Raw genomic sequence first — 57,671 nt, 5'->3', positions numbered from 1 at the left:
GCTGCATATTCTTCAGAGCTATAATTTTTCTTTATTTGTGCAGAGCCGCCATTACCAATACGAGAATACCGTATAACTCTAGCGTGTTGAATTAGGGATTCAAAAACCGGTTCCCAATCACTTAAACCAGCAGAGCCGCCCGCTTCAAGTAAAATAGTATGTTTACCTTTCCCAGCTAGCTCGTATTCAACGTCAAAGCCATTTACTTGAACTTTATCCAGCTCAGCTAAAGCGCTAGTAGATATAAGGAATGAGCAAAGGAATGTTATTTTTATTACTAATTTCATTGTTTTTATATAAATCATAATTTATCCAGATGAAAGCTATATTGTATACTTATTCAAAATCACCACGTTTTAATTGGTATATTCATTTAGATTCTCTATTATCGTTTAACTTTTATTAAAAAATCAAAAATACTAAAGTAATTAACAAAGCACTCAGCTTGCACAATATTTTAATATTTAGAGAATCTATTTGTATAAACCTACACAGTGCATTGTCTGCTCAAGCTCCTTTGAATATACCAATTTTTAGTTTATCCCCTTGGATAGACACCAGATAGTGCCTCTTGTAACGCTTGAAATTTAATTGGCTTTGTTAATACTTTATTCATACCTACTTTAAAACAAGACGCTTTATTATCTTTCTCTGCATTTGCTGTTAAGGCATAAATTGGTATGTCGCTAATCAATTCATCTCGAATATATTCTGCAGCAGATAAACCATCCATGATAGGCATCATTATATCCATTAACACAAGGTCAAACTTTTTACGTTTGAATAACTCAATTGCTTCGCGTCCCTCATTAGCCAGCGTTACTTTATGGTTTAGTTTTTCTAAATAGGCTTTAATTAGTACTTGATTAGTTTTATTGTCTTCGGCAACTAAAATCGATAACGACGCTTGTTTTTGTATTACGCTATGTGTGTTTTCGCTGTCTTTAGCCTCTTTAAACGGGATGCTAATAGTAAATTTACTTCCCAGCCCAAGTTGAGTCTCAAGGGTTATTTCACCGCCCATCAGTTCAAGTAAGTTTTTTGAAATACTTAAGCCTAAACCCACACCTTCGCTCTTTCGGTTAATACTGTCGTTTACTTGACTAAAGGGTTGAAATATTAGTTCTAGATTTTTTTTTGCAATACCAATACCTGAATCTTTAACTTCAAAAATTAGTTGCTCATTAAAAAGGTTAACATTCAAAGTAATCTGACCATGCTTAGTAAACTTAAATGCATTGCCAATCACGTTAAAAAGTATTTGCCCTAACCTGTATTCATCACCCACAACATATTTAGGGATATTCTCATCAATATTAGTTGTAAAAAGAATATCATCCGACTTCTCTATAATATTAAGCTGACCTACTATATTTTCACTTAAGAGCTTAATATTAAATGGTTTACTAATAAATGACACGGTGCCAGATTCTATTTTAGAAAAATCGAGCACATCAGTAATTAAACCATAGAGTATTTCGGTACTTGAGTTTGCATAGTTAACTAGCTGTTGTTGCTCTGGAGTGAGCTTAGTGTCAAGTAGTAGCTCTATCATGCCCATTACAGCGTGAATAGGTGTTCTTATCTCATGGGACATCACACTCAAAAATTTTGATTTAGTTTTACTCGCGTCTTCAGCTTTTAATTTTTCAGCTTGAAGGGCCGCTTCTCTCTCCTTCGACACTGTTATGTTTTTAGCAAGCCCCAAATAACCTGCAAAATATCCTTGTTCATCAAATTGAGGTTTCCCACTAAAAGATACCCAAAAGTCCTGGACTGAGGTCACCTCAAATTCAAAATTATAAAAATCCTCTTGGTTTTCGATTATTTGATTGAAATCACGCCATTTATCAACATTAAGTTGTTCACTTTTAGTAATCAAACTCTCGATGCTGTTACCAACAAACTTTTCAGTATAAATATTACCAACTGTTTCAATATTATTAACGCTTTTAAACAACATTGAAGAGTCTGAACGCCAAAACCACTCGGTCCCTAGCTCTTTAAAAAGGGTCGATAACGTAGTGAACTTATTGATCATTGACAGTGATTTAAGTGTTTGTTTTTGTAATTTAACTTGATTAATAAACGTAAAATAGACTTGCTGTAGTAGTATTTTCATTGTGGCGGTATTTAAAATATTATGACAATTTGAAATTCCCACATTAGTGAATATAAATAAGCCCTGCCCTCCTACAGAATCAATACTTATTACCAGCGAATTTTTAAGGCTCACCTTATCAATACAGTTTAAAAGCGCGAATTCTAGTTCTTGAAGAGGACATTTAGAAAGAACACACCCTTTTTCGAGTGCTTCTGAAAATAACTGGCATTCAGGCCATGACTCAGTATGAAATACAGTATTTGTCGCTGCAATTGTCTCGTAGTAACGATCTTTATATCTATTTAAAACAATACAGTCTTCAAATTCCAGCTTGTCTTGTAATAAAGAGGCCAATAGTTGGAATACATCACTCTCGTCTTCACAATGTGCTAAATCCATTAAGTACGTTTGTAACTCAGACATAGAGAGCTGCTCGGTATGTCCCATAACTGTTTTCCTCATCAAAATGCATCGCGTTTTGCAAAAAGCGAGCTTAATATTTCTGTACTTGATTTAATATAGGATAAAAATCGCTATAAATCATTACGTTAATCAACTTATCTTTTTGGAATGTTTCATGCTTACTAAAAGGCAGACTAAATAAAACACAAAGGCATAATAATGAAAATAGTGTGCATAGGTGGTGGCCATGGATTAGCGCAAGTTTTAAGCGCTATTAAACCAATGTGTAGTAGTTTAACTGCAATCGTTGCAACAACAGATAATGGTGGAAGTACAGGAAAGATAAGGGCGTCTCAAGACTGTATCGCACTTGGTGATATTAGACGATGTTGCTTACAACTTGCAGGAGAAGATTCTGCGCTTAACTCAATTTACGAGCATCGTTTCACTCAAGGCCCATTAGATGGACATTGCTTAGGCAATTTAACCCTACTTGGCTTAACAGAGATCACAAAGTCACCCACACAGGCTATTGCTTACTTTAATGCGATGTTAGGTAATTCTGAAACCATTTTGCCAATGACCGAAGTCCCCACCGATCTCGTTGCTAAGCTTAATAATAGCGAAGAAGTGTTTGGAGAATGTGCAATAGATGCACTCAATACTTTACCTAAAGAAGTTTATTTATCTAAAAATGTGCCTGCAGCGCCTGGATGCGTTGATGCTATTTTAGCAGCAGATTTAATAATAATTGGCCCTGGCAGTATTATCACAAGCGTTATGCCCGCCTTTTTAGTAAACGAGATATTAGTCGCTATTGAACAAACATCCGCTTGTCGTATTTTTATCGAAAATACACAAACAGAAAATAGCGTCATGAAACATACACGCACAGCAGGAATAGACTGGTTACAAGCACAGCTAGGGGTAAAAATTTACGATTTAAGCATCCCCCCTAGCGCAATTGAGGAAATTTTACATGACGGTAAACAGATAATGCAATCCAAAGAACATTTGCATGATATTAATGAGCTGGAAAATGTTTTTTCGGCATTACTTAAAATGCCAATTCAGCTTAATACTCAAATTTGAATGTTTTCAATAATAGTTGCTAGTTTTTTGAAGGTAACTTTACTTTGCTCATCGGCTGTTTTTAATAAGGTGTTTAGATCTTTTTGAGAATGTTCTACCTTAACTAGCGCTTCAATTTGTTTACACGTATCACCTAAATCTGATGCACCGAAACTGTAACAGCTGCTTTTAAGACTATGAGCACTCATTTCTATTTCACTACGCTCATTTTTGCTAATTAGGATAGCCACTGTTTTTTTTGATTCGTTGACAAACGTTTTTAATAGCTCAACGGCCAATTCGTTGCCAACATCCTTTTTTAGCTGTTCGATTATTGCTTTATCAATCATATCTTTCTTTTGGAGTTAATTATGAATTATAACGTTATTTTACTTGTTGACTCTTCTATGATTGGCGGTATTGAAACCCATCTAGTTGAATTGTCAAAATTACTAAGCAGAAACCACATCGAGTGTTCTATTTTGTTTTATAAACATCACTGTAATCAAGGCTTTTACGATATGCTAGACAAAGAAAACATATCGTATGATTTTTTGCAAGGAAATATTAACAGCCTGCTCAAAAAATTCTCCAGCTTTAACAACCAAACCGTTATTCATACCCACGGCTATAAAGCGGGAATATTGGGCCGTATAGCCTGCAAAGTTACAAATAAACGCTGCATTAGCACATTTCATGCTGGTGAGGCCGGCACTGGTAAAGTAAAACTTTATAATAAATTAGACCGATGGCTTTGTGCTCTTTCTACAAACTTTGCGGTCTCAAATAAAATAAAAGATACACTTCGAAACGCACACCTAATGGAAAATTTTATTTCTTTACAGCACACTAAATACATTCCCCCTAATAACTTAAATAAACCAATGAGGATTGGCTTTGTTGGTCGGCTATCATTTGAAAAAGGCCCTGATATATTCTTTCAATTAGCGAAAAACATGCAGCAAAATAAAGGCGCTGAATTTCATGTGTTTGGACAAGGTCCTCTGCAAAGTGAAATACCCGTTTTAAACAATCTTCATTATCATGGACTCACTGATCGTGGCGCTATCTGGGAGAAAATAGATGTGTTGCTTATTTGCTCTAGAGAAGAAGGTTTACCCATGACATTACTTGAGGCTATGTCCCAGAGAAAATTTATTATAAGTAGCTCTGTCGGTGCTATACCAAGTATCATCGAGGACAGTAAAACGGGCTTTTTAATGCCAGTAGGAGATGCTAATAACTGCCAAAAACGCATCGAACAATTGCTACTTTTACCTAACGTTCAAAAATTAAAGATGCTAGATAATGCTTATAGCATGCTCGATGAACGATTTTCTGGAAAGAAACAATTTTTATTACTTCAACAAGCCTATACAGGTCAAGATGTTACTGAATTTCTTCCCAACTTTTAATTTTTCGATAAAGTGTGGAGGGGCTAACATCGAGTAATGATGCCGCTTTTGGTATATTTGATGAACATATTTTTATAACATGCTCGATGTATTCTTTTTCAGCAAGCCACAATGCTTTTATATTATTTTGTGTATTAGGCAAATCAAAGGTCGTATCCGTCATTAGCTGCGCAGTTGAATTAATCGTTTCTCGCTCTGGCGTTTTTTTTGTGTTTTCTGGTAATGCAGGGATCATATCAATATCTATGTATTGCTCAGGATTGAGCACTAATACATTACGTATCACATTTTCCAATTGCCTTACATTACCAGGCCAACTGTATTGTATTAATAGCTGTTTTACATCCTCTGATATTTCTTTGTATGGATGGCTTTCATCTTTTGCTATTTTAACAAATAAAGCCTCGGCTATTTCTATTATATCTTGGCCACGTTCTCTTAGTGGCGGTAATTCAATAGGTATAACATGTAATCTGTAGTATAGATCTTCTCTAAATCGACCGTTTTCTACTTCAACAAGCGGATCTCTATTGGTTGCACAAACAAACCGGACATCCACTTTGACTACTTTTTCGCTGCCAACTTGCTGATAACTCCCTGTCTGTATAAAGCGAAGCAGTTTACTTTGTAAATTTATATCCATTTCACAAAGTTCGTCTAAAAATAATGTGCCGCCATTAGCCTGCCCCGCAGCCCCTACCCGATTAGCAATTGCTCCCGTGAAAGCACCTTTTAAGTGTCCAAAAATTTCACTCTCAATTAAATCTTTAGGAATAGCGGCACAGTTTAGAGCTACAAAAGGTTGATTAGCGCGGTTAGATGCTTGGTGAACAGCACGAGCACATAACTCTTTGCCTGTGCCGCTTTCACCTGTAATAAATACTGTCGCTTTACTCACAGAAGCAGAACTTATGATCTGATAAACAGATTGCATTTGCTTTGAACTACCAATCAAATCAAAATATTTACCGTTTTCGTATTTGTTTTTATATTGAGTAACCGTTTGCTTAAGGTTTTTAATCTTAAGTGCATTATTAACGGTAATTCTAAAACGATCGGCTTCAATTGGTTTTTCTAAAAAGTCGCTTGCCCCTAATTTTATTGCTTGGATCGCCATTTCTTTAGTAGCATGACCAGTTAAAACAACAACTTGAGGACAGTTTTCGGGTTCTAACGTAGCTAAAATATCAAGCCCATTCATGTCAGGTAACATAACATCGAGCACAATTAAATCGGGGTGTACTTTATTAATAATATCTATAGCCGTAGCACCATCGCTTGCCACAAGTGTATTTACACCCGTTGGTAATAGGTAAGATTGATAAAGCATTGCAAGAGATTGAGTATCTTCAACAATTAATACAGTTGGTGGCATTGTTCATTCCCTGTTAGCAAGTCGACGATGTTTAGAACACAAATTTATATTACTAATGATTTAACTATAGAATGTTAATTAAAGCAAATTCAATTAATTACAATCAGTGACGCATCGTCAATTTCTTTTGAAAGCGTCACTTGTGAGTTTTGCCATAATGTATGAGCAAACTCATCTTTGGACTGATACTCATTCGGTATTATTTTATTCAACTCACTTATTTCATCTTTATCGGTAAAGCGGTTTTCAGTCCAACCATCGGTATAAAGTAAAATATGCTCTACATCATCCAGTGCCGTTTCGTAAAGGGTATAGTTATGATCTTTAGCAAGACCTAATAATGGCCCTGTTCCTGTGAGTTGGCAGAGCTCTCCTGTTTTACGGACAACAACGGGGGGCGGATGTCCCGCATTTAACCAATACATTTTATTATTATTTATAAAACAAATTGCGAGTGTCACTAAACTAGATTTGCAAAGCTGTTGTTTATAGAGCGCGTTATTGAGTGCTGCTAGCATATTTTGATAAGGGAGCCCTGTGGCTAAAAAGCCACTTATAAATCCTTTAATAGCAAAACTTTCTTTGAGTGCCTGCAGCCCATGCCCCATCATATCACCGAGTACAAATGCACTGCATTCATCATTAATAGGCATAAAGAAGTCACCTCCATTGCCTAAACTAATAGAGCCAAAAATATGAGCGGTTTTATCGTTTTGTAGATGGATTTTAGATGGCGTTGACTCAAACGTTGTTTGATAAGACAAATAGGCAAAACGATGCGTTACACGTTCAATACTCTGCAGTAGTTTATTTTTTTTAACCGGTTTAATTAGGTAGTCATCAACACCTAATCGGTTGATTTTATGAATAACTTCTTCGCTATCATCACCAGTTAGCATCACCACAGAGAGCTGCGACTTTAAATTAGATTTATTGAGTTTTTCTAAAAGAGGCTCACACGTGCCATTTTTTAATTTATGATCGAGTAATAAAATTCTCGCATCGGCAGTTAAAATAGCTTGCCATCCGGCTTCAATACTTTCACAAGCAATCACTTGAAATTGCTCTTTCAAGTACGCACTCATTAAGGCAAGCTGTGTTACATCATCATCAACATAAATAACCGTAGGGCGTCTGTCTATGTGTTTTAATGGGAAGGAAAAAAAGTTTTTACCTTCTTTAGTTACATAGTCTGCATCTTTAAAATAATGACGAATGAGTTCAACGCCCATGCCCCCTTCTACTAACGCACCTGAGTCTATTGTCCAAGATGAATTATTATTTTTAAAGAGATTATAAGGGGTTAGTTCATCTATAAAGGTGAGCCTATAACTCTCTTTACTAGACTGACTAATGCGCAGTAAAATATGATGCTCAGAGCCTTGGTTGTGTCTAATTAAATTAGTTAAATACTCTGTTGCCACTAAACCTGCTGCATCGACCTCATCTTTTTTTACATTAAGGGCTCTTAAAACATGTTTGAGCACTAGGCGTATTTCGCTCAATGTTGGCCATAGTAATTCAAAACGTCTTTCAAATAATATATCCATAACGTCCTCAATGATGCCCAAATAGCCATCGTTGTTTAATAATTTTTGCCTTAATACGTGAAGATAACTTAGGCCATTTAACGGCATGCTTTTCTAAAAGTTTGACTATACGCTCACCCAGTGGCGCAAAATTGTGCTGGCTTATTAAAATTTTAATATTGCCATGCCCTGCTTGTTTTAATTCACGAATCCCTTTACACAGGGACTCTTCATCATTAATACCCAGTGCAACTGTAACAAACGTTAATTCGCTACAAATACTTAATGAGTGCAGCGGCACATTATTTCTATTAAGTTTTAATGCGGGTGACATATCAATTAAAATATAGTCATATTCTTGCTTTAACCGGGCTACGGCATCGTTTAATACATGCTTATTTTTTGCGGGCTCGATGGCTGCAAGGTTTTGTATTGCCAATAAACTGATCCCTTCGTAATTAGTTACCCCTAGCTGACACGAAATATCATCAAATCGCCATGGATTGCACGCTGTAGGTAGTTTATCGTCTAAACAAAATGTATTGATAGGATTTAAATCGATAATTAACACAGACTTGTGTTGGCTTTGTAATCGTTTGGCTACGCTTACACAAACACTAGACGACCCCTCCGAGCCAGATAGCGATATAAAAGTAATGCAACGCGCATTGTGATCAATCATGGTATTACATATTACTTCAAGTTCATGATATTGCTTTGGTATTAATTTCATAAGCCCACCACTAATGCTAGTATAGTAATAACATCTAAGAAATTATCTTTAAATTGGCTTAGTAGATCCTGGCCTTTTTCTGGTATATATAGCGTGTCGCCAGCTCTTAATACTGGAATATTTGCTGAGTTTGGAGATTTAATAAACGCTTCTAAATCAAATACTCGAGACTGTTCTTTACAACATGAATGGTTAACCACAACTATCTTATCAATTAATGCTGAATTAGAAGGCCCGCCAGCTTCTGCTAATACATCTAAAATAGACATTGTATCGTCAAAATTATATCTACCAGGTTTTTGCACAGCGCCCATAATACGTACTACTCGCTCTTTAGGTGTGCGCAGCCAGTCTTTATTTTTTTCAGGTACAAAAATGGTATCGCCAGGTAAAACATTAGGGAACAAGGTTTCGTCGCCTGTTTCGAAATACATGGCCAAGTCTAATTTACTCACTTTAGCGCGGTTACCATTTCGATGAGTTATTCGAATGTTACGAATATCAGCCGCGCCTGTTGGCCCATCTGCTGCGGCTAAAATATCAATAAAATGCATATTTTCGTTAAACGAATAACGCCCTGGCGCACCGACCTGCCCCATGATATAAATAGATTTACTCGATTCTTGACGTATCCACTGAGATTTATTATCCGACGGATCGACGGGTAGTTCTTCGACGATTACCGTATCACCAGCAACTAAATTTGGTAACGGTGTGTCTCCATCAGTAATCGTATATTTTTCAAGGTCAAAGCGTTGTGTAACGTCGCCATTGCGCAATATTTTTATATCGTTAATATTGGCACCTTTTGTTGGCCCACCAGCATGAGCAAGTAAATCAGTAAAGTCCATTTCGTCACTCCACTCATAACGACCCGGAGACTGGATTGCACCTATAATTTTTATAGCGCGTTTAGTGGGGATTTTAAGCCAACTTTTTTCATTGACGTCTGTCTTCTCTGGCACAAAAATAACATCGCCGGGGTTTAAATCTGGAACTTTGGTTGTAACGGTGCCTTCACTGTAACCTTGCAAATCAAATACAATACTTTCGCCTTCTGGAGTTAATATTTTTATATGGCGTGTTTCTGCAAAACGTGTAGGGCCACCCGCATTAGCTAAAATATCTAAAAAATTAGTACTGTCGGCTGCTTCATACGCGCCTGGTTTTTGAACTTCACCCATAATATATACGGTGCGAGAAGTTGTATTTACATCATCTACCATAATAGGCACATACACGGTAGAGCCTGGTTGCAGTAGCTGCATATTGCTATTTGCTGGTTTATCTAAGTAAGCTTTTAGATCAAAAATAACCGGGGACTTATCTATAATGACTCTAATTTTAGTCACATCAGCATAGCGAGTAACGCCTTCTGCGCGCATAAGTGCATCTAAGATGGTCATTTCTGCTTTGAATGAAAAACTGCCAGGATTATGCACTTCACCTAAAATGGTCACCGCATTACTGTCGTTGGCATCACCCGTTGCACTGAGCGTTTGTGCATCAAAATCAATTTGAACATTGCCCAGCAAAGGCGATACAGGCACAAACACCGTATCTTTACTTCTCAGTAAAGGTAATAACCCAATATTACCGGAATCTAAGTACGCTTTATAATCAAATTCAATAACTTCATCACCGCGTCTTATTTGCATTCTGTCTAATTGCGCACCCGGTTTTAAACCGTCCGCCTTAGCAATCACCATTTGAATATTGCCATCATCTGGAATACTAACTTGCGAAGGAGTATTTACGTAACCCAGCACATTAATAAGAATATCTCTGCTGCGTATTTCTATATAAAAATCATCCATCGCAACAAATAGCGCTGCAAGTACTGGCGTCAATTCTAATTCAATTTGCGAAGTGGTTTTGTCAGCCACATTAAATTGGCCTATTTCGGGAAGATTAATTTGGCCTTTTTTATCGACTTCAAAGGCGGTATTAAATTCAGCTTCACCTGGAATATACAAAAACAATTTGTTTCCCACCTGCACTACTGAGTCAGTATCATCATTGGTAGCGTAGGCACTCAATGAAAAAAGTAATAAAGCAACCGTCAATAAATATTTCATAACTTACTCCTGTTTGCTTTTAATAATTTTGGTCCAACTAACAAGCGCTTTCGCTTTGTTGTCTTGCAAATTCTTATTGTTAGCGTCGAGTACGATTGCCTCTACACGTCTATCTGAGTGGCGTGCACTGTTGGTTTGAGTCTGCTCACTGTAAGGCTTTAAGCTGCCTTGTGTCAGTGTTGTAATGCTTTGCATAGGGACACCATATACCACCAGCCAATGCTTAACGGTTTCCGCTCTTTTTAAAGCAAGTTCGTAGTTACTATTCATCTCGCCAAGAGAATCAGTATGACCCACAAGCAAAATCGAAATACTATTTAATTGCTTTGTTAAATCAGCAGCTTGTGCAAGCCTTACTGCGTATTTAGGAGTAATTTCGAACTCTTTAAAAGCAAATTGATTGTCACTGTTTAGCAAATCAGACACCTGTTTTTTAACGCTAAACAAGGTGGGTTTTGACGTTGCTGAAACTGCACAATTAGTGAGTTTTTGCACTGTATCAAAGTGATTTGTTAATTGATTAAGACCATGATAATGAATAAGTAAATCATGCTCTGCATCTTCCCACATGTTCGCCGTAATAAGTCTACGAATACGGTTTTCGTAAATTTGCGCCTTTAAAAGTTGAGCAGGCATGCATGCCTTAATATCTTGTGATTTTAGAAGCTCTAATTTTAAAACTAGATGTTCAAATTCACTTCGTACTACATCTTGCGGTTGTGCAAAGTTGTTATCACTTTGCTCATCGCTTAATGGATAATTTTGGTATTTTTCAGCCCAACCTCCTTGTCCTTCATCAGGCCAAGAAGCACACCCACTTAAAAATAAAGTTATGATGATAAAAATGTGTGCTTTCATATTCCTCTCCTTCAAACCGTTAAATTGAATCAATAAATGGAATCGTTTTGTCTACTCGAAGTAAGTTCATTAGTTTAAACGGCTGACCTGTAACGTTAAGCAAAGATAACTTGTGGCTCTTTTTCTCTATTCTCTTATATAGAAAAACAATAGCACCTATACCTGAAGAGTCTATAAATTCAGTTTTTGAAAAATCTAAGACAATAAAATCAGTACCCATATCAACGAGATCTTCAAATTCATCTTTAAACCCATCTACGGTAAAACCTGAAAAGTCATTTGGGATTGATACAATTTTATGTTCTTTTGCATTAGCTAAATTTGTCATGGCAGTTACCTATTAAATTGTTAAATTCAATATAACTGTTACAAGAAACGAACCAACTTTAAGTAATTGATAATTAGAATATTTAAACTAAAGAAAGAGAAAAAAGAGGAAAGCAAAGCATAATGCAATTGAGTATTGGGTGTACGATTGCATTATGCAAAAATAATTATTGTCCTTTACCAGTAAATATAACAACCAGTGTTTTAAACAAGATGGTTAACTCCATATAACACCAACTTCGTGGTGATGAGGTACTGAGCATATAGGCATAATCCCACCCTATTTTATTCCTAGCATCATCAATACTCTCATCGTAGCCATTCATCACTTGAGCCAGCCCAGATATACCGGGCTTAATACCGTAAGTACGCTGAGAGAAATAAGGGATGTCTTTTTCAAGCTTAGAATAAAACACTGGACGTTCTGGTCGAGGCCCAATCAGCGACATATCGCCGACCAATACGTTCCATAATTGTGGTAACTCATCTAAACGTGTTTTACGGATGAATCGGCCTATGGGGGTTATTCTTGGGTCATTTTTGCTTGCCCAAACAGCACCGCTTTGCGCCTCTGCATCAACCACCATTGAACGAAATTTAAGAACATCAAAAAGAGCAACAAAATCATCATTACTTTCCCCCACTCTTAGTTGATTGAATAAAACAGGGCCTCGTGAGGTGAGTTTTATCATAGCGGCAACGCTTAGCATAACCGGAGACAACAAAAGTAAACCAGTCACTGAGCCAACGATGTCAATTGCCCGTTTAATCACTTTAATGGTTACATCTTGCTGCGTATTACTACGATGTACTCTGCGCCAATGCTGTTTATAATCACCGCGTTCAAATTTAATAATGCCCCATAATGCTAAGAAGTAGGCATTGAGAATGTAATTTATTTTATCAACAATTGGGAGTTTCATTTTGATTTTAAATACCTTTTTAGTAAGTTCAATACCATGTATAAACGTAATAAAGCCGCATAATAATTTAGGCAGTAGTAACGTTGAAAAAATCGCTATTGAGAACAGTAAAATATAAATTAAAGCAAGCACGATTGGCATAACACCACGCAACACTTTATGTGAAAAAAAGTTAAAACTTACCCAACCCAATTGAGGGTTTAATAGTTTATAGAGTATTTTAATTTGCTGCCAATTACCGGCACCTAGTCTCACTCGTCTTGCATAATCATGACTTTGCTCATCACATTCTCTTTCTAAAATATTAATTTCGCTATTAACAACGGCTTTTCCGCCATTTTTTAACGCATTCATGGAAAGAATAAAATCATCATTGATTATGCTTTGCTCTAATACATCAGTATATTTAGAGCGAATGGCAAACATAGCACCTGGCACACCAATCACAGCACCGAGTGCTGACTCCATACTCCTGATACTATTTTGATACTGCCAATAATGTTTTTGCTCTGTCGTTGCGTGTTCATCTAAAATATAAACACCCGTAATGACATTAAGCCGCGTATCTTTAAAATCAGCATCAAGGTTCATTAATACATCAATACTCAGTAATGCGCTTACGTCAGTAAACACCAGCACATCGTAATTAGGTTTTGTTAGTTTAATTAACTCGTTAATAGCGTGCGCTTTACCTTGGTTTTGCTTATTGAAATGTAAATGACAAACTACATCTTGCTTAGCTAACTGTGCTTGAGCCAACATAGCCTCTTCATACGTATTATCAGTACAACCATCTAAATAAACGTGAATTGCGAACATTTTCGTGTTGTAAAGCATCGCGCCTAAGTTATACAATTTTTCTTTAATATAGGCTTGTTCGTTGTACGCACAAATTAAAATACCAAAGCTTGCGGTTGCTTTCGTATTTTTAGCAAACACAAGGCGTTTGTTATTATCTCGACTGAATAATTTTAAAAGTGCCACATAACCAATATGGTGGTATAAAACAAGCGCAATTAACACCGCGAGTGTGATCAGTAAATAAGTCATTATTTTCTCCTTACGATGATAAGCCATTATAAAAATGGTCGTACTCTGCACTCATTTTATTCGCATTAGCAATTGAAAAAACATGCTCTCTTATACAATCACCTTGTTTCATATTAATTGCTTTTACAATTGCAGTTTTAAGTCCCATTTCATTTCCAGGTTTGATCAAGATACCTTGCTTATCTGTTAAGACTTCGCGAATACCACCCACGTCAGTTGCGACAATCGCTTTACCACATGCCATTGACTCTAAAATAGATAACGGAAGGCCTTCTCTTTGTGAGTAAAGACACATAACGTTAATAGCAGAGTAAAATAATTGCATGCTTTGTACATTACCTAAAAAGTGAACCCGATCTAAAATTCCTAATGTGCTCGCATAATCAACCAGTTTACTGTGCAAGCTACCAGTGCCCGCAAATACCAGTTCGGTATATATTGGCAATGATGATAAAATCCTTAACAACGCAAAGTGCCCTTTCCCTAGCTCTAGTCGTGCTGAACATCCAACTAAATTAACACCTTGAGGTAAATTCAGCTGCTGACGAGCATCAGATTCGTTAATACCTATAAACTGATTAAAATCGATACCATTTAGTATCGTTTTATCCGTTTTAATGGCCGTTTCATTAAAAAAGTCTTTAGCCACAACTTGTGCATCGGCCACCCAGTGTATTTTTGTCAATCTATTTAATGCTTTAGTTATTAAGCGTTGCTTAAAGCTCTTTAAATACCACGCATCATGAATAGTTGAAACATGCCTAACTTGGCGGTTTTTAATACAAGCCATGCTCGCATAAAGCATCGGCCCTATGTGGTGACTATGTATAACGTCTATATTGTATTGTTTAATGATCTCAGAGAGCTTTTTAACTATATTTAAATCAAACTTTTCAGCTTTATTTAAACACATCAATCTGTGTCCAAACGATGTCAGTTGTGGCCAATCTTTAATCGCTTCGCTTAAAGTCCCTTCTAGCGATACAACCACGCTAGAATCAGCAAATTGGCTTTTTTGCATGAGTGTTACGGCCATTTTTTCAAGCCCACCTATTTTAAAATGTTGAACCAAATGCAATACGTTCATGTTATTTCCCCTGTTCAATAGAGTTCATTGATGAATTAAAAACCAAGTCCACCGGTGCATCCTTCACAATGGGTAAAATAGTAACGACCTCAAGAGCAGACAATTTTTCTATGGTTTGAATATCTTTTAGATGGCTATCGAATAAAGTCGCAACAAACACAATCGTGCTACTTGTAAGTAGACCTAAAATGATGCCGACAATAATTGATATAGCGAGTGATGTGTTGATTGGCTGCGTTGGGCTGTAGGCACGCTCTATGGTTTTGACTTTATCTGGCCCTTCGTACTTAACCAACTTTCCAGTTACCTTGGCCATTTCATAACGACTCAGCATATCTTTATATAAAGACTGTTTAACGTCATAATCGCGCTCTAATTTTCTGAGTTGTTTTTCAATGTCACTGGTTACTAAAAGTCGGTCACTTACGGTACTAACCTGCTGTTCAAGCATGTCAAACTCTTGCTGATGCTGTGTAACAGCGTTTTTTGCATCTTCAAGATTAAGAATTTGCGACACCAATACGCTGCTCTCACCATCACCGCCACTGGGCAAAGTATTAGCCATTTGCCATAGTTGCTCAATATTTGTTGGGTCAAGCTCTTTGCCATTTTCAATTAATAACTGTTGACGGTTTCTAATGCTTTGTAGCTCGCGTTTTTTAGAGATGACTTTACTGTGCTTTTCGGTATAGCGTGTTTTTAAAAAGCTCAGTTCTGATTCGGCAGTAATTATTTTTTCTTCAATCCGACCTAAAATTGGATTCGCTTGACCCATCTTTGTTGTAAGCGCTTTGAGCTTGGCTTGCGCACCGGATAAGATAATAGACTTTTGCTGTTGATCACTTAGCAATTTATCAAATGTTTGGCGATTACTATGTAAAACAGCTGGTAAGGTATTGCTATTTTTAGCTTTAAATATTGCTAACGACTCTTCCGATAACTCTAACTCATCACGAAGGCTTACCAATTGCTGATAGAAAAACTGCTCTGATGTATCCAATGAGGTCCTTGTTGGTGCTAATAAACGCTCAATGAACTTTTCGACAACTTTTTCGAGCACTAGCTTCATTTTTGCTTGGTCGTGCCATGTAAAGTTAATGCGAACAAGCTCGTCCCCTACTAATGAAAGAGAGAGTGCTTTAGAAAGTTTTTGATGGATCTTTTCTATATCTGCAGGGGATGCATTGCCCGGTACTAATTGCGTTTCTTTAGCGACGGCTATAAGCACTTTTCGACTTATAACCAAGGTACGAAGCGCCGCTATGCGATTTGATAAATCAAAAGAAAAAGATAAATCATCCAAATATGGATTAAGCAGTGCTGACTCTTCAATTAAAATAGTGGCGTGATTTGTATATTGCTTTTGCGACGTAGCTGCTAATAAAATAACCACAAAAGGAACAATCAAAAGCGGTAAAACAAATAGCTTTGCTCTTGTATACACCGCATACAAGGTTAAATAAAGTAATCGTTTAATTTGCTCTCTTACTAACATAATCCCTACCTATACATTTGCATATTGCTATGCGAAATTTAGCGACTATTTGCAAAATAAGAATTTTAGCTACAAATAGCGACGTCTAATAAGGTAGTTGCACAGGCTGCGCCAATATTATGCTAAAGAACCTGAACTCTGAATAATAAATCTATCTTAAGCAGCTATTCTCAGCACTAACGACGTTGAATTTACTTACAATAGGCCCGCTATTGTTGCTCTAAATGAGAAACTTTAACGTAGCTAACGTCAGGTTTGGCACCTTCAAATGATTAATACCAATTGCATTAAATTAGTGTTCTATTAAAGCGATAAGAAAATAGCGCAATAACAAGGCTAAAATTATGATACATAGTTGTTCTATATAAATAATTTTTAACGTAGTTAATGAGTTATTTAATACGCTAGAATGATCATGTTTTTAATAAAATTGGTATAAGTATTATTGCGAATTGGTATACGTTAAATTTGTAGCTGGCGGTTTGGTTTTTAGGCAAGGCAGAATCTAGGGCGTGATAATTTCCAACAGATAGGGAGCTCTCAGAATAAATACCAAACACGCGCTACAGTTCACACCAATTCGCTTAATTAAATAATCTAGTTAGCGCCAGATTTAATCCCTAAAATCGATTGCAAATTGGTATCACTCCCTTGATGATCACAAGTTTAATCCTTAAGACTCAACAACTATTAATTATAACCCGTGGTTTAAAGTAGAGATATCGTGCTCAACAGCAAGCGCTTTTGATTGCCAACTATGGTCTTGCGCTATATGGCGTTGCGCTAATTTAAGTGTATTTAATTGCGTTTTATCAAGTGAGAGTACTTCATCTACTTTACTAATAAATTCAGCTTGGGTTTTTGCGATATAAATTTCTGACTCGTAACGCATCACAGCGGGAAATTGCGTTGCGACTATAGGTGTTCCTACCGCTAAATATTCTTTTAATTTAAGTGGATCACATGCTCTAATTTGCGCATTATTTACAAACGGTAAAATAGATACATCCCAATGCGCTGAAAAAGTGACTAAACGCTGATGCTCCACCGCAGGAACATGCGTTACGTTTTTAAACTGTAGCAGTTGAGAGGTACAGGCAACAATATCACCCACCAATACCAGTTGGTAGTGAGGCCTTTGTGCAGCGAGGGCTGTTAACAATGTCATATCTAACCATGCGTTAATACTGCCGTAAAAACCAACAATAGGACCGTTCAACGCGTTTATTTCTGGGGCGATATCTGTATGAGATGTAAAGAGGTCATAACTAACTCCATGACTAAGCATTTTAGTTTTGTAGTGTGGCATCTTATTCATCAAAAATTGACTAATGACATAAATTAAATCGGCTTTATTAATTAAAATTTTTTCAAATGGCGCAACCAAATGCGCATCAACGCCGGCAAGCGCGTTAAAATCATCGCCGCAGTAATAAATGAGTTTATCGTGCGCTTTTTTTGTAAATAAGTACTGTGCTGTAGGGACACTCAACCAATATATAATGGGTTCATTATTTTGAATACCTTTAAAGTATCGGGAAAAAATCCAGCTATTATAGCGCTTTACTAATGTATTATCGTGCCACGGTAACACTGGTAGTTTGTATACCTGCATAGTGCTAGGTGTTTTGATTGCGGTGTGATTTGATTGACTAAAAAGCTGCTTAAACTTACTCCATACGCGCTCTAAATCGTTGCGTTTGAAACGGGGTTTGCGCATACCAATTGAATTTATCCAGTGTATTTCATGATTTTTAGCCAACTCTGAAAATAAATGCTGAGTACTGCTTGGATGACTTGCCCAATCTTCACCAAAAACAATAAATTTCATATTAGGACTCCTTTATATGCTTCACTACTTTGGCTGGGTTTCCTGCAGCAATAGTAAAAGCAGGAATATTTTTTGTAACCACACTGCCTGCTCCTATAATTGCTCCCTCACCAATCGTGACGCCTGCAAGTACCGTTACGCCAGTGCCTAACCATGCACCGCGTTTAATGATAATATCGCCAATTTGAGACTCGTCGTCACTGTCGCCTTGTGCTCTTCGTTCACAGTCAATGGGATGACCTGGAAACCCAGCTAAAAAAACGCGCCCAGCTAACCTTACATCGTCTTCTAATGTGATTTTTTGGCCAACCGAAAAGGCATTTTGCCAGCCAATATCCACGTTGTTACCAATAATGAGTGTTGGCGTAGTTAAGTTACCCACTCGCCCGCAAAATGTGCTAATACCAGACATTCTAACGTTATCGCTGCACTCAATATTAAGCTGTCCAAGTACTTGTGGCATACCTGAGTACAAAAAGAGCTGCTTTTTACTGCCTTTTATTTGGCTTTTAAACAGTGGCGTGTAATAAATGATTCTTAACAGTTCGTGACACAACTCTTTTACAAATTGATGCAGGTGATAAAGCGACGAATGAAGAAGAGGAATAACTATCATTTGTGGATTGCGAAGGTTTTTTGCAAAATGAAAAAGTGATTTTGCAAAAGGATGTGGACTGTTTTTTAACCAACGTTTGACATGTACCATCATACTGTTATTCCTTATTGCTTTGAATAGTGAGCTTCTCGAGCGCAATAGTGAGGGCCAAAATAATATACAGCGGCCAAGTAAATGCTTGCGTTAAAAATGTGCCTGCAACCATAAACCCTATAATACCGGCCTTTAACGCATTCGCATTAACTGCCACTTGATCATTGTAGTTAAGTGCATTGATGCAATAAACTCTCGAAAGGCTTCGGTAAATGCTGGCAATTAAAAGTAAAAATATGCATATTCCTACAAAGCCTGTTTCACCTAACACCTGAAACCATGTGCTATGTACTGCATGATTCTTGCCATCCCAGTGTGGGCTGTAAAAGTAATAATTTACAAAGAAATTATCAACGCCAACACCCGTAAGAGGATTTGAAATAGCCATATTTATTGCCGCTTGCCATGCGTATAGTCGGCCCATTGCTGATTCATCAACTCCACTTTCAACAGCCCCACCACTTTGTCTATCGCTAATACCAGCAAAAACCATCATTGCTAACATGCCAACACCTGCAAACATAGCAACAACAACAGGGTTTTTTACTTTTTGATATAAAAAGAAACTTAAAATAGCTGCAATTCCTAATAAGCCACCTCGGCTCTGCGTAGCGATAACGCCAGAAATAGTTAACATCAAGCCGATCGCAGCAAAGAGCCGGCGATATTTATTGGCTGTAGAGTCAAATAGTTCAGCGGCCAAAAAAGAAACAGGAAACATGAGCACTAAAGACAAATCGTTTGGATCACCTAATTGCGATCGATACTCTCGAGAAATAGTCACCCGCGTCCCTTCTACAAGACCTACGCCATTGATTTTATTATTTAAGGCAACTAATGCTACCGCCACACCAGAGATCATAATCCCCAAGCGAACAAAGCTAAAGTGGGAGAACCGTGTTAACCACCAGCTAATAGCAAACACCATGATAAATACCTTAACTAGTACACCTATCCAGTATTCTATTGCTAAGCCTTTGTTTGTTGCGCTAAACACACACACCGTTAGCCACGCAAACCAAATAACAAAAATTAAATGTGTTGAGCTCCAATGAGGCTTCAGTGTTTTTGATATAAATAAATGCCATGCAATCCCTAGCAATGACGCCAATGCCAGCATTTTCGGGATTTTGAGAGGCATTAAAAAGACAAAGGCCTCGTGTAATCTAAAATAGCTAAATAAAATAAAAAAAATGATGAACACGGTGCTAATTTTTACCGCTAAAAAGCCTGCAAACGGCAGTAGTAATAATGCAAACGCAGCAATAGGGCCAAATAGCGTATACAATACAAGTGTTAATGCCGTAATAAATAAGCCATTTATGATTAAACAATGCTGCTTGTACCAACTAATCATGCGCTCTGATCCTTAAAAATGGCTTAATCGCATTACTTATTAGCGGTTTATATTTGTAAAAAAGGACAATTAAAAAGCCAACAAACGTCACTAATTGCCATAAAACGTACTGTGCTAAATCAATAATACTCAGGATATAAATAAGTAAAAAACACACCCAACTTGGCACAAAGCTTTTTACCTTAAATGCTAAATATTCAAGCTTTTGGCTTATCGCCACAAACAGACCCGTTTTAACTAACTGGGCACACGCCAAAGCGCTTACAGCTCCCGACACACCAAACTTTGGTACCAAAAAACCTAATAATAACAGTGCGATTAAAGCACTTATTGCGTTAATCACAGTGACAAAAAGCCCGTTGAACTGCGTGTAACATCCAATATTTAATAGGTCACTGTGGTGCCTTAGTACAACAACAACAATAAGGCTCGGTAACAGCCAAGTATTTAATTGATAGTTATGAGGTAATACAATACTAAAAATATGAGGTGTGACGATAATCATTAGCGCACACAATAAAATACCAATGTCTAAACTGAGTTTGCATAAAAAAATATACTTGGTACGATTTTGTGTTAATTCATTAAAGCGGCGTGAAAACCACCACATTCTAATTGGCTCAAAAGTAAACGATGTCATTAACGCAAACTGTAATACAACATAATATTGAGCTAACTTTTCTTTACCCACGCTTGCTGCTATAAACCAATTTTCTGCGCCATTGTTTGCATATACAAACAATGAGGAGACAATAATGCTTAGCAGAAATAAACAATTCTTAGGCGTTATGTTCCATGCAATGTATTTAAAACTAATACCCAATTGATTAATCACCAGAGATAACGCAATAAGTAACACTAGAGTGCTCGATATCACACCCGACACCATAACTCCCGTCACCCCGTAGCCTAAATAGAGTAAAATAAGCGTACATAATGTTTGGCCAGCGCCTTGAAGTATGGCTAGAACACAAAATTGCTTAGCCATTTCATAGTATCTAAAGTAACAAAATAAAACACTAAGTACAGATGACAGCGCCAAGTTAACCGCTAACAGCTTTATATCAATTGTATTTAAAGGCACTGGCAGCAATGCACTAAAGGGCTCGATAAAATAAAATAATATAAAAACAAATAAACAACTTAAAAACCCGCATAAAATAAGGGCGTCTCTAAATAGTGCTCTTTTTCTTTGAGGGTCACTGATGTGTTGCTTAAATAATAACTCAGGTAATCCTAAACACAGAAGCAGCGACATAACAGCGGATATTGATACTAAAAAATTGAGTTCGCCAAATTCAGCTTGGCTTAGTATGCGTGTAGAAATAGGTAATAAAGCAAACCCTAACACTTTAAGAAATAAAGTAGATAAACCAAAATATGCGATTTGCTTCATTCCATTCATAATAACTCCTACAGGTTTTGTACCCAGTTAGATAGTTTTTTAGCTTGCGTATTAGCATTAAAATCTTTAGCAACCACTTCTTTTGCATTTAACCCTTTTTCATGTCTTTGATACGGGGTAAGTTCACAAAATTTGGCTAATATCTTTTCTAGCCCTTCAATACTTGAAGGCTCGCATTTAAACCCAACGGCATCGTTAACAATTTCTTTTGCTCCCATTAATTCGGTGGTCAATACAGGGATACCGCTGGCCATAGCTTCTTTTAATACAACGGGTCCCGTATCGCGGTCACCATTTTCAGAGATACAAAATGGCGCAACTAAAGCAGAATAATGGCTGGTATTTTTTGATAGCCATACAGGGCTTTTTGATCCTAAAAACCTGACATCGTTATCTATCCTAAGTTGTTCGCACATATATTTGAGATCGTTCATTAAAGGTCCGTCTCCGACAACATCAAGCGATATAGAGTATTTTTTTGTCAATTTTTTTATTGCTGGTAATAAAAATTGCAGACCCTTTTTTTCAATTAATCGGCCAACAAACAAAAGCTTAACTGACTCACTCAAACGGCTTGGTTTATTATTAAACACACTCAAGTCGATTCCACAATGAAGTAATTGAATTTTACCTGCGCTGTATTTACGCAGTTTTATTGCCATGTCTTCACATACCGCAACAGAGAAATCACACAACGACAGTTTAAGCTTTAAATCAGAGTCGTTTACGTATACATCGTGGCCATGACCAATTGAAGAAACACTCACTCCAGCAAGCTTGCTGGCAATAATTGAGTAGGCCAATGGCGCATGCATAAAGTGACAATGAATGTGAGAGATTTGATGCTTGAGAATAATCTCAGCAATATTCAATCCATAACCCATCAACGATAAAACGGAAATAGACGTGAATTTTCTCGCTACAAGACTGCTTTTCAAGGCTATTAAAGGCCTTTGCAGTGCAGCGTTAATGGCCGATTGAGTCGATTTTTTTATAACAATAATTCGCACACTACAATTTAAATTTATACATTTATTTAAATTTTCAAACGTGAGTACACTTACCTTATGCCCTGCATTAACGAGGGCATTAATTTCAGTCACAACAAACGTTTCTGATGGAATGTGGAAGCTAGGAACAACGATGCCAATATGTTTCATTTTAAAAACTCCAGATAGACTTATCTGTTACTTCGCAAGAACTATGCCCAGCATAAAACAACGCAAATACGCATTTAAAATTCAATTTGCGAAGATATATCGCAATATGCAAACCATTAAACAAAAAACAGCCCCGCAGGGCGCTTAAATCATTGGCTCTTATCTTGCGTAACCCTAGTTATCTTGAAAAGTATAAGGTTATTAAAATGAATATTGAGGTCAGTGTTATTATCCCTAATTACAACTGTAAGCCCTATTTAGCAAAGGCGATATCAAGTGTTGTTAGGCAAAAAAATATTAACTGTGAAATACTCGTTATCGACGATGGTTCGACCGATGGCAGTGTAGAATGGCTCGATAATGCAAAAAAAACATTGTCTAATATTCGAGTTATTAAACAAAAAAATACAGGAGTGGTCGGTGTTAGAAATAAAGCTATAGCAGAAGCTAAAGGTGAATATATCGCTTTTTTAGATGCTGATGATTATTGGACTGACGATAAATTATTTGATCAAATTAGTTATATGAAAAATAATTCTAGCTGTGTTTTAAGTTTTACTAATTACATGCATGTCGATGAAGAATATGCATCTATTATTGACTGTTTTTCCTATTGGCCCGAATTTTCAAAGTTTATTGATAGCGATCATATCGGTTATCAAAACCTCCAATCACCAATGGATTTACTTATATTTGCCAATGTAATAGGTACTTCTTCTGTTGTCGTAAAAAAATCAGCCATTAACTACGTTGGAAAATTTGATAACTCACTTAACAGCGCAAGTGATTGGGACTGCTGGTTAAAACTAGCGAGGATTGGGGACGTTGCTTTTTCTCAACAAATATCAATGGGGTATTTAATGAGAGCAGGTTCAATCACCGCGAATAGACAAAACAGACTAAATGCAATGAAAGAAATAATCTCTCGCTGTAAAAATGATATTGGTATTAAAACGCGGCTCAAAGCCCAAGCAAGAATATTTGAGTGTTACGGTGAATACTACCGAGAAATCGGACTTAAATTTAAAGCGTTCTCCTTAACAGCTGCTGCTTTTATGTTATTTCCTCATAAACGTAACTTTCAACATTTACTACACGACATCAAACAGTCTATCAAATCACCTTGATAAGCTGTTTAATGTGCGAAAACTATCCATCAGTAATAAAAAGGCTTTATGTGAAACCTCAGAGTCTTTTTATACCAATTGCATAAATTAGTGATCTATTATAACGATAAGAAAATAGCGCAGTAACAAGGCTAAAATGATGATACATAATTGTTCTATATAAATAATTTTTAACGTAGTTAGTGAGTTATTTAATACGCTAGAATGATCATATTTTTAATATAATTGGTATCATTAATACTTAGATCATAACTTAACATTCTATGATCGCTACCTTTAAACTCACTGACGACGACTCCATGCAAGCTAATTTGCTCACTTATAATACAATGATCAATAGGCAATCCGATCAGCCTAAATCGACCTCGCTCAAAAGGCATAAAACTCACATAGCTACGTTCTCCAAAACAGGTTCTATCGTTGTCCCAATCGAAATATTGAGACCAAGGCACAACATTTAAATCTCCAGCTATTATCCACGGGCCCTCTTCATTTTGCGCCGCTTCGTTTAGCGCTGCGAGTAAGGTATTTCTATTTTGCCATAGTTGTTTCGATCGCGGTGAAGGAGGATGTGCTACGAAAACCGTTATAATGTGATCAACAAATAGAAACTTTAATTTAATATAGCCTAATTTATCAGCATCTAATTTGATCTGCTGTTTATACACCATAGGTATACGTGATAGAACAACAATACCGTAAGGAATGCCTTCAATTTCTTCATAACCAAACATATCGGTTGTGCTTAAGAATCGACTCAACAAATCACGGTTATTGTCACTGAATTCTTGTAAAATCAGCACATCCCATTTTTGTTGCAGTAGTGTTGATAAATGAGCGTCTGTGTATTCATTATTATAATTTAAGTTTATTTGCTTAAACGTCAGAAGCCGCTCATTACTGGATGTTTGATAAGATAAGCTAGGAAACATTGGACTAAGGCCTAGCATACATATAAATAGTAGCCCCACTGCAACTTTATATAATCTAAGCGTAATCAAAAATAAAACACATATAAGTGCTGCTGCTAATAATTGAATACGTAGGGAAACAAGTACCTCTGCGTAAAAATAATTTAATGGATTAAACGCAAGTGCAATAAAAAACAGTGCGGCTAATAAAAAAATAATCCGAAAAAAAATAATTTGCGAATTATTGAGCGTGAAGACTCTAAACATAAATTTATCGACCTAATTAATTTTTCAGGGTCTGTTAATCTTTGCGGATTAAAATTTGTGCTATCTAGGACAAATCCAAAGGGCAGCAAATGTTTGGTATTTATGCTGTATTATCGCCTATTTATAGAAAATAACCGCACCACATAAATAGACGTTACCCTGCCTAAATAACATAAACTCTGGATAATAAATCTATCTCGAGCAGTTATTTTCAGCGCTAACTGCGTTGAATTTACTTGCAATAGGCCAGCTATTAACGCGTAAATACGCCTTGTTTTCACTGAAAATCTCTGGCTAGAGAAAATAAATTTAAATATCACCATGATTCAATACGTTAGTAAATTTCTTAACCAGAGCTCAGGTTAAATACCAAACCTACTGCTGTAGATTCAATCTCGAATGATCAACAGGTCTTGATAGATTACCTCATAGTAAATAACTGTTGTTCTTTGTTTGGTTCATATTGCCACGTATATGAAAGGGGCTCTGTCGAGCTATCATAAAACCAAACCTCAGCGACTAAATCAATATCTTGCCTGCTTAAGACAAGCTGTGTTTCAAGCGCACTATTTGCAAGTGGGCCTCTATAAATACAATTATTATAATCTGCTCGCTGTGCCGATGCTTTCTTTTGACATACATTTAAATATGCTCTTACATCACCAAACCCAAGCTCAACATCCAAATTTAGTGAATATTTAGTGGAGAGATTAAACTGCTCATCAATTTTTAAAGCATTTATACCGGTTGGTTTAGTGGCTTCTGTTGAAGAAGGAGCAGGTGCCGAGACGGTTGCAGGGGCTTTTGTCTCCTCAGAACCACCTCCTCCACATGCAGTTAAAGTCATTGATAGTGTTAAAATTATGATAGATTTTTTCATTATTGTTCCCCTTTTAAAACAACATTACTGATACTATAATCGTTAAACCATTGTGATTTTTGTTTGCCAGAAGATTCAGCAAATTCAGCAAAACTCTCATAAGCGTCTGTGATATCAACCCCCTCTAACGGATGTAGCCATTGCATACCTACTTCCATTGCCCAAGGTAAACCGCTCTGGCTAAGAAAATACAAACCCCGAGCTTGATCGCTCACATCGTCAGAGCCAGCAAAATTATATAGTGAGGAATCGAATGCTTCAGTTGGCGCTTGGTTTTTTACATGCACCTCCCAGCTTCTAGCTTCTTTATCTATTAAAAAATCACCATGATAAAAGCCCTCTGATGCAAAAATAAAGGGATCAAGAAGTGAACCTGGCGAAGCCGCTTTTGCTTTTGGAGCTTTTAATGGAATAGTCATACTAAATGTTACTTTAACATTCGTGTCACAGTTATCTTCTGTCCTAAAGTAGCTACAGCCAGTTTGTTTAGATACATGAGTCCATGTATCTTGCATAAAAATTAGTATCGCATCATTACGGTTTGCTTCTAAATAACTTTCACTTTGAAGTTGACCATCTATAACAAACACAATGGCATCTTCATCAACTTCACTACTTAAAATAGAACGTGATTCTCCATTTATTGTTTCTTTTAACCTCACCGCAAAACCATTATGATAAGTAGCACCTATGCCTATAAGTTGACCATCAATTTTGTAGCCAACCACATTACTGCCCTCTATTAGCTGGGTCGTTCTGTAATTAATAACTACATCATTAAAATCATAATCACCTGCATACGGCCATTTATCCTCATAGGCAAGTGTTACCCAATCGTTCTCACCAGGATAAACTGCGCTTGCAAATGTTGTGATTTCGTAATCTTCAACTTCTCCGCCTAGTACGCCACCCGTGGCTGTAATGAGTGATGCTTCTGTGCCATCTGTAACTCTAAAACGCGCCCATGTTTGGCCTGATTTTGTGCTGCTAGGGACGCTGATTAAAATGCTATTATCACCTTGATTCACGGCTAATTTGGTAACCACTCTTTCGTCTTCGCTAAAAGTGCCATTTTGGTCCCAGTCAAACCATGCATATAAAAAGCTCGATGCTGACGCGTTAACAATAATTTGGCTGCTTTGCCCTGCTGATATTGCTGTTACAAAGCTTACGCCATCATCAGAGGCATCAATTGGGGTATTAATTAAATCAGCATCCGTATTTATATTTTCACCATCAACCGAATCACCTAAATAAATTAAATCACTGCCAGTACTGTTAGGATCGAATAAGTGCCTTGCACCACTTTGCTCCAAACTTGTGTTGTAAGGTGCTGGTGCATCACCAAAATCAATTGAGCTGTCTGTCACTTTTACTTCTGCAATGGCGCAGCGTGCACCATCATTTTGGCTTGATTTAGGACCTGACGTAAATACATTTGCTATCGGTGTGTAGCCCACAACCGGACTAACGTTTAAATCGACCTTATGAATTTTACCACTTTTATTATTACTAAAATAAAACTGTCCGTTAATGTCAAAATAGGCAGCACCAAATGCCCCCGTATCGTCGCCAATATCTACTTGCGTGATAAACTTGCTTGTATTTGCTGCAATATTTATTTCGTGTAAGTCTCCGTTAGACTCAACGGCGTAGAGCAAGTTACTTGTAGGATGAAATGCAAAATCAAATATACTTAACTTCCAATTATTAGTGTTAGGTAGAAGTTCGGCTGTGATAGCGCCATCTAAATCCCCATTTAAGTCAATAGAGTAAAGCCCATAATTAGGGTGGTACACAAAATACGATGCGCGTTGGCTGCTTCCATCTCCTGTTACTTGAATATCGCCAACGTAAAAGTTAGTTGCTGGAAGGCCATTAACATCCAAGCGTTTCATTTCAAAATCATCACCTATTTGCACAATACTACTAGGTGATTGCTTGCTAAAACCATATAGATACTGATCTTTATAGTTAAAACCAATTGCGTTAACACTTTCATTATTGACTTCATTTGCAAAGGTTAATTGTGAAGATAAAACAGTCGGTTTGGCTGAAACTAAATCTATACCATAAAGTTGCGCTTTAGAGTCTTGCATCAAAAAAGCCTGACTAGGGCATGTATCAAATGATTGACTAAAAACAACGCAGGGAATTAAAGACAAGCATGCTGTGGTAAGTTGGGTTAATTTCATAATAAGTTCGCCTTTATTTATTAAGTGAAAATATTAATGCAAGCCTCACTCCAGATTATAATCACATGAATTTTAAAGCAAAAAAAAATATAGCTAAATTATTTTGTGCATGTTGCAATCATTTTATTTTCATTATGCAAACTAGGGCTGTTTATCTTTCGAGGTTAAATTTGCAGCAGACTGTTTGGTATTTAGGCAAGGCAGAGCTTATGTAGTGTGTGCTTTTCTCCCATAAACAGGTAATAACGATATATAAATGCCAAATACGGGTTGCCCTTTTGGTTTAGGTAACTGCTCTCGCTCCTCATCTATACCTTAGTCGCCAACAAAGAGTTAATCACTCCTGGGAATAATCACATAGGGACTACCCAGCCTAAAAAAATCATCCCTGAGTTAAATTTTTAATTTTATTGCACAAAAGTACCAATTCGTGACTAGACTTTAAAAAGTAAGCACCTTTTTACAGCGGGTTTCGGAGGTTATTATGACTATTTTTGAGCATTACCAAGCACGATACGAAGCGGCACAAGAAGAAGAGTACAGTATCGCTGAATTCCTTGAGATTTGTAAAACCGATAAGTCTGCCTATGCAAGCGCCCCAGAGCGTCTGCTCATGGCAATTGGCGAACCAAATATGGTGGACACCGCAACGGATGCACGACTAAGCCGATTATTTTCTAATAGAGTGGTTGCACGTTACCCAGCATTTGCCGATTTTTACGGTATGGAAGACGCTATTGAGCAAATAGTGTCTTATTTAAAGCATGCAGCCCAAGGGTTAGAAGAATGCAAACAAGTGCTTTATTTACTTGGCCCCGTGGGCGGTGGTAAATCATCGATTGCTGAAAAACTAAAGTATTTGATGCAACAAGTGCCTATCTATTCAATTAAAGGGTCTCCGGTAAACGATCACCCTCTTTCATTGTTTGATCCAATCGAAGACGCAGAGCTGTTTAAGCGAGAATATGGGATCAAACCGCGCTATTTAAAAACAATCATGTCGCCTTGGGCAGGTAAACGCTTACAAGAATTTAACGGGGATATCAGTCAATTTAAAGTCATTAAACGCTACCCTTCGATTTTAAACCAAATAGGAATCGCTAAAACAGAGCCTGGAGATGAAAACAATCAAGATATTTCTGCACTCGTAGGCAAGGTAGATATTCGCCAGCTTGAGCATTTTGCCCAAAATGATCCCGATGCATACGCCTACTCTGGCTCTTTATGCCTTGCAAACCAAGGCTTAATGGAGTTTGTAGAAATGTTTAAAGCACCGATTAAAGTGCTACATCCATTACTTACCGCTACACAAGAGGGTAACTACAATGGAACAGAGGGTATTAGTGCGCTGCCATTTAGCGGCATGATACTCGCCCACTCTAATGAATCTGAATGGCAAACCTTTAAAAACAATAAAAATAACGAAGCATTTTTAGACCGTGTTTATATTGTTAAAGTGCCTTATTGCTTACGTGTAACTGAAGAAATTAAAATTTACGACAAGTTACTTGAGCACAGTGAGCTATACAATGTGCCGTGCGCCCCTGGTACACTTAAAACACTGGCACAATTTACAACACTCTCACGCTTAAAAGAGCCTGAAAATTCCAGTATCTATTCAAAAATGCGCGTATACGATGGTGAAACATTAAAAGATACCGATCCTAAAGCAAAATCCTATCAAGAATATCGTGACTATGCCGGCGTTGATGAAGGTATGACAGGACTATCTACTCGTTTTGCATTTAAGATTTTATCTCGTGTATTTAATTTTGATACCACCGAGGTCGCCGCAAATCCAGTGCACTTATTTTACGTACTAGAACAGCAAATAGAGCGTGAGCAATTTTCAGCTGAAGTTGAAGAACGTTATTTAAGCTTTTTAAAAGGCTATTTAATTCCGCAATACGTAGAGTTTATAGGGAAAGAACTACAAACCGCCTATTTAGAATCGTACTCTGAATACGGCCAAAATATTTTTGACCGCTATGTTATTTATGCAGATTTTTGGATTCAAGATCAAGAGTATCGAGACCCTGATACAGGTCAATTATTCGACCGTTCGGCATTAAACGCTGAACTTGAAAAAATAGAAAAACCAGCAGGTATTTCTAACCCGAAAGATTTTCGTAATGAGATAGTTAATTTTGTACTGCGTGCCCGTGCCCATAATAATGGCAAGAATCCGCTATGGACCAGCTACGAAAAACTACGTACGGTAATTGAGAAAAAAATGTTTTCTAATACTGAAGATTTACTCCCTGTTATTTCGTTTAACGCCAAAACATCAGCTGAGGATCAGCAAAAACACGAAGACTTTGTTAATCGCATGGTCGAAAAAGGCTACACACAGAAACAAGTACGCTTGCTATCTGAGTGGTATTTACGGGTTAGAAAGTCGCAATAGCCTTCATAGTCGTAGTTTTTAGGAGGTCATTATGGCGCACTTTATAGATAGGCGTTTAAACGGCAAAAATAAAAGCACGCTTAATCGTCAGCGCTTTATTAGGCGCTATAAAAAGCAAATTAAAGAAGCTGTATCGGATGCTATAAACAAACGCAGCGTTACTGATTCTAGCTCTGGTGAGAGTATTTCTATTCCACAGCGAGATATCAGCGAGCCCACATTTCATCAGGGAAAAGGAGGAAATAGAGAGCAGATTCACCCTGGTAACGATCAGTTTTCTACGGGTGATAAAATTGAACGCTCTAAAGGCGGACAAGCTGGCGGTGCTGGAGAAGGCGAAGCGAGTAATACAGGCGAAGGGCAAGACGAGTTTGTGTTCTCTATATCAAAAGATGAATACCTTGACTTACTATTTGAAGACCTAGAATTACCTAACTTGCAAGAAAATCAACTCGATAAATTAGTGCAAATGAAAACCCATCGCGCTGGATTTTGTAGCGATGGAATGCCAAGTAATATCGATATAGTTCGTTCACTACAAGGCTCACTTGCACGTCGTGTTGCCATGAGTGCGGGTAAAAAACGTCGCTTAGTTGAGCTTGAAGCGCAACTAGCTATGCTTCTTGTTGAGTCTCACAGCGATAAAGCTGCAATCGCCTTACTAAAAAAAGAAACTGAGACATTAAAAGTACAAATTAAATCAGTCCCGTTTATTGATAATTACGATTTACGCTTTCGTAATTATGAAAAACGCCCTCACCCCACCAGCAAAGCAGTGATGTTTTGTATTATGGATGTGTCTGGCTCAATGGATCAGGCGACAAAAGATATGGCAAAACGCTTTTACATTTTGCTTTATCAATTTTTAACACGAAGTTACAAAGACATTGAAGTGGTTTATATTCGCCATCACACACAAGCAAAAGAAGTAGATGAGCAGGAGTTTTTCTACTCTCAAGAAACGGGCGGTACGATTGTTTCAAGCGCCCTTAAGTTAATGGACGAAATAATTAAAAAGCGCTACCACGCGGATGAGTGGAATGTATACGCAGCGCAAGCCTCTGATGGCGATAATTGGGCTGACGATACGCCGCAATGTGGGCAGATTTTACGTAATAAGCTTTTAAATGCAGTACGGTATTTTGCTTATATAGAAATTACCACACGTGCCCATCAAAGCTTATGGCGCGAATATGAAGACATCACACACAGCCATAACAATTTCGCTATACAGCATATTGAAGAAGTAGAAGACATTTATCCTATATTTAGAAAGCTATTCAAAAAAGGTCGTCAACAGCAAGGCCCTGCATAGCCTAAAGCGAGGTGCACTATGAACGACAAACGAATGAGTGATGGCCCAGATTGGACCTTTGATTTACTAAATGAGTACCAAGGTGAGATAGCTCGCGTTGCAGCCCACTACAAATTAGATACTTACCCTAATCAAATTGAAGTGATCACAGCCGAGCAAATGATGGATGCTTACTCGAGCGTTGGCATGCCTATAGGATATAGCCACTGGTCGTATGGTAAAAAGTTCATACAAACAGAGCAAAACTATAAGCGCGGACAAATGGGTCTCGCTTACGAAATAGTGATCAATTCAGACCCTTGTATTGCGTACTTAATGGAAGAAAATACGCTTCCTATGCAAGCACTTGTAATGGCGCATGCCTGTTATGGGCATAACTCATTTTTTAAAGGTAATTATTTATTTAAAACATGGACTGATGCAAGCTCAATAATAGACTACCTTTTATTCGCTAAAAATTACATAAGTCGCTGCGAGGAAAAACACGGTATTACTCAAGTAGAAACCTTATTAGACTCTTGCCATGCACTCATGAATTATGGTGTTGATCGCTATAAGCGCCCACAACAAATATCGCTATTTGAAGAACAAAAACGTCAACATGAACGAGAGGAATACCTACAATCGCAGGTAAACGAGTTATGGCGAACCATTCCTGAACAACAACAAGAAACAAAAAAGAAAACACGCCACTTTCCAGAAGAACCACAAGAAAATATTTTATATTTTATTGAAAAAAACGCCCCATTACTCGATTCTTGGCAACGTGAGATCATTCGCATCGTTCGTAAAATATCACAATACTTTTATCCACAAAAACAGACTCAGGTTATGAACGAAGGTTGGGCTACATTTTGGCACTATACTATCCTTAATCATTTATATGATGAGGGTAAGCTGACTGACTCATTCATGTTAGAGTTTTTACAAAGCCATACTAATGTAGTGTACCAGCCGCCTTATAACAGCAAATATTATTCAGGTGTTAATCCATATGCTTTGGGTTTTAACATGATGGTGGATATTCGCAGAATATGTGAGCACCCCACTGAAGAAGATAAAAAGTGGTTCCCCGAGTATGCAGGAAGTAACTGGCTAGATACCCTGCACTTTGCAATGGAAAATTTTAAAGATGAGAGTTTTATTAGCCAATTTCTATCGCCCAAATTAATACGCGATTTTAAATTGTTTACTATCGTCGATCATGCAAATAACCCACACTTAGAAGTTGGTGCAATACATAACGACAATGGCTATCAAGTCGTTAGAGAAGCACTCTCAGCGCAGTATAATTTGAGTAATCATGAGCCTAACATTCAAGTGTATGATGTTGATATTAGAGGCGATAGATCGCTTACGTTACGCTACATCCCACATAACAGCGTTCCTTTAGCAAACTCACACGAGGAGGTACTAAAACACCTTTACAGACTATGGGGATTTAAAGTAAAACTCGAACAGGAGTCACACTCTGGTGAGGTATCAACTATTAGTCAATGCCCAACAGATGACTCTCGTCACACAACGGAGTGAATATAATGGATCATAAAAAGCTCCTCGTACTGACCAGCTCAATAGAATAGGCAAAACTTATAGAAAAAACAGCAAAAAATAATGCGTTTACTAAATACTGACTTGCTTATTTTAGCACCTCAATGAAATAACGATTAATTGATATAAAAAATGACACTTAGAGGTCATTTTTTATATCATCGAAAGAAGTTACTCTATTACGTCCACGCTCTTTTGAAGAATAAAGTGCTTTATCTGCCGCCTCAATCCAACGTTCATGATCCTTAAATTCATGATTAAAACACGCCAAACCAATACTTACCGTCATCTTAATCTCGAGGTTTTTATGTAAAGCAGGAGATGATTCAATCAATTGCCTTAAGCGTTCAGCAAATACAACTGAGCCTTCTTTATCTGTATCAAGCAAGGTTACTACAAACTCTTCACCACCGTAGCGCCCTGCTATATCCGTTTCACGCAGTGCTGAGCGCAATAGCTTAGCAATATGGCGCAAAGCCTGATCCCCACCACTGTGTCCATATTTGTCATTCACTTTTTTAAAGTGATCAATATCAAACATCAATAAAGCGCTACAGCCTTCGTTGCGTTTTGTACGCAGGTATTCTTGCTTTAACAAATCCTCCCAATGACCTCGGTTTGTTAGCTGTGTTAAATTATCAACTTGACTCATTTGCTCAAGCTTTTTGTTCAAATCTTCTAATTCTTTTTTATTTACTGCAATATCCGTAACATCATAAAGAATAATACAAATGTGACTCACCTCTGCTCTTATATTGGTCAGCGGTATAAATGTCGCATTTTGATACATGTATTCAGCTTTGCCTGTTATTGGGCGATAATTTTTAAAGCGAAATATATAAGGCTGCTGCTCCCAAATAGTAAATGAGCGATTCTTTAATACAAATACTGATTCTGACTTACTTCTAAACCATTTTTCGTCAATTGCTGGAAATAAATCAAATAAATCTTTGTGCTTTACCGCACTTGGTAACAATCCTGAATGGTTTTCCATAAAACCATTCCATACGCATACCTTATAATCTCTATCGAGCACCACAAGGCCTACATCAACGGTGTTAAACATATCCATTAACCAATGGATCTCATTCATATCTAAATCAGCGGCCATAACTTAGTCTTCTAATAGGTAAGCAACTTTGAACTTCAAAGTTTTAAGTGAATCTTCAGTAAATAGCAGCATAAGATCACAATTTATATCGTGATTTTCTATGCCGTAGCTAATCTCAATAGCAAGTGTGCGCTGCCAGCGTGACTTATTAGCTTTTACCAACTCAGAGACATCTCGGTGCTGACCAAGAACTATAGGGTGCCCTTGGCTAAATGACATATCGAGTTGTTTTGAAAGGCCTGTTAAAATTGCCCCAATGAGAATATTACTTATATCCATAAGTAACTCAAGCTCAACTTTGTCGTTGAGTTCACCATCGTAATTCATTAAAGAGGCGATTTCTTTAAAGCTGGAGTCATTTAATAACAATAATGCTTCACCGGATACGCCACCACCTATAAACCCTTGGCAAACACCCGAAGTAGAGGCATTGTTGTCAATAGAGCGCAGCGCCATATCTAACTCACTTACCTCTAATATATTAACGTTGGGAATAGGCAACTTAACGAATACATTGAGAAGACGTGCAAGTAAATCACCCGCTTGACCCATTGCAACGTTAGTTAGTTCTTGATATATATCACGAACATCAGGGTCTACTTGTTCTCCTAATGAATGAGAAAGGCGTTCGCGCATGGCTTTATCTTTAATGCCATGATGCTCTATAATCTCGGCTAGCTTTTCTGCCGAGCAAGGCTTTTGAATGAAATCAATTGCACCAAGCTCAATCACTCGTTGATGCGCGCTTGGCTGAATATCGCCAGACACGACCACGGTTAATATATTAAGCCCTTGTTCTTTCATGGCTATTAAAACTTCATAGCCATCCATTTCTGGCATATTTAAATCGAGAAAAAGGATTTCAGGTTGAATTAATTCTATTTGCTTAATGCAGTCAACACCATTAATCGCAAACTCAACTTTGATATCCCAATCATCTGGCAAAGATCGTGCTAATTGACGCCTTGCTAATTTTGAATCATCACATATTAGTACCGATGTTGACATATAATCTCTCTATTTCTTAACTGCTAAATTTATATCCAATTCTTTTCTACTAATTATACCAATCTGCTTATATATGGGGTCTATTTAACGTTAAGAAAATTACGCTAGAACTAGGCGAAATTTTTGTATCTAGTTGTTCTAAATAAAAATTTTTAACAACGTTACAGTGCAATTTAATTCGTTAAATTGATCAATGAGTTATGCAGTTTGGTATTACCTTGCAATTAAAACATTTTAATTTTATTTCAGTTTAAATGTTTTACCAGTATATAATTCCTTGGTTAGCAATTAGCAGTATAATACACTGTAGTTTATTTGGTTAATTTAAAAGAGAATTACCTATGTTTCGTGCATTATTTTTGATCCTTAGTATTTTTAGCTCCTTCACAAATGCAACCCCTATATTAGAAAACAAACTAGATGCGGGAAAGGTATCTGCCCAAGGTAAACCTGTCACATTACTTGGTAAAGGTGTATCTGTTGGCGACACAGCACCTAATTTTAAAGTAGTGGATGGAAATTTCACCCCTGTAACACTCGACGATTATAAAGACCAGGCTATTTTAATTAGTGTGGTGCCAAGCCTTGATACCGGCATTTGTAGCCTGCAAACAAAACATTTTAACGAAAAAGTAGCCGCGCAATTTCCAGCCGTTGCTATGTTAACTATTAGTGCAGATTTACCTTTTGCGCAAAAGCGATTTTGTAAAACAGAAAACATAGATAAAATAACAGCACTATCTGATTCTGTTTGGCGCGATTTCGGCCAAAAATACGGATTGATTATCAAAGATATGGGGTTATTAACACGCTCTGTACTTATTTTAGATAGAAGTCATAACATCATTTATAAACAATTGGTTAGCAGTCTTTCAACTGAACCTGAGTACAATAGCGTACTCGAAAAACTTAAAACGCTGTAATGCCGATTAAGCAATGCTAAATAGCTTTAAAACAAAAAACCGCCAATTGGCGGTTTTTTATTATGCTTTTAAATCTAACCTAAAAGCTCACCAAGTTGTGAACTAACCGCTTCAACAGCTTGTGTACCATCTAGTTTATGGTATTGAGTGTTACCAGCAGCCGCTTCTGCTTGGTAATAATCAACTAATGGCATCGTTTGTTCGTGGTAAATACCTAAACGTTTACGTACTGTTTCTTCAGTATCGTCAGCACGAACAATTAAGTCATCCCCAGTTTCGTTGTCTTTACCTTCCACTTTTGGTGGATTATAAACAATGTGGTAAACACGACCAGAACCAGGGTGAACACGACGTCCGCCCATACGTTCAACAATCACTTCATCAGCTACGTCAAATTCAATAACGTGATCAACCACTACGCCATTTTCTTTCATTGCATCGGCTTGAGGAATTGTGCGTGGGAAGCCATCAAGTAAAAAGCCTTTCTCACAATCAGCTTTAGTAATACGCTCTTTTACTAAACCAATAATAATATCGTCAGAAATTAGTTGACCAGCATCCATCACTTTTTTTGCTTCTAAGCCTAATGGTGTGCCTTCTTTAATTGCTGCACGTAACATATCGCCAGTAGAGATTTGTGGAATACCGTATTTGTCCATTAAAAACTGAGCTTGAGTACCTTTACCTGCACCCGGCGCGCCCAAAAGAATAATGCGCATATTATTGTCCCCTAGTATGGATATTTATTTTAAAGCCTGAATTCTTCCACAAGCGCCGCCGATACTCAAGTAACTTATACTAATTGATGAGTTGTTGATGCATTTACAGCGCATTAAAAAAGGGAACACACGTTCCCTTTTATTTAAAGTATATAATTTATACTTTTATTAACTAAATAAATAGTTAACTGATTACTTGCTTAGTTCTAGCATCAGTTTGTTTAAGCGAGTAACAAATCCGGTTGGATCTTTAAGTGTACCGCGCTCTGCAAGTAATGCTTGGTCTAATAAAACATGTGACCACTGTGCAAACTTATCTTCGTCTTGCTCGTCATTTAAATGCTTAACAAGTTGGTGATCTGGATTTAGCTCAAACACAGGTTTTGCTTCTGGTGCTGCTTGGCCCACAGACTCCATTAGCTTTTGCATTTGTGAGCTCATGTCGTTGTCGTCGCTTACAACACATGCTGGAGAATCTGTTAGACGGTGCGTAAAGCGCACTTCTTTAACGTCGTCACCGAGTGCTGTTTTAATGCGTTCAACAAGCCCAGCCATCTCTTTTTCAGACTCTTCTTGTGCTTTTTTAGTTTCTTCGTCGTCAAGCTTACCTAAATCTAGATCACCACGTGTGATTGACTGTAATTGCTTATCAGCAAATTCAGTTAAGTGGCTCATCATCCACTCGTCAACACGGTCACTTAGTAGTAATACTTCAATGCCTTTTTTGCGGAAAATCTCTAAATGAGGAGAATTTTTCGCAGAAGTAAATGTATCAGCTACTACATAGTAAATTTTGTCTTGGCCTTCGTTCATGCGCTCAACGTATTGCTCAAGCGACACATCTTGCGTTTCTGAATCAGTATGCGTAGACGAAAAACGTAGTAGCTTACATACGGCTTCTTTATTTGCCGCATCTTCAGCTGGGCCTTCTTTCATTACTTGGCCAAACTCATTCCAAAATACTTGGTAATCGTCAGCTTTGTTTTTAGCCATACGCTCAAGCATTTTAATAATGCGCGATGTACACCCTTTACGAATAGCTTGCGTTACTTTGTTGTCTTGTAGAATTTCACGAGATACGTTTAGCGGTAAATCGTTTGAATCTAGTAAACCTTTTACAAAGCGAAGGTAGCTTGGCATAAACTGCTCAGCATCATCCATTACAAATACACGTTGTACGTAAAGCTTTAAGCCACTTTGACGTTCACGGTTCCATAAATCGAAAGGTGCTTTTTTAGGGATGTATAAAAGGCTGGTGTATTCCGTTTTACCTTCAACCTTATTATGTGCCCAGCTAAGTGGATCTTCCCAGTCGTGGCTTACGTGCTTGTAAAACTCTTTGTATTCTTCATCAGAAAGCTCTGACTTATCACGCGTCCACAATGCAGTTGCACGGTTAATGCTTTCCCACTCACCTGGTACTGCTGGAATTTTTTCGCCGTCTTCGCCTTCAGACTCTGGTACTTCTGCTTTAAACATTTGTACAGGTGTTGAAATATGGTCTGAGTATTTAGTAACAATGCCACGTAAGCGGTAATCGTCAGCAAATTCTTTTTCTTCATCACGAAGATGTAAAATAATGTCAGTACCACGACCTTCTTTTTCAATTTCTTGCAGCGTGTATTCGCCTTCACCTTGAGATTCCCACTCGTACGCCGTTGTTTCACCCGCTTTACGTGTACGAACAGTTACTAAATCGGCAACTATAAATGCTGAGTAAAAACCAACACCAAATTGACCAATCAGCTGTGAATCTTTACTTTGATCACCCGTTAAGTTTTTGAAAAACTCAGCAGTACCCGACTTTGCAATTGTACCCAATGAGCTAATTACTTCATCACGCGTCATACCAATACCATTATCAGAAATGGTAATTGTATTTGCTTCTTTATTTGCGCTAATACGCACACGTAAATCAGCGTCACCTTGGTAAAGATCGCCTTGAGATAGTGCTAAAAAGCGTAACTTGTCTGCCGCATCTGATGCGTTTGACACAAGTTCACGTAAAAATATTTCTTTATTAGAATAAAGAGAATGAATCATTAAGTTTAATAATTGTTTTACTTCTGTTTGAAAGCCTAATGTTTCTTTTTGTGCTGCAGTCATTTATATATCTCCAATTTGCAAAGTGTCTGCGTTATGCACTTAATATGGGGTGAGGTGTTAGAACTTCAAGGGAAAAATTTAAAAAAGGTGAAACGAAAACAAAGAACCATAAATTTATTTAAAACGAGTGCGGGCAATTAATATGAATTTTCTCGCCGCTGACGGGGTGCTCAAAATATAAATCGCTGGCATGTAATTGTAAGCGCCCTGCCATGTGTTCACTTTGCGCACTTTTATATAAATCACAGCCTAAAATAGGATGACCTATAAACTGGCTGTGTATTCTCAATTGATGGGTACGTCCGGTAACGGGCGTGAACTGCACTAAGGTTCTGTATGGTTGTTTTAGCCGTTCCAGTACTTTATATTCACTGACTGCGGTTTTGCCAGTCGATTGGCAAATTTTAACTCGCGGAAAAAGCAGCCTATCTTTTGCTATTGGCGCAGTTATTTGTCCCTCACTAACAGCCAAGCTACCCTCTAGCATAGCTACATAACGCTTTTGAATAGTACGTGCCTGAAACTCTTTATTAAGATGCTTTGATGCTTCGGCGTTTAATCCAACAATCATAATGCCCGATGTACCCAAATCTAACCGATGCGGTAACTTAGCCTCAGCAAAAGCGGCTGTTAACCCTTTTTGACCATGTACCAAACGATAATGCACTGAATCCCAGTTAAGTGGGTTTTTACCCGATAAACTTAACAAACCACTGGGTTTATTAATCAATAAAATATCGTCATCTTGATATAATATTTTAATAAACCCGTCGCATTTAGGCGCTACAAAATCATCAACAATAATATGTGGTTCTGAAGGTGTATCTAATATTGGGCTAGTCATTAAATTAATCAACACCTTTAGAGTGAAGCGCTTTCAAAGCTAAAACATGCTCACGTAAATCGTCTGCTACTACTTTGTCAGCTGCAATCGGGCCACCCACTGCAACCGACACCAAAGACCATTTTAATCGCGGTAATTGCCACTTAGCTTTACGGCTAAACATACTCCCCCACAAGCCCCCTAAATGCACAGGGACAACGGGCACAGGAGAGCGTGCAATAATACGCTCTATTCCACGACGGAAAATATCGATTGAGCCGTCACTAGTCAGCTTCCCTTCGGGGAAAATACCAACAAGCTCGCCTTTTTCAAGCGCAGAAGCCACTTCATCAAACGCTTTTTTAAAAGCCTCTGGGTTCGTTTTTTCACTATCAATGGGAATAGCTTTAGCCATTTTAAATAACCAATGTAGAGCTGGCGAATAATAAATAGGGGCAAATACCATAAACCGAATAGGCCTTGGTGACGCTGCCAAAATAAACATCCAATCAACAAAACTAACGTGGTTGCACACAATAACAGCGGCACCTTCATTAGGAATGTTAGCTTCGCCTTTTGTTCTTACGCGGTACATACAAATGGCCAAAATATAAATAACAAAGCGTAAAAAGAATTCAGGTACTTTGGTATAAATATAAACAGCAATAAGTAAATTTAGCCCCGCAAGTAACAGCAATAGCTCTGAAATACTCCACTGAAAAACAGACAACGTGACAATACTTAAAACAGCACTGCCCACCATAAACAAGGCATTTAATACATTGTTAGCCGCTATAACTCGTGATCGACTCGCTTCTTCAGTCCGTTGTTGAATAAGCGCATATAGCGGTACAGTGTAAAAACCGGCGCCAATGCCTATGCCTGCCATCCATATGAAATGCCACACCATATCGCCTGTTTTTAATACCTGTGCGAGCGTTAATAATTCAGTATGTTGAGGTGTATAGGTACTGATAGCGGGCTCTTGGCTCAGTAAATATAAAAACAAGGTAATTAAAATAGCGCCAAAGGGCACAATGCCTAGCTCAATACGAGAGCGAGATAACTTTTCACACAGTAATGAACCAATAGCAATACTCAATGAAAACACAACCAGTGCACTGGTTACCACCAATTCATCGCCGCCCATTACATGTTTTACATAATTTGGTAGGGACGTTAAAACGATGGCGCCAATTAACCAAAACCAGCTGATCCCAAGCACTGACTTACCAACCGATTCTGTTTGCGAATTAAGTGCTGTAAATACGTTTTTTGTGGATGAAAATATATTATAGGTAAATTTTAAGTTTGGCTCGTTCGCCTCACTAACGGGTATAAAACGACTGCTTACATAACCCATAACAGCCAGCACTAATACCGCAATACTTATAGCCGTAGGACCTAGCGATTGAGTAATGTAGTAGGTGCCAAAAATTGTACCGATCAGTATTGCTACAAACGTGCCCGACTCAACCAAGGCATTCGCTTTTGTTAATTCGCTAGGTGCAACGTGCTGAGGTAAGATAGAGTATTTTAATGGCCCAAAAAACGTACTTTGCACACCCATTAAAAATACTGTGGCTAACATAAGCCACACGTATTGCGTTAAAATTGAGACCGCACCTACAATCATAATAGGAATTTCACACAACTTTACGATTCTAATGAGCTTAGACTTTTCTGTTTTTTCTGCGAGCTGTCCTGCCATCCCTGAAAATAAAAAGAAAGGTAGAATAAATAGCCCCGCAGCAATATTTGAATATAATGCCCCATCTGCAAGCGTTGCGGCCTGAAATATCAATAAAATAAGCACCGATTGCTTATACACGTTATCATTTATTGCTGAGAAAAACTGCGTAATAAAAAGCGGTAAAAAACGCTTACTACTCAGTAATCCGCTTTGATAGGATTGATTATTCTTCATTGTATTCCTTACTAATTAGAGACATAGCCCAAAAATATATTATACCAATTCGTTTAATTAAATGATCTGTTTTGAGGGCGGAAAAACGTGTTTATAGCTAGGCAAAAAATTCGCTATTTAGTTGTTCTAAATGAGAATTTTTTAACGCAGGTAACGACACGTTTAGCCCCGCAAAATGATTAAGTATTATTGCGGATTGGTATTAGACTGCTTCTAAGCTTACCTTAAAAACAAAAAAGCCTACGTAATTTAATCATGTAGGCTTTTATAATATGTTTCAAATAGTAACTTTGAGTTAGTCTTGAGTAACAGCACGCCTGCCGCTAAAAGCATGCATCAGTGTTCTGCCGTCCACTAAATCAAGCTCACCTCCCACAGGAATGCCATGAGCAATTCGCGAAGCACCTACTTTATACTTATGGCAAAGCTGCGCAATATAATGCGCTGTAGTTTCACCTTCAACGGTAGGATTAGTCGCTAAAATCACCTCATTAATACCGCCCTGAGCAAGTTTTTGCTCTAAAACGTCTAAGCCAATTTCTTTAGGACCTATGCCATCTATAGGCGATAAATGACCCATGAGTACAAAGTACAAACCTAAATATTGGCCAGTTTGCTCGATGGCAAGCACATCCGTAGGCGATTCAACAACGCATAATATCCCGCTGTCTTGACGCTTTGTGCTTAAACAAATATCGCATTGAGCTTGTTCGCAAAAAGTACGACAAGACTGACAATGCCCTACGGCTGTCATTGCTTTAGTCAATGCATTACCAAGCTGAGTGCCCCCTTTTCGGTCGCGCTCTAGCAAGTGAAAAGCAATACGTTGCGCTGACTTTGGGCCAATGCCTGGTTGGCAGCGCAATGCCTCAATAAGCTGATTTAAACTATCTGAAAGTTGCATTATTTACTTAAAACGGCATTTTCATACCTGGTGGTAATTGCATACCGCCAGTTACTTTACCCATGCGCTCTTGTGTTTCTTCTGCAACACGGCGGACAGCATCATTACACGCAGCAGCAAGTAAGTCTTCAATCATGTCTTTGTCGTCTTCCATTAAGCTCTCATCAAGCTGAACACGACGAACATTGTGATTACCAAGCATAGTTACTTTAACTAGACCAGCACCAGCTTCACCAACAACTTCTAGTGTGGCAATTTCTTCTTGGGCTTTTTGCATGCGATCTTGCATTTGCTGCGCCTGCTTCATCATGTTGCCCATTCCACCTTTAAACATAGCTTTCTCTCTTTCTTTTAATACATTAATTAACATGAACATAAGGGCGATTGTAAGTAATTACAATGCCTGAATACTATTTTCATCAATTTCGGCGCTAAATACCTGCTGGAATTGTACTATGTTTTCGTCAGATGTGATCACATCGATTGCTTGTTGATGACGACCTGCATCAATTTTTTGCTGGATAAGATAAGGAGAGTCGATCACCCCTTTAGCAAAATTAATACTTAATGACACGTTATGCTCATAAATACTCGACAGTGCCGCATCTAGTCGTTGGCGAAGCATAGGTGTATCTAAATGCTTTTGTGATTCATCAACGTCTATATGTAAACTATTACCTTGCTTGGTAAAGATTGAATGCAATGCAAATTGGCGCATTCGACCACCCAATCCCATACGTTTTATTAAATAGGCCCACTCATCTTGTTGATGCGCAAATCTAATTTCACTAATTGGGCTATGAAAATCGTCAGGTACTGGAATACTTACTTCTTCTGCTGCAACTTCAGGTGCCTTTTGAGGGTTTATTTGCTCAAGCAGCTCTGGTGCTAAGTTTTCAGTAATTGTTTGATGCTTAGTTTTAAAATCGATCTTTTCAGGCTTTGCAGCACCTTGATTATCAGCAGGTATGTGGCTCCCTGTTACTAGGAGCTGTGACTTTTTTTCATTCTCACCTGCTGTATCAGTAGCCCAAGGCGGCGGATTGTCTGACTGTGCATATACTGAGTCAGTCGTTATTGATACCGCGTTATTTAACTGCTCATTTGTCTGAGCCACTGTATTTTTATCTTTTGATGCTTCACCAACATTATGATTACTGCTAGTAACAGTGCTGTTAGATACGTTTGATGAACTTGCCTTTGCCGTATTTAAGTTTGTCCCAGAAAGCTTTCCTGAGCCTGATATATTACGATCACGCAATATGCGCGCAATAGCGGATTGCGCTTTTGCCTCACGTTCAACAATCGAAGCATTCTCATCTTGTTGCTGCTGGTTTTGTAAGTCTGATTGCGGCTCAGGAATGTTTTGCTCAATATCTGTTGAGTGCTCTGGCAAATGACTATGTTGATTATCAGGGATCGTGTTTTGTGGATTAAACCCTTGATCAACCGCACTGCTCATTACATCATCAAACTGCGCCGCTAACGTTTGCTCTACATCACTGTGTTGCATGTACGCTTCATCTTCACTTTGACGTTGTGTTTGAACGTCAGTGATTACTTCAGTCGAATGGCCCGGCACTTGTTGATCTACGTGTTCACTATGTATTGAATCAGTTTGAAGTGGCGCTGACTTATTCGGATCTGAGACTCGTATCTGGTTATCAACTACATTACCAGTAGCCAGTTTGGTGTTCGCTTGTGGCTGTTTTTCAGGTCCAACCGTTTTATGTTGTTCGGTATTACTGACTAGGGCTGTATTTTGATCTTGCAAAACAGGCTGTGTATTACTTTGCGCTGGTTTATTTTTATTTAATATATCGCGTAACGCATTCGCTTTACTTGGTTTGTTTTGTACTGGGTCAGCCGTTGGCGCTTGATTGTTTGCAGCAACTGGCTCAAATGCAAGCAACCTCAGCATAAGCATTTCAAAACCTAAACGAGGTTCTGGTGCCCATTGTAAATCTTTTTTACCATTTAAAAGTAATTGGTAAAAAATTTGTATTTGTTGTGGACTTGTGTGCTGCGCAACGTGCGTTATGTAATCAGCATTCGTTTCATCAAGCTCTGCTGCCTGTGGCACTAATTGAGTGAGTTGAGTTAAATGTGTGAGCGCAATTAAATCATCAAGTAAGGCAATATAATTTGGATTTCTGCTCGCGACATGTGCAATTTCGCTCATTAAAGCTGTGCCATCTTGGGCAAGTAATGCAGCTAATAAGCTTTGGCTGTAATGTGTATCCATCAAACCAAGCATTGTTTGTACTGCTTGATTATTAATATCACCATTCGTTTGCGCAATCGCTTGATCGGTTAAGCTCAGTGCATCACGCATACTGCCGTCAGCGGCTTTTGCAATAATACTAAGTGCATCATTATCATAGCTGAGCTGTTCTTGAGTAAGTACGTGTTCAAGCTGTGTTTTAATTTCACTTTGCGATAACGCATTTAAGTTAAATTGCAAACAGCGAGATAAAATAGTGACAGGTAATTTTTGTGGATCGGTCGTCGCTAATAAAAATTTCACATGCTCTGGTGGCTCTTCAAGCGTTTTTAAAAGCGCATTAAAGCTGTGCTTTGAGAGCATGTGAACTTCATCGATCAGGTATACTTTATAACGTCCACGCGTTGGCGCATATTGAACGTTATCAAGTATTTCGCGGGTGTCTTCTACTTTGGTACGAGAAGCTGCATCTATTTCGAGTAAGTCAATGTAACGCCCTGCTTCTATATCTAAGCAGCTGCTACATTGGCCACATGGATTTGCAGATATACCTTCATCGCAATTTAAGCTTTTCGCAAAAATACGTGCAATGGTGGTTTTACCTACACCGCGGGTTCCAGTGAATAAATAAGCGTGATGCAGTCTATTTTGTGTAAGCGCATTTACAAGCGCTTGCTTAACATGAGACTGCCCAACCAATTCATGAAAGGTTTGAGGACGCCATTTTCTCGCTAGAACCTGATAACTCATCGATTACTCGCCTTCAAATTCAACCAATTTTAGGATTTTAATACCCATTTTTTTGATGCGTTGCTCGCCACCCAGTTCTGGTAGTGATACAACAAATGCAGCATCTGTCGCTTCGCCACCTAGTTTTTGAACTAATTTAGCTGTGGCTTCGATTGTGCCACCTGTTGCTAACAAGTCATCCACTAATAATACTTTATCGCCAGGTACAATCGCATCGACATGAAGCTCTAACGTATCTTCACCGTATTCTAGCAAGTAATCTTGACGAATAACTTCACGTGGTAATTTACCTGGTTTACGTACAGGAATAAAAGGAATGCCTAGCGCGTAAGATAACGGTGCACCAAAAATAAAGCCTCGTGATTCTGTGCCAATTATTTTCGTAAAACCTTGATCTTTATATTCAGCGATAAAAGCGTCAATAGTGGCTTTAAAGGCTTCTGGATTAGCCATTAAAGTGGTTACATCGCGAAACATAATGCCCGCTTTTGGATAATCAGCAATTGTAGTAATGCTGTTTTTGATAATTGCTGGTGTTACTTGAGTCATAATTTTAACTGCTCAATGGTTTATATTACAAAGCAGGTGATTATAACCTTAACTAACCTTTAATTGCGAGTTTGGCGTTATTATAAAAGAGGTTTTAAGAGTTTAGAGGGAAAGATTAATAAAAGTGGTTCAAGGCTGCAGTAAATAACAGCCTTAATTAACGCTATGTATTTTAAGTTAAGCTAGTGATCCAACCTAAAATTGCATTTAAACAACCAATCCCTGCAAATACAGCTAAAAATGCTAGAAAATAAGTAGCATTGAACGGATCTTTAAAGTCTTTATCATCTGACATTGGTACAACCTTTTATTAAGCACGGCAAATAAGGCCGCCATAATAAACGATGTAAAATTATCAATAAAGACCTTAATCTTGATTTTTTGTCACAATGACACCGCGTTCAACCATTGCATTGAGGGTAACTAATGCACCTTGAGCAATTTGTTCTGCATTAAATTGTGGTGCGTGAGCTAATACCTGTTGGCAAACGTCGTTAAATGTCGCGCCATCACTTGCCTCTATAATTGACAGTAACAAAGCCGTCATCGCATTTGTTGCTAAAAATTGTACATCATCATCTTCATCTCTATATACAACAAAATAATTAGGCTGCGCTGATGGCGCTTCTGGTTTAAAGTGATTGCTGATATTTTGAACTGGAAATTGATAACTTAAATTCCTTGCCAGCCCCGATAAATATAAAGCAGAGGAGGTTATTGCTGTTTTTTGTAATTTTAGCGCTTGCTCATCTTCGTGTGCGATAGATACATCAAGCTCTACCCATTCATAATGTGCAAGTTCTAGCATAAACACGGGGTCGTGTTTTTTCATTTTATAATCACTTGATAAGTAATTTATAAACTCCCCTGCTATATCTAAAAAGTACGGCGAGTGACAATCATACTCACTAAAAAACTGGCGTACGAGGGCCTGCCATTGTGTATCGGTATATAAGGTTTTTAATACTGGAAAACCTGATGAAACAAAGCCTTCAATATTATTAAAAAACAGGTCGCGATAAATAGCCATGCGTCTATCTTCAATATCACTGGGCTTGTTATTTTTTTTAGGTTCGCGAATATGCGCCATAAATTCGTTTTGTACTTCAATAAAGCTCATAGTCAGGCACTCTTTTCAATATTTATAAAGGCTTATATTAAGCTCGTTGTTTTGAAACAGTTAAATTAAGGTATTTAGCTTGCAGCTTATGAATTATATCTAACTCTTTAACCAACACATTCATAGTAGGAATATTAAAATCACGTTCAAGCAAGGTTGGAAATACGCCATGTACTTCGTACGCTTTATCAAGTAATTCCCAAACAGGATCAACCACATCTGCGCCATGTGTATCAACGATTAAGTCATCGGCCTCATTGTAATGCCCTGCAACGTGTCCGTAAGCAATACGTTCAGAAGGTAAGCCCGTTAAAAACGCTTGTGCGTTATAGCCATGATTAATCGAATTCACATAAATATTGTTTACGTCGAGTAAAAGCTTACAGTCAGCTTGTTCTAGAATGGTATTCGTAAATTCAAGCTCTGATAATTGCTGCCCAGGAGCGCCATAGTAAGAAACATTTTCTATCGCAATTTGTTGCTCAAGTATATCTTGTACTTGTTTTATACGAGGGACAACATGTGCTATTGCATCTTGTGTAAACGGAATAGGCATTAAATCATACATATGACCCGTTCCAGAGCAGTAACTTAAATGCTCACTAAAAATTTTTATATTGTGCTCTTTAAAAAAAACTTTTAAAGATTTAACAAATTCAACATCCAGTGGCTCGGGTGAGCCAATAGACAGTGACAATCCATGACATACGAAATTATTTGCATCAGTTAATGTTTTAAATTGTTTTTTAAAGCGCCCGCCTAGTTTTAGCCAATTCTCTGGCGCAACTTCTAAAAAATTGACTTGCTTAGGTACGTGTTCAAGCAGTTCATCAAGCATTTCTCGTCGAAGGCCAAGCCCCACCATTCCAAGTGCTGTATTTCTAGTTTGTGTCATAACTACCTCTAACTTAACAAAAAAGGGCCTTAAGGCCCTTTTAGGATAACTTATTTAGAATAAGATATTAACGGCCACCACACTTACCTTCGCCGCACTTACCTTCTTTTTTAGTTTTTTTAGCGTCGCCACCGCATTTACCTTCGCCGCATTTGCCTTCTTTTTTACCTTTTGCGTCGCCGCCACATTTACCTTCACCGCACTTACCTTCAGCAGCATCTAGTTGGTAGCCTGTCACCAGTTGTTGAAACTCAAATGGGTTAGCTTGTACATCAGCAGATACAAAACTTGCAGAGCCAACAACTACTGCACCTAAAGTTAACGCGATTGTATTTTTTTTAACTGTATTCATTTTATGACTCTCTTTAATCAAGGATTGTAAATCTCAGCAATAAAAATGTATTTTTAAATTGCTTGTATGCTTAAGTAGACCCGCACAAGAATAAAAACTTTCATTTCTTTTCAAAAATTTTTACTTTTGCAATCACCACATTAAATATGGTTGGTAATTACAGATTTATCAATGTGTGATTTACAGGTAAACTATGCGTCCGGTTTTTCTCAAAATTAATCACCTTATGAAACTTGTTTTAGCGCCTATGGAAGGTGTTGTTGATTTTAAAATGCGTCAATTACTCACTGACATTGGCGGATTCGATTTGTGTGTTACCGAGTTTGTAAGAGTGGTTGAAACCTGCTTACCTGACAAAGTTTTTCACCGCTATTGTCCTGAACTACATAATAATGGTTTTACCCGAGCTGGAACACCTGTTCGTATTCAATTACTTGGCCAAGAAGCAAACCCTCTAGCCGAAAATGCGGTGAAGGCAATTACTTTAGGGTCTCATGGCGTCGATCTTAACTTTGGTTGCCCTGCAAAAACAGTTAATCGTAGTCGAGGCGGTGCTGTGCTACTCAAAGATCCCGACCATATGTATACCATTATTAAAGCGGTCCGAGATGCAGTAGATGATGAGCATGAAGTCAGTGCAAAAATTCGCTTAGGATTTGATGACGACAGCAACAGCCAAGAAATTGTTGATGCAGTCGTGAGTGCCGGAGCAAACAGCATTGCGATACATGCTCGTACTAAACGCGATGGTTACAATCCACCTGCTTATTGGGAAAAAATTCCACCAATAATCAATGATAAAAATATTGCCGTTGTTGCCAATGGTGAAATTTGGCAGGTTGAAGACGCAATGCTTTGCCATAAGCGAAGTGGTTGTAGCGATCTGATGCTTGGCCGCGGCGCCCTTTCGCACCCAGATTTGGCAAGAAAAATTAAAGCACATGTAAATAACGAACAATACGATGGCCTTCAGTGGGAACATATTATTTATCATTTGATCCACTCTGCTATTCATCAAGACCCTACAAAAGATGAAAAATATTTCGCATCTCGTACCAAACAATGGCTTGGTTACCTAAAACGCCAATACCCACAAGCCATCGATCTATTTGATGAAATCAGGCGTTTAAAAAGTAAAGAGGATGTGGCAAGCGTATTAAATAAATACGCCAAAGCACCGCAACTTGATTCAAATCAAAACGCTTAGGTAAACCTATTCGATAATATCAGTATTACGTAAAGCTAATTTAAAAGGTTGTACTGATAATGCATCATCAAAAAATGCTAAACAATGAAATAGCGCAAGTAAAATCCAACATACTAGCTATGCTTGCTAAATCAACCTATCCCGTGCATAAAAGTTTAATGCTTGTTTTAAATAAAACAGCTAGTAATGAATGGCTTGACTGTGCAGCAGAAAAACTAGGGCCTGAGTACGCGCTATTAATTAGTCGCATGACTAAACTTGAAGCGGCAGTAAGTCAAATAGAAATTGGTCAATATGGATACTGTTGCGATTGTGAAGAAAGGATATCAGCGGTATTACTTGAACAGGATCCTGCAGCCCAAAGATGCAATAAGTGCGCGCAATAGGCGCACTGCAAAATTGATTACATTAGTTTTTGTATAAAACTAAATGATTGCCCAGGGTAGAGTATTATATCTTCTACCAAATATTGAGCATCGTCTTGTGTTAATTCTAGACGCTTCATTAGATTAACTTTAGCTTGTGGTAAAGTCCAAGCATGATAGTGAATACCGATATCAGTTTCCATCAATGCAAGCATCAGTGTTTTATCTATTTTAGATATACTCATTGCACGCGCCATCGCAGGCAAATCTCGATAGGCAGATTGCCAATCAAGCCCCTCAATTGGCTGCTCATCTGACAAATACTGGACTAAAAATGATGTTTGATGAGAAGTTGATAATGTGTGTTCAAACGCAACACCGCTTAACTGCTTTATTTGCTCATTAACAAGAGTGACCCACTCAAGCGGTGAATGAACTTCGCCACTAAAATAGTTTAGTTTACTCTGGTACCACTCAGTTCCGTTAGGTAACCCCCTCAAACCGACACTACCCCGAGGCTTGTAACTAGCCAAATAATCACTAAAAGCCCTTATATGACTTTTAAGAGCGGGTTGAGTGCCATGACTATCAGTCAAACTCAATACATAGTTTTGCAAAAGCTGTAGTTCTACTTTGTTTAACTTTAAATTGCTTTGTTTAGCGTTGTTTAATGTGCTTTGATTTAGTTTAAGCCAAGTGACAATTTTGTCTGACCCTTTATCTGAGCTATCCTGCTTAAGCATATTTGTTAATACATTAACTTGAGCTGGCCAGGGAAAGTAACGTGCGGGAAAGCGCTCCGCAATTACGAGATAATTAACCTGTGCAATTTGGTTTGATTTAAGCTGCATGTCCATCAAACTTTGATAGATAGTGTGACGTTTATTGAGGTAAGCATCCGAAAAAACGAATTGCTCGTTAGTCACTTTTTCACTATTTAAAGCATTAGTTCGCACCAGTGAAGTGTTCAAATCTTTTAAAGCGCTTTGCGCTTCTTCAAATGAGTTATAGACCGGCTCCTGCCTAGAGCACGCAACTAAAAGCAAGCACAATAGTAATGACAAAAAGAATGTTTTATACATAATAACTCCAATAAAAAAAGCCCCAGAGGGGCTTTTTAAAAATTGCTAAAACAAATTAAAGTTAAATTTTAACACCGTTGCGAGCGGCTTTATCTTTAATATACGTAGCCCAACCTTTTGCAAACTTACGTGTGCGAGGGTCGTCCATTGCTTTTGTAATAGCAGCATGAGCTTGCTTATACTTACCTTGATAGTAGTACGCTTCAGCTAAATCTGAGTAAATAGTGCCCTTTTTATCAGAGCCTAATTCTAGCGCTTTGTTTAAACGAACAATTGCGGCACTAAACTTTTCAGATTGCAAAAGTAATGAACCTGCTTTGCGATAAAACTCAGCATCATCATCAAATTTAGCAGCTTCTTCGTAATACTTAGCAGCTTTTTCAAGATCTTTAGATCGATGATAGTTACTAGCTATCGCGCTGATGTTTTGCTTAGTACGTTTAACTTTATCTTCTTTAACGGCCTTTTCAAGCGTAGTCGCTGCTTTAAAAGGAATTTCATTTAAAGAATAAAAGTTAGATAAAACTTTATACTCAACTTCATTTTCGAAGTAACCGTTCTTGTATGCAACTTCCATCGTTGCTAAGCCTTTCTGATAATCTTCAGTTTGTAGGTAATACTTACCTAAACTAACCCAAGCTTTTTTATCATCTGGCCATACACGAACAATTTCTTCACCAATTTTAACCATGTTTGTATAGTCTTTAAGTTCAAAGTAAGAACCTAACTTTAATTGGTAAGGGGCCTTGTTTGGCTCCTTTTGAAGAGAAATAGCTTTATCCGCTGGGCTAAAGACATCTCGAAATTGTTTTAACTCGTAGTTAGCTTGCGCAATACGCGTATAAATTTTCGGATCTTCATCGCCTGTAAAATCAATCCATGCTAAATATGCTTTTTTAGCTTCTTGGTACTTTTCAGTACCAATAAGTAAATCGCCTAACAACTTAAGGGATTGCTCTTGATCAGCAAAGTTTAAAACATCAGGCGCAACGGCTAACTTAGTAAATTTAATCGCTTCGTCATACTTTTCTTTTTGAGCGTACATGCTACCTAAGTAACGATTTACGGTCGCTTTATCAAAGTCATTAGATGCGTCAATCTCACTAAGCAAAACAATTGCTTCATCTATTTTTTCTTCGCCGTACAAGTCAAACGCTTTAATTACTTTTTTACCAGTACGCTCGCCCATGATTTTAGTTTTTGCTTTTTTACGCTCTTCAATCTTTGCGTAATCTGGCGCCGCTAAAACAGATGTACTTAACGTGGCACCCGACACAGACATAAGAATTGCAAGCGCAGTTACTTTAGAAAAATTTCTCATTACTCGCCTCCTTAGTTGCCTTGGTTAAGTTTAAAGTCTAATTGAACTTGTAAACCTGGTTGTTTCTGTGGTTTTCCGTCAATAATTTTAGGACGGTACTTCCATTTACGCAGTGCACGTTTAGCTTCACGGTCAAAGATACGTTTCGGATCGGCGTCAATTACTTCAACGTCAGTCACGCCACCTAGCTCATCAATTGTGAATGAAAGTTGTACCCAACCTTCTTTGCCATCGCGCGCTGCTTGTGTTGGATATTTTGGTTCTATACGAACGATAGGTGTCGCATCACCATCTCGTCCAAATGCACCAGGACCACTTAATCCACCAGCTGAACTACCTATATCGATACTACCCATATTAAATGACATAGCACCCGGATTAGGGTTATTATTTTCCGGCTGTGGCGGCTGCGGTTTAGGCGGCTGCTTTGGCGGTGGTGGAGGCGGAGGCGGTACACGCTTCCTCTCCTGCACCTTAGATTCAGGCGGATTCGTCATTATTTCGACTATGATCTGCTCTTTTTGTTCCGTATTACGGTCAGCCCCACCAGAGATGAGAAATGCCATGAAGTAGAACAAGCCGAAAGTAACTGCCCCACCTGCAATCAGTGAAAACAGAAAACGAATCATTACTGATCTCCAGCTATTGAAATTCTCAGGTTATCACCCGTCGCTTTAATCTGGTCCATAACTTTAACCACTACACCGTGTTTTGCTTCTTTATCAGCCTGCAAAATCACAACTTCAGTAGGTTGTTCTGCTAATAAACTCTCGATCTTTGCTGAAATACGTTCAACATCAACTTGCTGTTTATCTATCCAGATTTCGCCGTTACTACGAATCGCAATAAAAATATTTGCATTTTTTTGCTTAGTAGCTTGGGCTGCTTTTGGTTTATTGACCTCGATACCAGCTTCTTTAACGAACGATGTAGTTACGATAAAGAAAATAAGCATGATAAATACGATGTCAAGCATCGGTGTCATATCTACCGCTGCATCTTCTTCTTCACGAAAACGTTGTTTACGTGCCATATTTAATTCTCTCTCTAGTGATGAGGCATACTATCTATAAGTTTGGCTTTCACCATTTTAGCTTTTGTCTCAAGACGTGAACTAAAAAACACTCCAGATAACGCCGCAACCATTCCAGCCATTGTCGGTATTGTTGCCATTGAAATACCTGATGCCATTAAACGTGCATTACCAGTACCTTGACTAGCCATAGTTTCGAAAACAGAAATCATGCCAGTAACAGTACCCAGTAAGCCAATTAAAGGACAAACAGCTACCAATGTTTTAATCAACAACATACGCGCATCTAACTTTTCAGATGCTTCAGAAATCCATGCTTCACGAATTCTATGTGCGTACCAAGACGTAGTGTCTTGGCGGGCATCCCACTTTGCTATAATTTCTTTCGCTGTGCGAGGAAACTCTGCAAGTAAGAACCAATAGCGCTCAATCATTAAAACCCACATCAGAAAGAGTGCCATTGCGACCACGTATAAAACCTGGCCGCCTGTGCCAACAAAATCCCTGATAGATTCCCATATCTCCATCAGGACTAGCATTAGGCTTTCTCCTTCTCCGCATGAGTAGCAACGATACCCGCGCTTTGCTCATCTAGGATGTGTAATACCGACTTACTACGACCAGCTACTAAAGCGTGAAGTAGAATTAGTGGTAATGCAGCAATTAGACCTAGCGCTGTTGTAACAAGTGCTAGAGAGATATTACCTGCCATGATCTTCGGATCACCCGTACCGAACAATGTAATCGTTTGGAACGTCAAGATCATACCAATTACTGTACCTAGAAGGCCTAGTAACGGTGCAATTGCAGCAAGGATCTTGATTATGTTGATACCAGCTTCGATGCGTGGCGTTTCACGAAGAATAGCCTCATCAAGTTTAAGCTCAAGGTTTTCAACATCTTGATTTTTATTGTCATGGTACACTTTAATAATACGACCCAGTGGGTTATTAGTATTTGGTGTAGCAACGTTTTTAAGCTGGCTCTTAATCTTACTTGTAGTAAGCGTAAGGTCAACAAAGCGAATAAGAGTAATTAGCATACCTAAGCCTAATAAAGCTGTGATGATATAACCAACTACGCCACCTTGATGGAAGTATTCCATAAGTGTCGCTTTTTGAGTATTGATACGTAAAATCGCACCACGAGTCGGATCGATGTAAACACCAGCGTAGCTATCTGATGATGTATTCTCAAGCGCTGTGATACCGTCTAAAATATAGCTATCAGGCTGTTTGCCTAAAGGTTGAATAGACTTTGTTTCTGGTGAATAAATTAAGTAGCCATCGTCTGTAACTAAGTTAAAGTTACCGATACGCGTTACTTTCTTCATTGACGGGTTACCGTCAAGACCAGCAACTTCAGTTTCAAAAGTTGAAACTTTAGCTGATTCAGTCATTTCTGTTTGAAGTGAAATCCAAAGTTCTTCTAATTCACGAACTGTTGGTAACTCTTTAGCAGCAGCTAATGAACGTAAAATTTCAGCACGGCCAGGTTTCTCAGCACTAACTAGTGATGCTTCGATAGAACCGATAGCGTCTTGAGCTGCACGACGTACAACACCAAACATCTCACCTAAAGTACCTTGAGCACTTTGAAGAGCTTGCTCTTTTTCAGCTAAAGTATTTTCATTTTGTGCATACTGCTTTGCAAGGCTAACACCACGAGCTTTTTCTGAAGCAAGTTGGCTTTTCGCTTTGTTAAGTAATGCTTGCTTATCAGCACGTTCTGATAAGAACTCTTGCTCACGTTGCTTATTAATTTTACCTTCAGAGATACGCTCTTGCTTAACTTGCTCAAGAATTTTATCTAGAGCTCCAGTATTTGCATGTGCATTAAGCGCGGTACCTGCAGAAACAGTTAGTACTGCTGCAACAGCAAAACCTTTAAATAGTTTCTTCATTATTGATTACTCCGCGCCAAAAATTGGTAGTTTAACAAGTTCTAATGTCGCTTGCTTACGCGCCATACGAATCACTTCTTTAACAGGTTTTAGGTATTCTTCGCCTAATTCTTTCCACTGTTTCGTGTTGTTATCCCACACCCAAGCATGTTTCAAGTCAAAAGACTGAGCAACGTAAGTGATACGGCCTAGTTGACCAATATCAACATTAATGCTTTTACCATCAACTTCTAGTGTACCTTGCGAAGCTGAAACCAATGAGCTGTATGCTGTTTCAATTGTGTATGCTTCAAGTACTTGACGGAACTTTTCAGACGTCGTTACAGACGCAGAAACCATTATTTCACGAAGTCTTTCTACACGTGCTAAACGCGTTTCTAGATTAAATGGAACGTCCGCTTTGATGAATTGCTCAAGCGTATCGATCATGCGATACATCAAAGGCACAACGTTTTGTTTAGTGCCGTCAATAGTCGCTATTTGACGATCAAACGATTCAATCGATGCATTTTGGCTATCAACCAAACGTGACACGTGATCGTTATACACTTTCATAAGTTCAGTCTCATCAACAATACCACGGTACTCAGCGATTAGCTCTTGAGTTTGACCGTATACATTGTCAATTTTAGTTTGAGACTTAACAGCAGCCTTTTGAATTTGTTGACCTGCTTTTTGCACGTCATTCAAAGGATCTGCAATCACATTGCTGCTTGCAAATGCAAATGCGCCAACCAACGCAGTTGCTACAAGACTCTTTCTGATTTTAACAGACATAGTTCCCAACCAATTAAGTAATGTTACTTTTATAATTTAATTATCCCCAGAGGGAACAACCCTGATATCTTTTAATAGATATCAACCTTCCAATAATGCTAAATGCAATTAGCGCTGTCAACTTGATGTTTAGCAATCAGCGTAAATAAATATCCAACCTCAAGGTTGCACTAAAGTATTAACACTCAAATATTAACATTATTATAACCAACAACCTAACTAACATTGCGACTAAAGCCTTTGAACAAGTATGTTCATACTAACTACCTTCATAAAAAAAAACATAAATGTAACATTTAGACAAAACTGAATTTGAACTGAAAAAAAACAAAAATAAATATGTGCGTATATTAAAAAAGTTGTTTTTTAAGCAATTTATTCGCTTTTTTATTCATTTAAAACATTTCATCTTAAAAAAAGAACACTCTGTCGCACAATAAAACACCACTCAGATATTTTTTATCAATTTATAGAACGGCACTCAATCTGAAGCTCAGCTTTAAGATTATGCAATGAGTAAATAAACTCAAGCTTGAATAATAAACCTCTCTCAAGTGGCTAAATATTGGCACGTGAATTCGCTTTACTATCTCTAAAAATCACCTATTAAAAAGTACCAAGGATATTTTTAATAGGTATGTTAATAAACTTAGCAAACAGAGCTTAGCTAAATAATGAACTATCTGATAAAAAAGATATAAAGGAATAGTTAATAACAAGACAGAATTACAATATATGGTTGCTCTATCATGAGCAATTTTCAACCAAGCTGGCGAATTATACCAATCTACTTATATATGGGGTCTATTTAATGTTAAGAAAATTACGCTAGAACTAGGCAAAAATTTTTATATCTAGTTGTTCTAAATACAAAATTTTTAACGGCGTTATAGCAGGCATTGATCAGACCCCTAGGCAACTTTTTGGATTTTATATAAATGCAACGCATGTCCACCAATGAGCCTTATTATTTTTTCCCTGAACTCATCAAAACCATCCAAGCTGATTTT

The 57,671-nt window shown here is 37.9% G+C and carries 48 protein-coding genes and 2 pseudogenes (1 of these 50 running past the window's edge); 9 read left to right on the top strand and 41 right to left on the bottom strand.

Annotation, left to right across the window (positions count from 1 at the left end; genetic code table 11):
• Positions 1-287: pseudogene (locus tag H5119_RS10325) on the bottom strand (alpha/beta fold hydrolase); it reaches 525 nt to the left of the window's first position.
• A 251-nt stretch (positions 288-538) separates the two neighbouring features.
• Positions 539-2,551 carry an ATP-binding protein gene (locus H5119_RS10320; RefSeq protein ID WP_182702170.1) on the bottom strand — a complete coding sequence of 671 codons (2,013 nt, stop codon included), beginning with the start codon at positions 2,549-2,551 and terminating at the stop codon, positions 539-541.
• Positions 2,552-2,725: 174 nt separating this feature from the next.
• Between H5119_RS10320 and yvcK the strand changes: the two genes are divergently transcribed.
• A complete protein-coding gene (gene yvcK / locus H5119_RS10315; RefSeq protein WP_182702169.1) occupies positions 2,726-3,598 on the top strand; it encodes a uridine diphosphate-N-acetylglucosamine-binding protein YvcK in 873 nt (290 codons plus the stop codon).
• Here the strand turns inward: yvcK and H5119_RS10310 are convergent.
• A complete protein-coding gene (locus tag H5119_RS10310; protein WP_182702168.1) occupies positions 3,589-3,927 on the bottom strand; it encodes an Hpt domain-containing protein in 339 nt (112 codons plus the stop codon). The two genes, yvcK and H5119_RS10310, sit on opposite strands and share 10 nt — an antisense overlap.
• Positions 3,928-3,948: 21 nt before the next feature.
• Between H5119_RS10310 and H5119_RS10305 the strand changes: the two genes are divergently transcribed.
• The gene (locus H5119_RS10305; protein WP_182702167.1) at positions 3,949-4,992 is read left to right on the top strand and encodes a glycosyltransferase; all 1,044 of its coding nucleotides are present in this window, start codon (positions 3,949-3,951) and stop codon (positions 4,990-4,992) included.
• Here H5119_RS10305 and H5119_RS10300 read toward each other — a convergent pair.
• From H5119_RS10300 to H5119_RS10235, 14 genes are all read right to left on the bottom strand, one after another.
• Positions 4,967-6,367 (bottom strand): sigma-54 dependent transcriptional regulator, encoded by a 1,401-nt coding sequence (locus H5119_RS10300; protein ID WP_182702166.1) that lies wholly within the window; start codon positions 6,365-6,367, stop codon positions 4,967-4,969. The two genes, H5119_RS10305 and H5119_RS10300, sit on opposite strands and share 26 nt — an antisense overlap.
• 89 nt (positions 6,368-6,456) lie before the next feature.
• Entirely contained in the window at positions 6,457-7,917 is a 1,461-nt protein-coding gene (locus tag H5119_RS10295; protein WP_182702165.1) for a SpoIIE family protein phosphatase, read from the bottom strand.
• A 7-nt stretch (positions 7,918-7,924) separates the two neighbouring features.
• Positions 7,925-8,629, bottom strand: coding sequence for a ParA family protein (locus tag H5119_RS10290; protein WP_077537711.1), 705 nt, complete (start codon positions 8,627-8,629; stop codon positions 7,925-7,927).
• Complete coding sequence (locus tag H5119_RS10285) at positions 8,626-10,707, bottom strand: SLBB domain-containing protein (RefSeq protein ID WP_182702164.1); 2,082 nt, start codon at positions 10,705-10,707, stop codon at positions 8,626-8,628. The genes H5119_RS10290 and H5119_RS10285 overlap by 4 nt, the downstream gene beginning before the upstream one ends.
• A 3-nt stretch (positions 10,708-10,710) precedes the next feature.
• Entirely contained in the window at positions 10,711-11,565 is an 855-nt protein-coding gene (locus H5119_RS10280; protein WP_182702163.1) for an OmpA family protein, read from the bottom strand.
• A 19-nt stretch (positions 11,566-11,584) separates the two neighbouring features.
• A complete protein-coding gene (locus tag H5119_RS10275; RefSeq protein ID WP_077537708.1) occupies positions 11,585-11,893 on the bottom strand; it encodes an STAS domain-containing protein in 309 nt (102 codons plus the stop codon).
• 166 nt (positions 11,894-12,059) lie between these two features.
• Complete coding sequence (locus tag H5119_RS10270) at positions 12,060-13,865, bottom strand: sugar transferase (RefSeq protein ID WP_182702162.1); 1,806 nt, start codon at positions 13,863-13,865, stop codon at positions 12,060-12,062.
• Between the two features lie 10 nt (positions 13,866-13,875).
• Positions 13,876-14,952, bottom strand: a complete 1,077-nt coding sequence (locus H5119_RS10265; RefSeq protein WP_182702161.1) for a glycosyltransferase — start codon at positions 14,950-14,952, stop codon at positions 13,876-13,878.
• A 1-nt stretch (position 14,953) separates the two neighbouring features.
• Positions 14,954-16,447 carry a GNVR domain-containing protein gene (locus tag H5119_RS10260; RefSeq protein WP_182702160.1) on the bottom strand — a complete coding sequence of 498 codons (1,494 nt, stop codon included), beginning with the start codon at positions 16,445-16,447 and terminating at the stop codon, positions 14,954-14,956.
• A 694-nt stretch (positions 16,448-17,141) separates the two neighbouring features.
• Positions 17,142-18,278, bottom strand: coding sequence for a glycosyltransferase (locus tag H5119_RS10255; protein ID WP_182702159.1), 1,137 nt, complete (start codon positions 18,276-18,278; stop codon positions 17,142-17,144).
• 1 nt (position 18,279) lies between these two features.
• Complete coding sequence (locus H5119_RS10250; protein ID WP_182702158.1) at positions 18,280-18,987, bottom strand: acyltransferase; 708 nt, start codon at positions 18,985-18,987, stop codon at positions 18,280-18,282.
• A gap of 4 nt (positions 18,988-18,991) precedes the next feature.
• Entirely contained in the window at positions 18,992-20,344 is a 1,353-nt protein-coding gene (locus H5119_RS10245) for an O-antigen ligase (protein WP_182702157.1), read from the bottom strand.
• On the bottom strand, positions 20,337-21,749 hold the full coding sequence (locus H5119_RS10240) for a lipopolysaccharide biosynthesis protein (RefSeq protein ID WP_182702156.1): 1,413 nt from the start codon (positions 21,747-21,749) through the stop codon (positions 20,337-20,339). Before H5119_RS10240 ends, H5119_RS10245 begins: the two co-directional genes overlap by 8 nt.
• An 8-nt stretch (positions 21,750-21,757) precedes the next feature.
• Positions 21,758-22,909, bottom strand: coding sequence for a glycosyltransferase (locus H5119_RS10235; protein ID WP_182702155.1), 1,152 nt, complete (start codon positions 22,907-22,909; stop codon positions 21,758-21,760).
• A 206-nt stretch (positions 22,910-23,115) separates the two neighbouring features.
• Between H5119_RS10235 and H5119_RS10230 the strand changes: the two genes are divergently transcribed.
• On the top strand, positions 23,116-24,036 hold the full coding sequence (locus tag H5119_RS10230; protein WP_182702154.1) for a glycosyltransferase family 2 protein: 921 nt from the start codon (positions 23,116-23,118) through the stop codon (positions 24,034-24,036).
• A 191-nt stretch (positions 24,037-24,227) separates the two neighbouring features.
• On the opposite strand, the gene H5119_RS10225 is transcribed toward H5119_RS10230, so the two are convergent.
• From H5119_RS10225 to H5119_RS10215, 3 genes are all read right to left on the bottom strand, one after another.
• Positions 24,228-25,214 carry an endonuclease/exonuclease/phosphatase family protein gene (locus H5119_RS10225; protein ID WP_182702153.1) on the bottom strand — a complete coding sequence of 329 codons (987 nt, stop codon included), beginning with the start codon at positions 25,212-25,214 and terminating at the stop codon, positions 24,228-24,230.
• A gap of 421 nt (positions 25,215-25,635) precedes the next feature.
• Positions 25,636-26,094, bottom strand: coding sequence for a hypothetical protein (locus H5119_RS10220; RefSeq protein WP_182702152.1), 459 nt, complete (start codon positions 26,092-26,094; stop codon positions 25,636-25,638).
• On the bottom strand, positions 26,094-28,289 hold the full coding sequence (locus tag H5119_RS10215; protein ID WP_182702151.1) for an LruC domain-containing protein: 2,196 nt from the start codon (positions 28,287-28,289) through the stop codon (positions 26,094-26,096). The genes H5119_RS10220 and H5119_RS10215 overlap by 1 nt, the downstream gene beginning before the upstream one ends.
• 484 nt (positions 28,290-28,773) lie before the next feature.
• On the opposite strand from H5119_RS10215, the gene H5119_RS10210 reads away from it, so the two are divergent.
• Genes H5119_RS10210 through H5119_RS10200 form a run of 3 tightly spaced genes read left to right on the top strand, consistent with a single transcriptional unit; the run spans position 28,774 to position 33,544 of the window.
• The gene (locus H5119_RS10210; protein ID WP_077537694.1) at positions 28,774-30,696 is read left to right on the top strand and encodes a PrkA family serine protein kinase; all 1,923 of its coding nucleotides are present in this window, start codon (positions 28,774-28,776) and stop codon (positions 30,694-30,696) included.
• 31 nt (positions 30,697-30,727) lie between these two features.
• Positions 30,728-32,011 carry a YeaH/YhbH family protein gene (locus H5119_RS10205; protein WP_182702150.1) on the top strand — a complete coding sequence of 428 codons (1,284 nt, stop codon included), beginning with the start codon at positions 30,728-30,730 and terminating at the stop codon, positions 32,009-32,011.
• A gap of 18 nt (positions 32,012-32,029) precedes the next feature.
• A complete protein-coding gene (locus H5119_RS10200) occupies positions 32,030-33,544 on the top strand; it encodes a SpoVR family protein (RefSeq protein WP_182702149.1) in 1,515 nt (504 codons plus the stop codon).
• Between the two features lie 157 nt (positions 33,545-33,701).
• Here the strand turns inward: H5119_RS10200 and H5119_RS10195 are convergent, their stop codons facing one another.
• A complete protein-coding gene (locus H5119_RS10195; RefSeq protein WP_182702148.1) occupies positions 33,702-34,673 on the bottom strand; it encodes a diguanylate cyclase in 972 nt (323 codons plus the stop codon).
• Positions 34,674-34,676: 3 nt separating this feature from the next.
• Complete coding sequence (locus H5119_RS10190; protein WP_077537690.1) at positions 34,677-35,681, bottom strand: response regulator; 1,005 nt, start codon at positions 35,679-35,681, stop codon at positions 34,677-34,679.
• A 341-nt stretch (positions 35,682-36,022) separates the two neighbouring features.
• Between H5119_RS10190 and tpx the strand changes: the two genes are divergently transcribed.
• On the top strand, positions 36,023-36,604 hold the full coding sequence (gene tpx / locus H5119_RS10185) for a thiol peroxidase (RefSeq protein ID WP_182702147.1): 582 nt from the start codon (positions 36,023-36,025) through the stop codon (positions 36,602-36,604).
• A 74-nt stretch (positions 36,605-36,678) separates the two neighbouring features.
• Here the strand turns inward: tpx and adk are convergent, their stop codons facing one another.
• The 12 genes and pseudogenes from adk to H5119_RS10130 form a co-directional block, all read right to left on the bottom strand.
• Entirely contained in the window at positions 36,679-37,323 is a 645-nt protein-coding gene (gene adk, locus H5119_RS10180) for an adenylate kinase (protein ID WP_007584076.1), read from the bottom strand.
• A gap of 192 nt (positions 37,324-37,515) precedes the next feature.
• Positions 37,516-39,429 carry a molecular chaperone HtpG gene (gene htpG / locus H5119_RS10175; RefSeq protein ID WP_182702146.1) on the bottom strand — a complete coding sequence of 638 codons (1,914 nt, stop codon included), beginning with the start codon at positions 39,427-39,429 and terminating at the stop codon, positions 37,516-37,518.
• A gap of 118 nt (positions 39,430-39,547) precedes the next feature.
• Positions 39,548-40,273, bottom strand: a complete 726-nt coding sequence (locus H5119_RS10170; RefSeq protein WP_182702145.1) for an RluA family pseudouridine synthase — start codon at positions 40,271-40,273, stop codon at positions 39,548-39,550.
• Positions 40,274-40,277: 4 nt separating this feature from the next.
• Entirely contained in the window at positions 40,278-42,179 is a 1,902-nt protein-coding gene (locus H5119_RS10165) for an MFS transporter (RefSeq protein ID WP_182702144.1), read from the bottom strand.
• 295 nt (positions 42,180-42,474) lie between these two features.
• Positions 42,475-43,083, bottom strand: coding sequence for a recombination mediator RecR (recR, locus tag H5119_RS10160; RefSeq protein WP_182702143.1), 609 nt, complete (start codon positions 43,081-43,083; stop codon positions 42,475-42,477).
• A 7-nt stretch (positions 43,084-43,090) separates the two neighbouring features.
• Positions 43,091-43,417, bottom strand: a complete 327-nt coding sequence (locus H5119_RS10155; RefSeq protein WP_077539006.1) for a YbaB/EbfC family nucleoid-associated protein — start codon at positions 43,415-43,417, stop codon at positions 43,091-43,093.
• 60 nt (positions 43,418-43,477) lie between these two features.
• A complete protein-coding gene (gene dnaX / locus H5119_RS10150; protein ID WP_182702142.1) occupies positions 43,478-46,057 on the bottom strand; it encodes a DNA polymerase III subunit gamma/tau in 2,580 nt (859 codons plus the stop codon).
• A gap of 3 nt (positions 46,058-46,060) precedes the next feature.
• Positions 46,061-46,606 (bottom strand): adenine phosphoribosyltransferase, encoded by a 546-nt coding sequence (gene apt / locus H5119_RS10145; protein ID WP_077537678.1) that lies wholly within the window; start codon positions 46,604-46,606, stop codon positions 46,061-46,063.
• Between the two features lie 172 nt (positions 46,607-46,778).
• Positions 46,779-46,901: a hypothetical protein gene (locus tag H5119_RS20485; protein WP_002962301.1), complete on the bottom strand. Its 123-nt coding sequence runs from the start codon at positions 46,899-46,901 to the stop codon at positions 46,779-46,781.
• 72 nt (positions 46,902-46,973) lie between these two features.
• Positions 46,974-47,726: a DUF2063 domain-containing protein gene (locus H5119_RS10140; protein WP_182702141.1), complete on the bottom strand. Its 753-nt coding sequence runs from the start codon at positions 47,724-47,726 to the stop codon at positions 46,974-46,976.
• 37 nt (positions 47,727-47,763) lie between these two features.
• Positions 47,764-48,591, bottom strand: coding sequence for a DUF692 domain-containing protein (locus tag H5119_RS10135; RefSeq protein ID WP_182702171.1), 828 nt, complete (start codon positions 48,589-48,591; stop codon positions 47,764-47,766).
• A 103-nt stretch (positions 48,592-48,694) separates the two neighbouring features.
• Positions 48,695-48,973, bottom strand: a pseudogene (locus H5119_RS10130) (hypothetical protein); the annotation flags it as partial.
• 226 nt (positions 48,974-49,199) lie between these two features.
• Here H5119_RS10130 and H5119_RS10125 point away from each other — a divergent pair.
• Positions 49,200-50,180 (top strand): tRNA-dihydrouridine synthase, encoded by a 981-nt coding sequence (locus H5119_RS10125; RefSeq protein ID WP_182702140.1) that lies wholly within the window; start codon positions 49,200-49,202, stop codon positions 50,178-50,180.
• Positions 50,181-50,239: 59 nt separating this feature from the next.
• Positions 50,240-50,566, top strand: coding sequence for a TraR/DksA C4-type zinc finger protein (locus tag H5119_RS10120; protein ID WP_182702139.1), 327 nt, complete (start codon positions 50,240-50,242; stop codon positions 50,564-50,566).
• A 17-nt stretch (positions 50,567-50,583) separates the two neighbouring features.
• Here H5119_RS10120 and H5119_RS10115 read toward each other — a convergent pair whose 3' ends face one another.
• From H5119_RS10115 to H5119_RS10085, 7 genes are all read right to left on the bottom strand, one after another.
• Complete coding sequence (locus H5119_RS10115; RefSeq protein WP_182702138.1) at positions 50,584-51,627, bottom strand: hypothetical protein; 1,044 nt, start codon at positions 51,625-51,627, stop codon at positions 50,584-50,586.
• A gap of 61 nt (positions 51,628-51,688) precedes the next feature.
• Positions 51,689-52,948: a lipopolysaccharide assembly protein LapB gene (locus H5119_RS10110; RefSeq protein WP_182702137.1), complete on the bottom strand. Its 1,260-nt coding sequence runs from the start codon at positions 52,946-52,948 to the stop codon at positions 51,689-51,691.
• Positions 52,949-52,959: 11 nt separating this feature from the next.
• Positions 52,960-53,577: an energy transducer TonB gene (locus tag H5119_RS10105; protein WP_024590813.1), complete on the bottom strand. Its 618-nt coding sequence runs from the start codon at positions 53,575-53,577 to the stop codon at positions 52,960-52,962.
• Positions 53,577-53,981, bottom strand: coding sequence for a biopolymer transporter ExbD (locus tag H5119_RS10100; protein ID WP_077537659.1), 405 nt, complete (start codon positions 53,979-53,981; stop codon positions 53,577-53,579). The genes H5119_RS10105 and H5119_RS10100 overlap by 1 nt, the downstream gene beginning before the upstream one ends.
• Before the next feature lie 14 nt (positions 53,982-53,995).
• Positions 53,996-54,520: a MotA/TolQ/ExbB proton channel family protein gene (locus tag H5119_RS10095; RefSeq protein ID WP_077537658.1), complete on the bottom strand. Its 525-nt coding sequence runs from the start codon at positions 54,518-54,520 to the stop codon at positions 53,996-53,998.
• Positions 54,520-55,884 (bottom strand): MotA/TolQ/ExbB proton channel family protein, encoded by a 1,365-nt coding sequence (locus H5119_RS10090; protein WP_077537657.1) that lies wholly within the window; start codon positions 55,882-55,884, stop codon positions 54,520-54,522. The genes H5119_RS10095 and H5119_RS10090 overlap by 1 nt, the downstream gene beginning before the upstream one ends.
• 6 nt (positions 55,885-55,890) lie before the next feature.
• Complete coding sequence (locus H5119_RS10085; protein ID WP_138584804.1) at positions 55,891-56,661, bottom strand: DUF3450 domain-containing protein; 771 nt, start codon at positions 56,659-56,661, stop codon at positions 55,891-55,893.
• Between the last annotated feature and the right edge of the window lie 1,010 nt (positions 56,662-57,671).

The organism is Pseudoalteromonas sp. SG45-5 (genome assembly GCF_014164085.1).
GTDB classification, from domain to species: domain Bacteria; phylum Pseudomonadota; class Gammaproteobacteria; order Enterobacterales; family Alteromonadaceae; genus Pseudoalteromonas; species Pseudoalteromonas aliena.
Note: the sequence above shows the minus strand (reverse complement) of the source record. Positions and strands in the feature narration are given on the sequence as shown.

Excerpts from the sequence above, each read along its gene's own strand:
- H5119_RS10320 (WP_182702170.1), bottom strand. The coding sequence starts at position 2,551 with ATGGGACATACCGAGCAGCTCTCTATGTCTGAGTTACAAACGTACTTA.
- yvcK (WP_182702169.1), top strand. The coding sequence starts at position 2,726 with ATGAAAATAGTGTGCATAGGTGGTGGCCATGGATTAGCGCAAGTTTTA.
- H5119_RS10310 (WP_182702168.1), bottom strand. The coding sequence starts at position 3,927 with ATGATTGATAAAGCAATAATCGAACAGCTAAAAAAGGATGTTGGCAAC.
- H5119_RS10305 (WP_182702167.1), top strand. The coding sequence starts at position 3,949 with ATGAATTATAACGTTATTTTACTTGTTGACTCTTCTATGATTGGCGGT.
- H5119_RS10300 (WP_182702166.1), bottom strand. The coding sequence starts at position 6,367 with ATGCCACCAACTGTATTAATTGTTGAAGATACTCAATCTCTTGCAATG.
- H5119_RS10295 (WP_182702165.1), bottom strand. The coding sequence starts at position 7,917 with ATGGATATATTATTTGAAAGACGTTTTGAATTACTATGGCCAACATTG.
- H5119_RS10290 (WP_077537711.1), bottom strand. The coding sequence starts at position 8,629 with ATGAAATTAATACCAAAGCAATATCATGAACTTGAAGTAATATGTAAT.
- H5119_RS10285 (WP_182702164.1), bottom strand. The coding sequence starts at position 10,707 with ATGAAATATTTATTGACGGTTGCTTTATTACTTTTTTCATTGAGTGCC.
- H5119_RS10280 (WP_182702163.1), bottom strand. The coding sequence starts at position 11,565 with ATGAAAGCACACATTTTTATCATCATAACTTTATTTTTAAGTGGGTGT.
- H5119_RS10275 (WP_077537708.1), bottom strand. The coding sequence starts at position 11,893 with ATGACAAATTTAGCTAATGCAAAAGAACATAAAATTGTATCAATCCCA.
- H5119_RS10270 (WP_182702162.1), bottom strand. The coding sequence starts at position 13,865 with ATGACTTATTTACTGATCACACTCGCGGTGTTAATTGCGCTTGTTTTA.
- H5119_RS10265 (WP_182702161.1), bottom strand. The coding sequence starts at position 14,952 with ATGAACGTATTGCATTTGGTTCAACATTTTAAAATAGGTGGGCTTGAA.
- H5119_RS10260 (WP_182702160.1), bottom strand. The coding sequence starts at position 16,447 with ATGTTAGTAAGAGAGCAAATTAAACGATTACTTTATTTAACCTTGTAT.
- H5119_RS10255 (WP_182702159.1), bottom strand. The coding sequence starts at position 18,278 with ATGAAATTTATTGTTTTTGGTGAAGATTGGGCAAGTCATCCAAGCAGT.
- H5119_RS10250 (WP_182702158.1), bottom strand. The coding sequence starts at position 18,987 with ATGATGGTACATGTCAAACGTTGGTTAAAAAACAGTCCACATCCTTTT.
- H5119_RS10245 (WP_182702157.1), bottom strand. The coding sequence starts at position 20,344 with ATGATTAGTTGGTACAAGCAGCATTGTTTAATCATAAATGGCTTATTT.
- H5119_RS10240 (WP_182702156.1), bottom strand. The coding sequence starts at position 21,749 with ATGAATGGAATGAAGCAAATCGCATATTTTGGTTTATCTACTTTATTT.
- H5119_RS10235 (WP_182702155.1), bottom strand. The coding sequence starts at position 22,909 with ATGAAACATATTGGCATCGTTGTTCCTAGCTTCCACATTCCATCAGAA.
- H5119_RS10230 (WP_182702154.1), top strand. The coding sequence starts at position 23,116 with ATGAATATTGAGGTCAGTGTTATTATCCCTAATTACAACTGTAAGCCC.
- H5119_RS10225 (WP_182702153.1), bottom strand. The coding sequence starts at position 25,214 with ATGTTTAGAGTCTTCACGCTCAATAATTCGCAAATTATTTTTTTTCGG.
- H5119_RS10220 (WP_182702152.1), bottom strand. The coding sequence starts at position 26,094 with ATGAAAAAATCTATCATAATTTTAACACTATCAATGACTTTAACTGCA.
- H5119_RS10215 (WP_182702151.1), bottom strand. The coding sequence starts at position 28,289 with ATGAAATTAACCCAACTTACCACAGCATGCTTGTCTTTAATTCCCTGC.
- H5119_RS10210 (WP_077537694.1), top strand. The coding sequence starts at position 28,774 with ATGACTATTTTTGAGCATTACCAAGCACGATACGAAGCGGCACAAGAA.
- H5119_RS10205 (WP_182702150.1), top strand. The coding sequence starts at position 30,728 with ATGGCGCACTTTATAGATAGGCGTTTAAACGGCAAAAATAAAAGCACG.
- H5119_RS10200 (WP_182702149.1), top strand. The coding sequence starts at position 32,030 with ATGAACGACAAACGAATGAGTGATGGCCCAGATTGGACCTTTGATTTA.
- H5119_RS10195 (WP_182702148.1), bottom strand. The coding sequence starts at position 34,673 with ATGGCCGCTGATTTAGATATGAATGAGATCCATTGGTTAATGGATATG.
- H5119_RS10190 (WP_077537690.1), bottom strand. The coding sequence starts at position 35,681 with ATGTCAACATCGGTACTAATATGTGATGATTCAAAATTAGCAAGGCGT.
- tpx (WP_182702147.1), top strand. The coding sequence starts at position 36,023 with ATGTTTCGTGCATTATTTTTGATCCTTAGTATTTTTAGCTCCTTCACA.
- adk (WP_007584076.1), bottom strand. The coding sequence starts at position 37,323 with ATGCGCATTATTCTTTTGGGCGCGCCGGGTGCAGGTAAAGGTACTCAA.
- htpG (WP_182702146.1), bottom strand. The coding sequence starts at position 39,429 with ATGACTGCAGCACAAAAAGAAACATTAGGCTTTCAAACAGAAGTAAAA.
- H5119_RS10170 (WP_182702145.1), bottom strand. The coding sequence starts at position 40,273 with ATGACTAGCCCAATATTAGATACACCTTCAGAACCACATATTATTGTT.
- H5119_RS10165 (WP_182702144.1), bottom strand. The coding sequence starts at position 42,179 with ATGAAGAATAATCAATCCTATCAAAGCGGATTACTGAGTAGTAAGCGT.
- recR (WP_182702143.1), bottom strand. The coding sequence starts at position 43,083 with ATGCAACTTTCAGATAGTTTAAATCAGCTTATTGAGGCATTGCGCTGC.
- H5119_RS10155 (WP_077539006.1), bottom strand. The coding sequence starts at position 43,417 with ATGTTTAAAGGTGGAATGGGCAACATGATGAAGCAGGCGCAGCAAATG.
- dnaX (WP_182702142.1), bottom strand. The coding sequence starts at position 46,057 with ATGAGTTATCAGGTTCTAGCGAGAAAATGGCGTCCTCAAACCTTTCAT.
- apt (WP_077537678.1), bottom strand. The coding sequence starts at position 46,606 with ATGACTCAAGTAACACCAGCAATTATCAAAAACAGCATTACTACAATT.
- H5119_RS20485 (WP_002962301.1), bottom strand. The coding sequence starts at position 46,901 with ATGTCAGATGATAAAGACTTTAAAGATCCGTTCAATGCTACTTATTTT.
- H5119_RS10140 (WP_182702141.1), bottom strand. The coding sequence starts at position 47,726 with ATGAGCTTTATTGAAGTACAAAACGAATTTATGGCGCATATTCGCGAA.
- H5119_RS10135 (WP_182702171.1), bottom strand. The coding sequence starts at position 48,591 with ATGGTGGGGCTTGGCCTTCGACGAGAAATGCTTGATGAACTGCTTGAA.
- H5119_RS10125 (WP_182702140.1), top strand. The coding sequence starts at position 49,200 with ATGAAACTTGTTTTAGCGCCTATGGAAGGTGTTGTTGATTTTAAAATG.
- H5119_RS10120 (WP_182702139.1), top strand. The coding sequence starts at position 50,240 with ATGCATCATCAAAAAATGCTAAACAATGAAATAGCGCAAGTAAAATCC.
- H5119_RS10115 (WP_182702138.1), bottom strand. The coding sequence starts at position 51,627 with ATGTATAAAACATTCTTTTTGTCATTACTATTGTGCTTGCTTTTAGTT.
- H5119_RS10110 (WP_182702137.1), bottom strand. The coding sequence starts at position 52,948 with ATGAGAAATTTTTCTAAAGTAACTGCGCTTGCAATTCTTATGTCTGTG.
- H5119_RS10105 (WP_024590813.1), bottom strand. The coding sequence starts at position 53,577 with ATGATTCGTTTTCTGTTTTCACTGATTGCAGGTGGGGCAGTTACTTTC.
- H5119_RS10100 (WP_077537659.1), bottom strand. The coding sequence starts at position 53,981 with ATGGCACGTAAACAACGTTTTCGTGAAGAAGAAGATGCAGCGGTAGAT.
- H5119_RS10095 (WP_077537658.1), bottom strand. The coding sequence starts at position 54,520 with ATGCTAGTCCTGATGGAGATATGGGAATCTATCAGGGATTTTGTTGGC.
- H5119_RS10090 (WP_077537657.1), bottom strand. The coding sequence starts at position 55,884 with ATGAAGAAACTATTTAAAGGTTTTGCTGTTGCAGCAGTACTAACTGTT.
- H5119_RS10085 (WP_138584804.1), bottom strand. The coding sequence starts at position 56,661 with ATGTCTGTTAAAATCAGAAAGAGTCTTGTAGCAACTGCGTTGGTTGGC.